This is a genomic window from Lawsonella clevelandensis (assembly GCF_001293125.1).
Taxonomy (GTDB): domain Bacteria; phylum Actinomycetota; class Actinomycetes; order Mycobacteriales; family Mycobacteriaceae; genus Lawsonella; species Lawsonella clevelandensis.
In genome coordinates this window covers 1,612,972-1,670,441 of the sequence record NZ_CP009312.1, presented here as the reverse complement: position 1 = coordinate 1,670,441, position 57,470 = coordinate 1,612,972, and the positions used below count along the sequence as shown (strand labels likewise).

The following is a 57,470-nucleotide window of genomic DNA, read 5'->3' as shown; positions in this document are numbered from 1 at the left end:
TGGTGGTAGGAACTCCGCTAGCGATGAGGTAGTAGAGTGCGCCTCGTTTTCTCGACGGGGCGTAGATGCGAGACCAACCGTTGTGCTCCGCGCCCAAAGAACGACACTGGGTGATGCTGTCGAGGGTCCGCGTAAAGGCGGTCAAGAAGGAATCCGAGGGCGAGACCACTCACTCGATCTATTCGTTTCACTGAATAACTATTCACTTCTAATGGGCATAGCCAAAGTAGTAGCTCACAATGACGAGAAGGAAGACAATGGAGGCGATGATCATGCCCACCGCCAGAGCGGAAAAGGGGTGTCGGCTACGGATAATGCCGATGGACCCGCCGGTCGTCAGGCAGGTGGCAATCAGTCCGAGAAGTGGGATTACTGGAGTCCATTCTATGGGATTAATAATTGGGTGAGAAATCGTAGAAACAAGTGTCACACCGAGAATAAAAAGCAAGCCCGTCATGCCTGTCCCCACCAGCACGCCACCGAGCACCATACCCGCGTTGATAAGTACATTCCTAGGTTGTGCGTTCATAAAAGTCCTCTCGTGGATGAAAAAAGTCCCCTCTCAGGGTAACTGAGAGTTCTGTTAAGGCGGTTGTCACTTATTCCGTCTAAATACCGTCAACGGCCCAACTTAGGATGGCCTTACCTGCAGATTTAGCTGAAACTCCTTGCCCATTGATACATAAAATGAGGCCCCTTCTCGGTAGGCTAATCACATGCCTGATAACACTGTGACTACCCGCACAGACTCATCCTCCCCGGTGCTGCGCATTGCAGTTTATTCTGATCGCCCACAATTGCGAGAGGACGTACATTCAGCATTCGGCACTTCTTCTATTTCCGCAGATCTGCCCCCCGTTGAATTGGTCGATTTCGCCACTGGTCCGGCACTCATCCGTGCCCTTCACAACCAGGAAATCGATCTCTGCCTTCTCGATGGCGAAGCCGCCCCACTCGGTGGAATGGGCCTGAGTTACCAAATTAATGCCGAAGTGGAGGATCACCCGCCGCTTCTCGTTCTCCTGCAACGACGTGACGATGCATGGCTGTCTACATGGAGCAAGGCGGATGCTGTCTACCTTCTCCCCGTTGATCCCATCGATCTACCCCTCGCTGCGGCGAATCTCCTCCGCCCGGGTAAGTAGCCAGAGCTTTTCGATCTGCTGCCCAGGTACGGACCTCTTATCTCCTTAACTAACACTCACGTGTGAGAGGAAACCGACGTGTCGTATTACATTCCCATTCTGGCAATGGTGATCATTGCAGCGCTGTTTGTGCTGGTGATGGTAGGCGCCTCAGTCATCATCGGCCCCCACCGCTACAACAAATCCAAGTATGACGTCTACGAGTGCGGTGTGGACGCACTGGACCGCCCCGAAAACGGGGGCCGCATGTCCCTCAAGTACTTCACCATCGCCATGATGTTCCTCATCTTCGACGTTGAAACCATCTTCTTGTTCCCCTGGGCAATCGCCTTCGACAAGATGGGCTGGTTCCTCCTCGTAGAGATGCTCCTGTTCGTGGCCACCCTCTTGGTTGCCTACATCTACGTGTGGCGCCGGGGAGGACTGAACTGGGAATAAACCACGCCCTGCTTTTCACTATCTACCCAATTAAGTGACTGGAATTCGAAATGGGAATTGAAGACAAACTTTCAGGTGGCTTCGTAACCACCACCACAGAATGGCTGTTTGGCCTCACCCGCGAGTGGTCAGTCTGGCCCGTCACCTTCGGCCTCGCCTGCTGTGCATTTGAGATGATGTCCTACGCAGGCCCGCGTTTCGACGCCTCCCGTTGGGGACAGGAAGTGTTCCGCGCTTCCCCACGCCAATCTGACCTCATGATCATCTCCGGCCGCGTGAGCCAGAAGATGGCCCCCATCATGCGCCGCGTGTACGACCAGATGCCTGACCCCAAGTGGGTTATCGCCATGGGTGCGTGCTCCTCCTCCGGCGGCGTGTTCAACAACTACGCCATCGTGCAGGGTGCCGACCATATCGTGCCGGTAGACCTCTACATTCCCGGCTGCCCGCCGCGCCCCGACATGCTGATCGACGCCTCCTTCAAGCTGCGCGCCATGATCGCCAAGAAGACTCAACTCGGTGAAAAGCACATCATCGCCGACGAGCAGGCTAAGGAAGCCGCTGCTCTCGCCGGTGAAGTTCGTGTCGCCGAAGAGAAACTCATCCGGATGAAGAAGAAGTAAGAAGGGAGGAGCGCATGACTGACAACCCCCAGAACACTGAAGACCAGACCGACGTGGCAGGTACCCCAAACTCTGCAGCCAGCTGGACACCCTTCGCAGCGAAGCAAGGTATGTGGTCTGATGGAACCGGAGATACCTCCGGCTTTTCGCGTATCGTGCGTCTGCCTGATCGTATCGTTCCTCTCTCCCGTCCCTTCGGCGGAGAGCTCGACGCGATTTTTGACCGCCTATTTGAGCTGGTCCCCGAAGTTGCTGACTCCCCCGTCACCAACTTCACCGACATGCCTACCATCTACATCCCGCGCGAACACCTGCTGAAGACCATGCAGGCGCTGCGTGACGATGCAGAACTGCGCTACGAAGTGTGCTCCTCAGTTTCCGGCGTACACTACCCCGCGGAACAGGATGCCGAGCTCCACAGCGTTTACCACCTGCTCTCTATGACCTACAACCGCCGCCTGCGGGTCGAGGTCGTCTGCCCTGAATTCGAACCCCATATTCCCTCCGTGGTCACCGTTTACCCCATGGTGAACTACCACGAGCGCGAAACCTGGGACATGTTCGGAATTATCTTTGACGGACATCCCGGCCTTACCCGCATCCTCATGCCAGACGATTGGCAAGGCCACCCGCAGCGGAAGGACTACCAGCTCGGTGGTATCCCGGTCGAATTCCACGGCACTGAAGTGCCGCCGGTGGAACAACGGAGGAGTTACCGCTAATGACTGCCCCTGAAAAGAACTTCACCTCGCCGACGGGCGTAACGTCTGTCGAACAGCTCTTTGAAACCGACCCGGACACGGTCGAGCTCACTGCCGAAGGTGGCGACTGGCAGGAGATCGTCGATCGCCAAATCCAGGAACAAAGCAGCCGCATGATCATCAACATGGGTCCTGCTCACCCCTCGACCCACGGTGTTATGCGCCTGTGCCTGGAACTGGACGGCGACATCGTCACCAACCTCCGCCCGGCTATTGGCTACCTGCATACCGGCATCGAGAAAACCTGCGAAGCCCGCACCTGGACCCAGGGCTCTACCCTGGTCACCCGTGCCGACTACGTGGCACCCCTCTTCAACGAAGCCGTCTACGTTATGGCTGTCGAAGAAATCCTCGGCGTCACCGACAAAATCCCAGAGCGCGCCAACATCATTCGCGTGCTCATGCTGGAACTCAACCGCATCGCTTCCCACCTGGTCGCCATTGGCACCGGCGGTAACGAGCTCGGTGGTGTGACACTGCTGACCAACGGCCTCCGTGACCGTGAAATGATCCTCGACTTCTTCGAGGCCATCTCCGGTCTGCGCATGAACCACGCGTTCCTGCGCCCTGGTGGTGTCGCCAATGACCTGCCCGATTACGGTATGGACAAGCTGGATGAGACCCTCGACTGGCTAGAGGCTCGACTTCCCGACTTCGACAAGATGTGCAACGACAACCCCATCTTGAAGAAGCGCATGCTCGGCATCAGCTACCTCGACCTCACCGGTTGTATGGCACTCGGCGTCACCGGCCCCCGCCTACGCGCCGCTGGTGCGGAATGGGACCTCCGGAAGAAGCAGCCCCACCTCGGATACGAAACCTACGACTTCGACATTCCGGTGTGGAACACCTGCGATGCCTACGGCGCCTTCCGTGTTCGCCTCGCCGAAATGTACGAATCCCTGAAGATCTGCCGCCAGTGCCGTGACCGTCTCGCCGACACGCAGGGCCAGCCCTTCATGATTGAAGATCCGAAGATCTCGCGCCCCGCCAAGCTCGCCGTATACAACGATGGCCAAGGCAACTCCTTCGAACACGTGCGCAAGATTATGGGTGAAGACATGGAAGCCCTCATCCACCACTTCAAACTGGTGACCGAAGGCATCAAGGTTCCAGCCGGACAGGCCTACGTTGCCACCGAGAGCCCCAAGGGCGAACTTGCTTGCCACGTTGTGTCTGATGGCGGAACTCATCCCTACCGTGTCCACCTGCGTGACCCTGGATTCCACCACCTGCAGGCCCTCCCCGCCATGTGTGAGGGCGGCATGCTGTCCGATATCGTCGTCGCGGTCGGTAGTATCGACCCCGTTCTGGGAGGTGTTGACCGGTGATTGAAGCCCACTTTGTCTCCAAGTTCGACGATGCTGATGCTGTCGACATGAGCGACACCACTACCAGCATCACCGAAGAAAATATCAAGGAACTGCAGATCCTGGCTGATCGCTACCCGCACGCCCAATCTGCCATCATTCCTATGCTGCACCTCGTGCAGAGCATCGACGGAAAGGTTAGCGGCGAAGGCGTCCGCCACATTGCCCGCATCCTGGATATCCCCGAAGCTGTTGTGCTGGGTGTCGTTACCTTCTACACCATGTTCCACAAGGACGAGGTCGGCAAGCATCTTATCGGGGTCTGCACCACCTCCCTGTGCGCAGTGATGGGTGGCGACCTCGTCTACGAAACCGTCCGCAAGCACCTCGGCCTCGATGGCGAAGGAACAACTGAAGATGGCGCTTTCACACTCGAACGTGTGGAATGCAACGCCGCCTGCGACTTCGCCCCTGTCATGATGCTGAACTGGGAGTACATGGACAACATGACTCCTCGTAAGGCTGTTGAGATCCTCGACAAGCTGCGTAATGACGAAGAAGTTCACTCCACCCGTGGTCCGCAGATCACCTCGTGGCGTGACAACGAACGCGTCCTCGCTGGCTTCAACGATGGTCGCAGCGACGAAGGCCCCGCAGCCGGCCCCGCCTCTTTGGCAGGCTGGCGCATTGCCTACGACGTGAAGGAAGGTGAGTAACGTGTCGAACGAACTCCTTACTCCCATCCTCTCCGCACACTGGGGCGATGAAACGCCGTGGAAGCTGGAGAGCTACAAGTCCCACGAAGGATACGACGCACTTCGTAAGGCCCTAAGCATGGAACCCGCCGAGGTTCTCAGCCTAGTGAAGGATTCTGGACTCCGCGGACGCGGCGGTGCAGGCTTCCCAACCGGCATGAAGTGGTCCTTCGTTCCGCAGAACAACCCCAAGCCCAAGTACCTCGTCGTCAATGGTGACGAGTCCGAGCCTGGTACCTGCAAAGACATGCCCCTCATCATGGCCAGCCCCCACACCCTGGTAGAAGGCGCACTCATCGCCTGCTACGCATTCGGTGCCGAGCAAGCCTTCATCTACCTCCGCGGTGAAGTAGCCCAGGTAGCACGTCGCCTCCAGCAGGCCATCCAGGAAGCGTACGATGCCGGCTTGGCCGGTGACGACGTCCTCGGTACCGGCAAGCGCCTCCACGTTATGGTTCACTCCGGCGCCGGCGCTTACATCTGTGGTGAGGAAACAGCCCTCCTCAACTCGCTGGAAGGCAAGCGTGGACACCCGCGTCTGCGCCCACCGTTCCCGGCAGTGGAAGGCCTCTACGCCTCTCCCACTGTTATTAACAATGTCGAGTCCATCTCTTCTGTTCCCGCGATTGTCCGCAAAGGCGCCGAATGGTACAGCTCGATGGGTACCGAAAAGTCCAAGGGTGCCACCATATACTCGCTGTCCGGACATGTGAAAAACCCCGGCCAGTACGAAGCCCCGCTGGGCATCACCCTACGTGAACTGCTTGAGCTGTCGGGCGGTATGCGTGATGGACACCAACTGAAGTTCTGGACCCCGGGTGGTTCCTCCACCCCCATCCTCACCGCGGAACACCTTGACGTTCCACTGGATTACGAGGGGGTGGCTGGTGCCGGCTCCATGCTGGGCACTAAAGCTCTCCAGATCTTCGACGAGACTACCTCAGTAGTCCGCACCACCACTCGTTTTATCGAGTTCTACAAGCACGAATCTTGTGGCAAGTGCACCCCCTGCCGTGAAGGCACCTGGTGGCTCGTGCAGCTGCTGCAGCGCCTCGAGCGCGGCGAAGGCAAGCCGGGCGATGTCGACAAGTTGCTGAGTATTGCCGGGAATATCGGCGGCAAGTCCTTCTGCGCCCTCGCAGATGGTGCTGTCGCCTGTGTCACCAGCGCCGTCAAGCACTTCCGTGAGGAGTTTGAGGCCGGTTACACCACCCCCGCTTGGGAGCTCCTGCCCTACGAGGCCAGTGCGCTCTTTAGTGATGAGGAGAAGGTTCAATGAGCGATAACACCTCGACCTCTGCCCAGGACAACCTCGTAACCCTGGAAATTGACGGTCGGTCCGTATCCGTTCCCAAGGGAACTATGGTCATCCGAGCTGCTGAAAAGCTCGGTATCCGTATCCCCAGATTCTGCGACCACCCGCTACTCGACCCGGTAGGCGCCTGCCGCCAATGCATGGTCGAAGTACCTGACGCTGGTAACGGACGCGGTTTCCCGAAGCCCCAGGCCTCCTGCTCGCTGGCAGTGGCCGAAGGCATGGTTGTGAAGACCCAAGCATCCTCCATGCTGGCCAAAGAGGCCCAGCGTGGCATCATGGAGCTCCTCCTCATCAACCACCCGTTGGACTGCCCCATCTGTGACAAAGGTGGTGAGTGCCCGCTGCAGAACCAGGCCATGTCCGATGGCCAGGCGGAAACCCGCTTCGACTGCGACAAGCGCCACTTCCCCACCCCGTTGCCGCTGGTCAGCAACATCCTCCTCGACCGCGAACGCTGTGTGCTCTGCACCCGCTGCACCCGCTTCTCTGAGCAGGTCTCCGGCGACCGCTGCATTGCACTGGCCGAACGCGGTGCCCGCCAGCAAGTCTCCTCTGTGCCCGAGTCCGACGCCGGCTCCTACTTCGCCGGCAACACCGTGCAGATCTGCCCGGTGGGTGCTCTGACCAGTGCTGATTACCGCTTCCAGGCACGCCCGTTCGACCTCGTCTCCACCGACACCACCTGTGAACACTGTGCAGGCGGCTGCGCCCTCCGCGTAGACCACCGTCACAGCAAGATCACTCGTCGCCTGGCCGGTGAAGACGCCGACGTCAACCTCGAGTGGAACTGCGACAAGGGCCGCTATGGCTTCCGCTACGGCACCCTCGCAGACCGTATCACCACCCCGCTGGTACGCCGCGATGGACAGCTCGTTGAGACCTCCTGGCCGGAAGCACTCTCCATCGTCGTCGCCGGTCTCAAAGCCGCTGGCTCTTCTCTCGGCGTTCTACCGGGAGCCTCCAGCACGGTGGAAAACACCTACGCCTACGCCGCCTTCGCCCGTAACGTCGCCGGAACCGAAAACATCGACTTCCGCTCCGACAAGGGCACCGCGGAAGAAGCCGCCTTCCTCACCCAGTACGTGGCGGGTACCTCACTTGAGAACAACGTCACCTACCAGGCACTTGATGAAGCGAAGAAGATCGTGCTGGTCTCCTTCGATCCGGAAGACGAAGCCGGTAACCTCTTCCTGCGGCTGCGCCGTGCAGTCCGCAAGAGGGGACTGCAGGTCGTTTCCATCGCCAGCCACCGCACCATCGGCACCGACAAACTCAACGCTGAGGTTGTCACGTGCCGCCCCGGTGAAGAAGCAGACGCTCTCGCACAGCTTGACGGTCTCGACAGCGACACCATCATTCTGGTGGGAGCCCGCGCCGCTGGTTCCGCCGGAACCTTTAGCGCCGTCGTTGCAGCCGCAGAAAAGTCCGGAGCCCGCTTCGCCTGGGTGCCGCTGCACGCTGGCGACCGTGGTGCACTAGAAGCCGGCTGCCTCCCTGCAGCCGGAGGACACTCCACCAAGGCCATGCTGAAAGCTGCTGTCGCTGGCGAACTGCAGGCTCTCCTGCTCGGTGCTCTGGACGAACGCGACTTCGTCGACGTCCAGCTGCTTCACCAGGCAGCTACCACCGCCTTTACCGTCCAGCTGGCACAACGCCGCAGCGCCCTCAGCGCCTGCGCCGACGTCGTCCTCCCCGTCAGCCTCATCTCCGAGGTCAAGGGGCACTTCCTCAACTGGGAAGCACGGTGGCGTAGGGTCCAGCCGCTGACAGGTGTGCCCGTCACCACCATGTCAGACCGCCGCATCCTCGGCACCATTGCCAAGGCAATGGGAACCAGCCTGCAGATTCCCGCCAGCTCGCAGGTAGCTGACCTCCTGCAAGCAGCTGCCACCGGTGCTGTCGGTGGTTCCATGCCGGCAGTCTCCACCACCGCTACCTCTGGCCTGGTGCTCGACAGCTGGCGTGAACTCATGGGAGACTCCGCTGCTCTTGACGGAACCATCTTCAAGGGAAGTGACCACCGTCGCGGCCAACTGCGCGTCAGCCCGGCCACGGCCACGGCCTACGGCCTCACCGCTGGTGGCGCTGCCACCGTCTCCGCCTCACAGGGATCTCTCACACTCCCCGTCTCCGTCGTCGAAGAGATGGCAGACGACGTGGTGTGGGTTCCCAGTAATGTTCCCGGTAACCCGCTTGCGGTGACCGGTGCAGTACCTGGCGATCAGGTCACTGTGGTTCCGTCAGACGATGCTCACAACGTTCGAATGGAGGTGTCATCCCGTGTCTGAAAGCACTATCGGCGTGTGGGGTGACCCATGGTGGCTCATCCTTGTGAAGGCCATCGTGATCTTTTGTATTCCCCTGCTCTTCGCAATCTTCTGTGTGTGGTTCGAACGCCGTATCCTGGCATTCCTCCAGCAGCGCGTCGGCCCCCACATGGCAGGTCCGCTAGGTCTCTTGCAGCCCTTCTCGGACGGCATCAAGACCCTCATGAAAGAAGACTTCTCGCCGGCCAACGTCGACAAGTTCGTCTTCACTTTGGCCCCGATGCTCACCGGTATCGCCGCCTTCACCACCTGGTCCGTCATCCCTCTGGGTGGACGGGTCTCCATCGGTGGTCACTATACCCAGCTGCAGCTCGGTGACCTCCCAGTCGCAGTGCTATTCATCTTGGCCATCGCCTCGATCGGCACCTACGGCATCGTCCTCGCTGGTTGGGCGTCAACCTCCCGCTACTCCCTACTGGGAGGTCTGCGCTCTGCCGCACAGATGATCTCCTACGAGGTCTCTATGGGTCTTGCTGTGGTGTCCGTCGTCCTGGCCAGCCGCACCATGTCCACCGTGGGCATCGTCGAGCACCAGGCCAACACCCTGACCCTGTTCGGCTGGGACTCCCCCTTCCCCGCTCACAACTTCATCCTGCTTGCCCCTGCCTTCTGCATCTACGTGGTAGCCATGCTGGCAGAAGCCAACCGCGCCCCGTTCGATATGCCGGAATGTGAATCCGAACTAGTTGGTGGTTACTCCACCGACTACTCGGGCTTCCGCTTCGCTCTCTTCTACCTGGGCGAATACATGAACATGGCAACGCTGTCCGCCATCTGCGCAACCCTCTTCCTCGGTGGGTTCAACGCACCGTGGCCGTTCAACAACACCGCCATCGACGGCGGCTGGTGGGGCCTCCTCTGGTTCCTCATCAAGGTCGTCCTTGGTCTCTTCTTCTTCATCTGGGTCCGCGGTACCGTCCCGCGTTACCGCTACGACCAACTGATGTCCATCGGTTGGAAGACCCTCCTGCCGCTCTCGCTCGGCTGGCTGGTCGTCGTAGGTATCTACCAGAAGGCTCGCGCTATGGCAGAACCCGGCTCCTGGTTGACTGATGACGCCACCGCCATTGGTGTGGTACTGATCTACGCCGCTATCGCAGCTCTCGTGCTGTACCTGCAGCGTCACCCAATCGACAAGATCATCACCGATGCCACCCCGCCCGTTGTTGATCCCGTTACTGCCCACTACCCGCTGCCGGTGCTCAAGGATGCCCCCGCTGCTGCCGGCGCACAGCGGAAGGAGGAACTGTCATGAGTGTCTTCTCGCGCTGGGCGGGCCTTGGAGTGACCTTCCGGACGATGTTCCGCAAGAAGTTCACGGAGGAATACCCGCTAAAGCCGAAGGTCACAGAGCCCCGCTTCCACGGTCGTCACCAGCTCAACCGCTGGCCCGATGGTCTCGAAAAGTGTGTCGGTTGCGAACTGTGTGCCTGGGCATGCCCAGCTGATGCTATTCGTGTGGAAGCTGCAGAGAACACCGAGGATGAGCGCTACTCCCCCGGTGAACGCTACGGTGCCATCTACGAAATCAACTACCTGCGCTGCATCTTCTGCGGCATGTGCATCGAAGCATGCCCGACGCGCGCACTGACCATGACCAATGACTTCGAACTGGCTAACGCCTCCCGCGAAGCATTGATCTACGGCAAGGACAAGCTCCTTGCCCCGCTGGAAGACGGCATGGAGATGCCTCCGCACCCCCGTCGCCTTGCAGACAACGAAAAGGGATACTTCTTGGGCCTGCCTCTGCACGCAGACTCACGTGAATCGAAGCAATTGGAGGAAGGATAATCATGGCGTTTTCCATCGCTTCTTCCGCCACCGTTGCTCCGATGATGACGCTTGCCGCTGGTAACTCCAGCGCCGGTCACATCTTCGGACAGGTCCTCTCCTGGATCCTGGCCATCATTATTGTGGCTGCTGCACTCGGTATGGTGCTGTCCCGCAAACTCATTCACTCCGCCCTATCCCTCCTGCTGGTGATGGTCGGTATGGCAATCGAATACGCCATTCTCAATGCGCCATTCGTGTTTGTCGTCCAGATCGTTGTCTACGCAGGCGCCATCATGGTGATGTTCCTCTTCATCGTGATGATGGTCGGTGCGAATGCAGATGCCGAAGAGGGCGACCCCATCCCCGGTCAGCGGATAGCGGCCATCATCATGGCACTGGCGGTTATCGTTCTGGTAGCTGTAGCTATCTCGCTGGTCACCTGGCAGGATCCTGCCGGACTTGATGAAGCCACTCGCACCACCGGCGGTAATATCGCCGGCCTCGGTGAACTGATCTTCAACAAGTACGTCATCATCTTCGAGGTACTCTCAGCACTTCTCATCATTGCCGCGGTGGGCGCTATCGTGCTCACCCTCCGGACCCGCGTCAAGAACCGCCCCACTCAGCGTGAAACCATGGAAGCACGCTTCCGTGCTTACGCTGAAAAGGGCACCGACGTGGGTGCTATGCCTGGTGCCGGCGTCTACGCCGCCAGTAACGCCATGGACGTCCCCGCTCTCCTCCCCGACGGCAGCGAACTCCACTCCTCCATCTCCGAAGAGATCTACGACGCCCATGCGGAACGCTCTGGCCAGCAGTTGGCTGAGCAGACCGCAAAGACCTACGAAGCTCTTACCAAGAGCGACGGAGAGGATGAGTGACATGGCTACTAGTTTCTATCTGACCCTGTCCGCGATCCTGTTCGCTATCGGTATCCTGGGCTTCCTGGTTCGCCGTAGCGCACTGGTCGTGTTTATGTCCGTCGAACTGATGCTGAACTCCTGCAACCTTGGCCTGGTGGCCCTGGCTCGCCAGTTCGGTAACCTCGACGGGCAAGTCGCCGCTTTGTTCGTCATGGTGGTTGCTGCTGCAGAAGTCGTGGTTGGCCTCGCTATCGTGGTCGCCATGTGGCGTACGCAGTACACAGTGTCCGTCGATGAAGAACGTTCACTGAAAGGCTAAAGGCAGTGGTATCCAATACTCTTCTTGCAACTGGACAGTCGCTGACTGTCGCCCCACCTACAACGGATACGACGACCACCGTAGTGGCCTGGCTGATTATCGGCCTGCCCCTTATTGGCGCCGCACTGCTGCTTATGGGCGGCCGGCTGCTGGACCGCTGGGGGCACTGGCTCGCCGTCGTGATGAGCTTCGCCGCCTTCGCCTGTGGCCTCACTCTGTTTATCCAGATGGCGATGCGCTCTGCTGCGGATCGCGCCCTGACAGCACCCTTCTACACCTGGATGTCGCTGCCGGGAGTGGAGACCGATCTTGGTATTCGCCTCGATCCCCTCTCCATCATCTTCGTGCTCCTCATCACCGGTGTCGGTAGCCTCATCCACCTCTACTCGGTGGGTTACATGGCACACGATGAGAAGCGTCGTAAGTTCTTCGCATTCCTCAACCTCTTCATGGCAGCCATGCTGACGCTGGTTCTCGGCAATAGCTACCTGGTGCTGTTCGTTGGTTGGGAAGGCGTCGGTCTGGCCTCCTACCTCCTCATCGGATTCTGGGCACATAAGCCCTCCGCTGCGAAGGCTGCGAACAAGGCCTTCATCATGAACCGTATGGGTGACGTGGGCATGATGCTCGCCATCATCACCATGTTCAAGTTCTTCGGTTCCACCGAATTTTCCGCTGTCAACGCCGGCGTTGCCGATGCGGACAGCTGGATCCCCACCTTCCTCGGTTTCATGCTCCTGATGGGTGCCTGCGCCAAGTCCGCACAGGTTCCTTTCCAGGCCTGGCTCCTCGACGCCATGGAGGGCCCGACCCCCGTGTCCGCCCTCATCCACGCCGCCACCATGGTTACCGCCGGTGTTTACCTGGTCGTCCGCAGTGGCAGCATCTACCAGCTGTCGTGGCAGGCTGCTCTGGCAGTTGTCATCGTTGGCTCTGTAACCCTCCTGGTTGGTGCTTGGATCGGTAGTTCCAAAGACGACATCAAGAAGGTTCTCGCTGGTTCGACCATGTCCCAGATTGGCTACATGATTCTGGCCGCAGGCATCGGTCCTGCCGGCTACGCACTGGCCATCTTCCACCTGGTTACCCACGGTTTCTTCAAGGCCAACATGTTCCTCGGTGCCGGCTCCATCATGCACGCTATGAATGACAGCGTCGACATGCGCCGGTTCGGTGGACTCCGCAAAGCCATGCCATGGACCTTCTTCACCTTCGCTGCCGGCTACCTAGCTATCATCGGCTTCCCCGGCTTCGCAGGCTTCTTCTCCAAGGACCCCATCATTGAGGTCGCCTTTGAACGTGGCTGGGTATTCGGCCTGGCAGCGCTCATCGGTGCTGGCATCACTGCCCTCTACATGACGCGCCTCATGATGATGACCTTCTTCGGTGAAAAGCGCTGGGAAGAGGACGTGCACCCGCACGAGTCTCCGGCCACGATGGTGATCCCGCTGGTTATTCTCGGTATCTTCTCCGTGATTGGTGGCTTCCTCATGGTGGGAGGCATCACCAAGTGGCTCAACCCCGCCGTTGGTGGCACTGCGCCGGATCTCCACATTGTTCACTTCAGTTGGGAGACCGCCGCTACCCTCCTGGTGGTTATCGTTGGGGTGCTGGTCGGCTGGTTGATCTTCCGCAAGCCCATACCCACTACGCGTGAGAATGCGCCTCTGTACACCCGTATCGGCGACAATGCCCTCTACGGCGACACGATCAATGAGTACATTGCCGTGAAGCCCACCCAGGGTCTTGCGCAGGCTACGGCTCTTCTAGACCGACGCGCCGTTAACCCCGCCGTTGATGGTGGCGGACGCGGCCTGGTCAGTCTGTCCGGTTTGCTGTCGCGCTTGCAGAACGGCATGATCCGCTCCTACGGCCTCCTCATGGTCGTGGGTACCGCGGTTCTCGCCGCTGTTGCGCTCATCCTCGGACAACTGGCATAAGGGAGGATTGAGAGAATGTTAATTACCTCTGCCGCACTAATCCCCCTGGTAGGAGCGCTCCTCCTTACCGTGGTCCGGGGTGTTGCCAGCCGCGTGGTGGCCATGCTTGCCTCCCTCGGCTCGCTGGGTATCGCCATTGCTATGGCAGTACTCTTCAACCCTGGCCAAGGTATGCAGTTCACCGAACTACACCAGTGGATTCCCCAGATTGACGCCTACTACTCGCTTGGTGTGGATGGTATCGGGTTGAGCCTCGTGCTCCTCACCGCCATTCTCACCCCGCTGGTGCTGCTCTACGCTTTCACGGAGAACTTCCGTGAAGACCAGCTGGGAGAACGCGCCTTCCTGGCACTTGCGCTGGCCGTCGAGGGTTTCTCCCTCTACGTCTTCACTGCCACTGACGTTCTGCTGTTCTACCTCTTCTTCGAGGCCACCCTCATCCCGATGTTCTTCCTCATCGGTGGTTTTGGTGGAGCACAGCGTCGCTACGCTGCCATCAAGTTCCTGCTGTACTCCTTGACCTCTGGTCTGGTTATGCTGGCCGCCGTTATCGGCGTCTACATAAACTCCCAGAACAGTGGCCACGGCACCTTCCTGCTGAGTGACCTCATGAACATGAATCTCGGCACGAACACGGAACGCCTACTGTTTGTGGGATTCATGATCGCCTTCGCTGTGAAGGCCCCCATGGTTCCGGTTCACACCTGGCTGCCCGACGCCGCAGAGAACACCACCCCCGGTGGTGCAGTGATGATGGTCGCCATCATGGACAAGATTGGCACCTTCGGTATGTTCCGCTTCGCGCTGGGTCTCTTCCCGAACGCAGCCGAGTGGGCCACCCCAGTGGTCATCGTCCTGGCCGTGATATCCATCATCTACGGTGCACTTGCCGCACTGGCGCAGGGCAACCTCATGCGCCTGGTGGCGTACACCTCCGTCAGCCACTTTGGTTTCATCGTACTGGGCCTCTTCGCCCTCACTCCCACCTCGGTGGCAGGTGCCAACCTTTACATGTTCAACCACGGCATCTCTACCGCCGCGCTCTTCCTCCTGGTTGGTTACCTGATGAAGCGTCGTGGCTCCGCAGAGATCGCCGACTTCGGTGGCGTGCAGAAGGTTGCCCCGGTGCTTGCCGGCTTCCTCCTCATCGCGGGTCTGTCGTCCCTGTCTCTCCCCGGCCTGGCACCCTTCGTGTCTGAGTTCGGTGTGCTGGCGGGAACCTGGACGAATTACCCGTGGGCTGCCGGCATCTCGGCCATCGCTATGGTGCTTGCCGCCCTCTACATCATGCGGATGTACAAGCGGACGATGACGGGTCTCCCCTCTGATGAGGTGAAAGAGAAGGTCTCCGAGCTGTCCATGGCGGAACGGTGGATCATCGTTCCTCTGCTGGCTCTGCTCCTTGTCCTCGGCGTCTACCCCACTCCGCTGACCAGGGTGCTGAACCCCGATTCTGAACAGGCTGTCACCTTTGTTGAGAAGGCAACAAACCACGAAGCCGTGGCTCCGGCCGCGCAGCCTGAATCGACCACTATCTCTTTAGGAGGTGCGCGCTAAATGATCCAGAACATCATTGCTATGGACATGATGGCTAGCCCCGCACGAATGATCGAGAGCCCGGCGCTGGATTACCAGACCCTCGCTCCGCTGTTGATCATGTTCGGTGGTGCCTGTGTCGCTCTCCTCCTGGACGCCTTTGTGCGTCGGCCGGCTCGCGCTGTCGTGCAGCTGGTCTCCGTCTTCGTCGTTCTCATTGCCACGATGGGAATGCTGATTGCGAACTGGGTCGATGGCCACTTCTCGGTTGTCGCCAATGGCCTCCTTGCCATGGATAAGCCCACCTATGTGGCGCAGGGTGCTCTGATTGTTTTCACCGCCCTCAGCATGATTCTCTTCAGTACACGGCATGCACGCCGGCTGAAGACAATCCCCGAGAGTGAGCGAACTGAACACTCCGAGATCTATGTCTTGGCGCTGTTCTCTCTGTTCGGCATGATGCTCTTCACCGCAGCGACCAACCTGCTTATGCTCTTCGTCGCTCTTGAAGTGATGTCCCTGCCGCTCTACGTTCTCGCCGGGCTGGCACTCTACCGCCGACGTCTGAGCCAGGAAGCTTCTCTGAAGTACTTCCTGCTGGGCGTACTTGCAGCAGCCGTCATGCTGTACGGCATCGTGATGCTCTACGCCGCCACCGGTAACTTCACCTTTGCTGGCATTGCAGAGCAGTCCTCTCACACCGACAAGCCTGCCCTGCTTGTGCTCGGCGTCGTATTTGTCGTGATTGGCCTCCTCTTCAAGATTGGTGCAGTACCGTTCCACAGTTGGGTTCCGGACGTCTATCAAGGCGCCCCCACCCCGGTGACTGCCTTCATGGCAATCTGCACTAAGCTGGCTGCCGTTGCTGCTCTCGCCCGCGTTCTCACCGTGGCAGTGCCGCTCAACGAACGTCAGTGGGAAATTGTCATCGTGGTACTGGCCATCATCTCGATGCTCTTCGGTGCCCTGCTGACCATGACCCAGACCGACGTCAAGCGACTGATCGCTTACTCCTCCATTACTCACGCGGGCTTTATCATGACCGCTCTGGTGGGTGCGGATCAGGGCCTCCTCAAGGTAGGAAGCCTGGAGTTCAGTGTTGTCTCTTCGGTGTTGATCTACCTGGCGGCTTACGGGCTCGCGACCATTGGCGCCTTCGCCATTGTCACGGTCGTCCGTCGTGAGAGCGGCGAGGAAGCAACTGCGATTTCCGCCTGGGAAGGTATTGGACGCCAGCATCCGTGGTTGGGTGCAGCCTTCGCCCTCTACTTCCTGAGCTTCGCAGGCTTCCCCATCACCGCTGGCTTTATCGGTAAGTTCACCGTCTTCGCAGTGCCGTGGTTGGCTGGCTACAGCTGGCTAGTCGTCGTTGCCTTACTGGTGTCCGCACTTGCCGCCTACGCCTACGTGCGCATGATCATTGTCATGTTCTTCAAGCGCACGAATATCACTACTGTGGTGGCAAAGCCCGGTGCCGCGGTCAGCATCGTGGTGGTTATCACTGCTGTGCTCACCATCCTCATGGGAATTCTTCCCGGACCGGTGCTGGGCCTTGCGAACTCGCTCGGTGGCTTCCTGATGTAAGGGTTAGCCTCCTGCTTTGTGATAGTCCCCCAGGACAGTGTCCTGGGGGACTACATCTATTTCATTTCCAGAGAGGTCTGAAGGAGCCCCCGAAATGGCGCTGAGAATGTCTCAGAGGGACGAACTCCTCCCTTCCGGACAACTCCCCCCCTCGGCGCAGACAATGCTCCCTCTACGTCAACCTTTTCTCTTCAGAGGACTCCCCCCCCCATATTCTCTCTACTCAAGACAACAAGATCCCCGGTCACTCAGTGTGACCGGGGATCTTCCAAAGTGCGTGAGGAGGGTTTCGAACCCCCGACCGCCGGTGTGTAAAACCGGAGCTCTACCCCTGAGCTACCCACGCAGGACGTTAAAACTCTAACCTATGGGACGCTGTTCGCCCTAATTTACCGACGAGGCGCGCCGTGACGAGCTTGTACTAAACGGGTGACAATCCAGTCATTGACCGCGGAGGTAGACGTCTGGGAAAGACCTGCCGTGCGCGCACTCTCAGCGATCTCTGAGGGGTCTACGGCATCTGGTTGACCAGTCTTAGGGGTGGTCAACCACACCACTCCCCCGTCGGACAGCGGGGCGACGACGTCAACGAGGTCGTCGGTAAGGTCTCCGTCACCGTCGCGCCACCAAAAGAGAATCGCATCACAGACATCATAGGAAGTGTCTTCGAGCAGTGTGGAGCCGATGATATCTTCGATAGCTTCACTAATGGATGAGTCGCAATCGTCGTCCCAACCAACCTCCTGCACGACCATGTCGTCAGAAATTTCAAGTTTATGGGCCAAGATGGCGTTGAAGCTGTTGGCGTCGGAGCTGGCGCTCACTGCGTCGATCCTCCTAATTAGAGTTCGTTTCCCGATGACTCCACCAGTCTACCTATGAAAAAACTATTACACATTGGTTTCTTCTGGCAACAAGTCCAGCACCTCCTGACGTCCAGGTGTGTGGCTTAACTCACGGAAATAGCACTCACTCATTTGAACAAACATGCAACAATAATCTTGTGAGTACTGAACAAATTACCTCCGAAGGTTCGCAGACTGAACTGACCATACTCGATGCAGTGTCGCCAAGCCTTGTCCACCACATTCGTGAGATATCTGGCCAGCTCACCCGGACTGTGATGGCACACATGAGTGTGTCTCTTCCCTTCTTTGCAGAACTTGACGCCAAACATCGGGCTGATATCGGAGCGTTGGTGCAGTCTGCCATTCGGTTTTTTGCGGATTGGGTCCAGAATCCAGAGAATAACAATCTTGATTTTATGGATGTACTTGGCTCGGATTCCGTCCACATGGTGGAAGGTCTGAGCTTGCAGCAGTCTGTCTCCATCCTGCACTCGAGCATGGAAGTCATCGAACAGGCCGTCATCAACATGAAGGACATGCCAGAAGCAAAGGTCACATTGCTAGTCCATGCGCTTCGATACAGCCGCGAGTTGGGGTTCTCCATTGCAGACTACTTTGCGGCGGCAGCGGAAAAACGCGGTGCCTGGGATGCCCGCATGGAGACGGCACTAGTTGACGCGGTGGTGCGCGGAGCAAAGTCTGAAGACATCCGTTCCTTTGGCTCTGCCTTGGCATGCGACGCTAATCAGCCGGTGACAGTGATGGTCGGAACTCCGCGTTCCATGGATCGACATGAGCGGACTGTGCTTCGTCTCCACCAAGCAGCATCCGACCTGGGCTATCGCGCCTTGGCAGCGGTGCAAGGCCCTTATTTGGTGACACTGGTGAACGTGCCTGCAGAAGTGCTCATGGATCCAGAATGCCCACTCTATGAGATCTTCTCCGATGACCAGATCATGCTAGGGCCAACAGCGCGCAATCTAGCGGGAGCATCTCGGTCCGCAGAGGAAGCTTTTGCAGCGTTACGCGTCGCGCAAGCAATGCCCAATGTTCCGCGCGTGGCGGCTGCTGACATGTTTATCCCGGAACGGGCGATAGCGGGAGACCATCGAGCTGTGCAGCGTCTGTTTCATGGCATCATTAAGCCTTTGCAGAAGTCTGCGAGTGCAGCCATTCGTGACACCTTGCGACTTTATCTTTCGGTTGATGGTGGCGTCGAAGAAGCGGCCCGGCAGCTCTACGTGCACCCCAACACGGTACGTTACCGTTTGAAGAGAGTAAATGACATTACCGGTATGGATCCACTTGATTCGCGTATGCGGTTTACGCTGCGGATCGCTAATGTTTTGGGGATGCTCGAGGACATTAACGAATCCAGCAACAAATCTTGGTAGAGTCGTGAGTATTATCTGGGCGCCACTCTGCGCCCTCCCCCCTGTACGCATAGTGAAGGTACTAGACGGAAAGGAAAGCACCGCAGATGGCTGCTGATGAAAGAGACATCGTTGCTGGCCTTGCCGAGATCATCGAGGAAGTCACCGGTATTGAACAGACTGAGGTAACTCCAGACAAAAAGTTTGTGGATGACCTGGACGTAGATTCCCTGTCGATGGTAGAAATTGCTGTTCAGACCGAGGACAAGTACGGCATTGAAATTCCCGATGAGCGAATGAAAGGTATGGGCACGGTACGCGATGTCGTCGATTACATTAAACGAGTCACTGTGGGGCGATCCTGATAACGTGCTGTTATCTCCACTAACAAAGGAATAATAACGGTGAAAAACGAACTGTGGTGGGCACTCCGTTGCGGGTGCCCACCACAGTTTTTGTGAAGAGGAAAAGAGGGGGTGCGTAGGTGGTTTAACCGACGGCGGACAGCCAGGTGACGTCTATACTAGAAGGCTGTTCTTGGCGAAGCGTGTCAAGAGACTCATCCCATGCCGTGCCGAGTGCGAGTTCGATGCCATGCTCAAGATCACCAGCACGCATAATTTCGCGAAGTCGGTTTTCGGAGACAACGACGTCACCCGAAGCATTTGTCTCCCCCCGCCAGAGACCGAGATCTGGAGTATGGCTGAAACGCTGGCCGTTCCAGCTTTCAGTGGCATCTTCAGTGACATCAAAGGAAAGAATGGGCCACTCTGCGAGGGCTTCAGCGAGGGCTTGCCCACTGCCAACTGGTCCGATCCAGTCGACAGAGGTGCGGAGCATACCTGGACGGCCTTCCACAGTGTGCCACACGAGCCGCCGGGTAGGGAGGGCTGCTTGTAAGGTACGAGCCAGGACCTGCTCGATCCGCGGGCAAAGCGCTGCGGGGGCAGCATAAAGGGACACCACCCCAGTGGTGGCATCAACAAATGGTGTAGCGACGTGCACGCCGCACCTCCTTCTTCTTCTGAGACGTATGACGTCTTCCCCAACGCAGTACGTCCTATTCGGAGGTGTGTGCACTTTTCTCTTGTCACGTTCAAGTTTGCACTAAAGGTTGAGACTTTTCTTCGATTGAACCTCCGACACGCCGCGTTATTTTTAAAAAAATTCGCAGGTAAAAGCACATTTTTAACTTTAATAAACTTCAGTAACATCAGTATCACCAGCAACCGGCAACGATAGCGCCCTACCGAAGCGGAGGTTTAGCTAGTAACGCGCTACACTGGATACGCTCATTTCTGTTCTCACAGCAGAGGAGTACGTGCCTGTAGCTCAGTCGGTTAGAGCAGATGACTCATAATCATTTGGTCCTGGGTTCGAGCCCCAGCAGGCGCACTTTTCAAAGCCCCTGGTAGATCGGCATAATTGCTGTTTCACCAGGGGTTTCACTACATTTTTGGTAGGTGCTTGAGGGGGCACGAGGGGGCATAAAAAGGCTCTAAAATGCACCAGATGTAGCCAAAATGTAGCCACGAAAACGCACGAAAAAAGCGAGGAAGCCCAGCAACAACATAAAACCACCGAACTCTTCCTGCGAGGCAGGCGGGGTGAATTCTCGCCCCTCCGACCGCTCCTCTTGCATATTGTCTGGGATCTGCTCACCAGCAGACATGTAGGCAACATCATTCGGCGTCACATGATCCGGCATGATTTTCTTCTCCTCAACAAAACCCCACATCACAAGCACCGTGGGTCAAGTGCCCAACCACACAACCCCCGGCTGGAAAGGGTGCTCAAACACACCACACCGCCCGGCGCGGACACGCGGCTACGGGCGGTGGGTAAAGGAAAACCCCGCACCCAATAGGGGGTGACGGGGTTCTATTCAGGTGATAAAAGCTCTTAGGCGGCTACAGGCTCCTCTGAGACAACGCCATCGATACGGTAGCGGGTGAATTGGGAGGATATCGTCTCACCGAATTGCTCAAGTCTCATATCATATGAGGTGTTTTCGGCGAAAGCATCCCATATCAAATCTACATATCCGAGGAAGATACTCTCTCCCCCGGTGAACTCATATGACGACAGGATAATCTGACTGGAGCCCTCTTCTGTATTCCGGGTAACGAAACCCTCCAGGTCGTCTTGTCCAGGACGAGCAATACTGAACTCCATATACCGGTCAGACTCGGAAACAATATCTGCTTTTAGAGTAGAAAGGGGTTTTCTAACATCCGACATAGAACTTGTTTCTATGTATAGGTCAAAATCTGGGTAATCTGCCATGCTTACACACCTCCTCTAGGGCCGTATTAGCTCATAGTCGCCTTTATCATCAGTGCCTAGAACAAGGAGTTCTTTCGGGTAATGATCGGGGTCAATGTCGCTTTCTATTGTTTCGATAAGTTCTTCTCGGGGGATAGAGAAGTTTCTCGAGTCAATGACAACATGGTCAGATTGATGCTGCGCTTTTCTGATGTTTGCAGTGACACCATTACGCGGGTTTTCAGAAGTCTTACTAACCTGTTTTACTTCTACTGTGATGTCCCCGCAGACGATATCTGGGGTGTTCTTGCTGAAGTTCTCTCCCAGCCCAAGAGAACTCCTAAAATCGTCCTGTGTATCACTTGGCAATTGTCCGAGAGCGGCACAGTATTCCAACCGAACACCACTGCGTTTCTCCACTAACACAGCAACCTCTTTTTCATACGGGCTCCACTGATCCTCCCCTCCGACAATCCCGCCTTGACGTAGCTGCTCAGCTGAATAACTACGAGGATTAACCCCCTTACGGGCACTCTTTCCTCTCTTGTAGAGGTGTGTCTGTCCGGGGGCTTGGAGCACACTGGGAGTAGGGCGCACAGTCATGACGTTTTTCATCGTATGCCCGGCGCGGACTTGATAGGGGCGGTGCGCACCGATGAGCGTAGTACGCGCCTGCTCCAGGGAGGCAAGGCCCAGCAGGAGCACCTCTCCCCTTTTCGAAGGGTTCCCTTGCTAATCTTCCTTCACCTCTCTAATATATGCATTATCACGCATATATTAGAGAGGTTTGGTAATGCAGGCCACTGATCACACTCACCAGTCCGATCACACTCACGGCCCGGAACATGGCCACACACATAGCCACGTGCCGGATCCCAGTGACAACCACAACCCCGACAGTCACGATCACGGCAGCACACTACCTCACGGTCATTCCCATCATCACACCCACGACCATCACGACGCGGCACAACTCGCCCGCACTCCTCAATGGCGCATCAGTGTCGCTATCGCCCTGGGACTCGTGACCGTCATCACACAAATTATTGTAGGGCTACTCTCCGGTTCGCTCGCTCTCCTGTCGGACTCGGCACACGCGTTTACCGATGTCTTTGGCCTGTGCACTGCACTCATTGCCATCCGAATTGGCGCACGCACCTCCGCCACTCCACAACACACCTTCGGTTTTCGCCGCGTCGAGGTACTCGCCGCGGGATTCAACGCAGTTCTGTTGCTAGCAGTCGCCGTCATCATCGTCGTCGAAGCCGTCGAGCGTCTCATCCATCCCGTTGATGTCCTGGGGCTACCAGTAGCCATCGTCGCAGTAGTGGGACTACTCATGAACTTTTTCGCGTTTCTTGCCATCCGTGGCGGTAAGGACGAGTCCATTAATGTGAAGGGCGCTTATCTAGAGGTGATGGCAGACATGGTGGGGTCGGTTGGAGTACTCATCTCCGGTCTCATCACCTATCTCACAGGATGGGTGTATGCCGACATTGTGGTTGCAGTCCTCATCGCGATATGGGTACTCCCGCGGGCAGTCGCATTGCTCCGCCAAGTGGGTAACGTCATCCTGCAAGGCACACCCACAGATGTCGATGTGGAGTCTCTCCGCCAAGACATCTTATCGGTAGACGGTGTACAAGCACTCCACCATTTTCATGTGTGGAGCCTCACCACCGGTGACAACATCGGATCTGTCCATGTTGTCACCTCAAATCCGCAAGCCCGCCAGCGCGTGCAAGAACTCATGGAGCACACCTACTCTCTTCACCATGTGACGGTGCAAGCAGAAACACCTGCCGAACAATGCGCGAATGTCGGCGCCTGCGTCTAACCCTTGCCACTACTGCGGTACGGAAGCAGCGGTTCCGGTACTAGTCCCAGTTTTCTGCATGAAGAAGGACATCAACAGCTTGCGAACGGCCGGCCGGTCGCACCATATGCTCAAGGCGGATGACCCGCATCCCCGCACTGGCACTAGCAAGATCAGCGACGGTCGGAAGAAGTGCAGAATCCTGCGGGCCTCCAATGCCGTGACGGAGGTTTTCGGCAGCATGCCCAAGATAGAGAAGCGCACCGTGCGGCTGCAACCAGGCTTGGCTACGCTTCAACACATCGCGTAGCTGATGCATGGGCAAATGCAGATAAGCGCCCAAAATAAGGTCGAATTTGCCGCTGGTGAAACGGTCATCACCAGTAACTTGTGCATCGTAGACCGGTACCCAGTTACAGACGTTCCCCACCGTATAGACAATCTTCGGCCCCAATGACTCGTGCTCTGCCGCTATACGAATTGCCTCGGGAGAGAGATCAACGCCTACTACGTCCCAGCCCATCTGCGCCAGAAGACGAGCGTGCCGACCATCCCCACACCCTAGGTCAAGAGCGGTGCCGGGTTCCATAGTGGAGAGCCGTTCCACGACTGCCGCGGCAGGGGTTCCTCCCCAAGGGGCGGGTGTTTCACTGTAGCGGGCGTCCCAATCTGCGGATGTACGTTCAGCCATGTCCTCCACAATAGCCCGAAGCACCCACTCACACAATGGGGCTAACAAGGTTCACTTCACCATGCGTTGGACTGCACAATGCCGAGCGGAACTTCAGAATGCCGTGCGGGGGCTGCTGTGCGGCACACACTAATCGAAGATCTCGGGCAGCACACCTCGCGGAAGCTCCTCCACCTCGCCATCTTTTACAACTAGGTGCCGTGCTTCCACCTGTTCGATCATGCGTTGGTCGTGGGTGACGACGACAAGAGTACCTTCACACTGTTTAATAGCGTCCTGTACTTCTTCGATGAGGTCAACACTCAAGTGGTTAGTCGGCTCATCCATTAAGAGAATCTCTGGCGGGTTAGCCACGAGCAAGGCCAAGGCTACCCGTCGCTGCTGTCCCAGCGAGAGATCACCCACGGGTCGCTGGGCATCTTCAGGGGTGATGAGCCCCAGTTCGTCTAAGTCCAGTGAGTGTGGACCGGAGGCAAAGGAGTAGAGTTCCGCAGCACTCTTTTTCGGGTCCTCCCATCGTTGTTCCTGCTCCAGGATCGACAGGGTTGCTCCCTGCCCGACCTGCACCTCTCCTGCTTCCGGCCGGAGCGCACCAGTAATGACATGCAGCAGGCTAGATTTGCCGGATCCATTGGGGCCGGTGATGACGACAGTTTCGCCAGGCCGAATGGTCAGAGAACCCACGTGGACACGTTTGGGAACAACCACCCCACGGAGCTTCAGATGGAAGTCCTCATCGGAACCAGCGGCGACACGTTTACCACTGGGAGCCTTCGCTAGAGGGGCATGAAAACCAAGCAGGACTGGCGGTTTTTCCACCCCATTTTCTTCCAGGTCCGAAAGCTTTTGGCGCGCTGCTCGAACTCGGCGGGCTATCTGTTTTTCCACGCGACCGCCGGCCTGGTTGTAGGAGAGTTTATCGTTATCCTGACGTGCACGGCCGGGGGAAACCTCTCGCGCACCTTTCTCGATAGTGGTTTCCAAATGCTCTCGTTGGTGCTCTTCAGTGCGCCACTGATGCTCCCACAGCTGGCGTTCGTGTCGACGATGTTTGTCGTACTGAGTCCAGTTTCCGGTGAAAATACCGATACCCTCGCGGTTGCGCACAATGTCACCGATATGGGTGCAGGTGGCATCCAAGAAGTCACGGTCGTGGGTTGCCAGCACGACGATCCCCGGGTGCTCTCGAATAGTTTTGGCAACAAGCTCACGCCCTCGCGCATCGAGATGGTTGGTAGGTTCGTCGAGGAGGAGAATCTCAGGTGCCCGGATGAGGGCAAGTGCAAGACCGAGACGAGCTCGCTCACCACCCGACATATCGACAGTGCATTGGTCAAGAAGATCTCCGGATACTCCCTCTCCGGTTAGGCCCAAATGGTCGAGAACAACTTCCGCATTATGCTCAGCACTCCAGGCATCATGGGCCATGACGTCGTTATAGATCTCGGCATAGCGTCGTTCCGCGTGCGCGGCGGCCTCAGGATCCTCGGTGGTAGCCATAATGTTGGCAGCGTCTTCCAACGCCTGGAGACGGCGACGGGCAGGTCCGAGAGCCTCTTCAACGAGCATACGACCGGTGGAATCGAAGGGGGCTTCGAGCTCTTGAGCCCCAAGAACGCGGGTTCCTTGGTGGGTGACACGGCCAGCACTGGGTTTGAGGCGACCGGAGAGAATCCACAGCAGGGTGGACTTGCCCACTCCGTTGTCGCCAACTAGACCCAGCACGTCTCCTGCAGAAAGCGTGAGATTAATGTTATTGAGGACGGGGCTACCGGGATAGTCGTAGTGGATGTCGGTAGCGACCAGCTGGGTGTCTGCAAAGTCCACCGACACATCAGCGGGGTACACAGACTCGGTCATGGGAGCTCCTGGGGACAGGCATAGCTGTGGCATACAGTTATGCTTCTTGTCGTCAGTATATGCCGAAAGCCGGTGCACTGGTGATGGTGTGCGGGGTGCGCCGAGGGGGTTGGGGCGACGCAAGCTCAAATCGCTGTGGGGTGTTTTACCGTGCCCTAAATAGCAAAAGCTCCCCCAGTTGGACTCGAACCAACAACCCTTCGATTAACAGTCGAATGCTCTGCCAATTGAGCTATGGGGGACTAAACACCTTGGTGTTACGAATGGATAGCTTACCTACCCACCCCGCTACTCTCCAAATTGCCAGGTGGACACGAGGAAAAGTAGGTGAAAAGCAGATGTACCGACACGCTGTTAGAAGGTTGCGATGGCAAGTTGTTTCAATGTCGCACGGTATTCTTCCAGTGCCACAAGATCCTTAAACATGTCATGGTAGTCGGGGTCAGTAGAGGGGTTCTTCCGCTGTAGGGCAGCTTTCAGTGCGGCTACTTGTTGCCCCACCCACGCTTCCTCCAGGCGCGCAAAAAGACCCTCCGCGTAGCTGGCCATATGCTCCTGGTCTACCGGCATATCTTCGACGGCAAGCTCCGAGACTACCCCCTGTACTACCAGGTCGTCGATATGTTCTTGGATGGACGGTACCCAGTTATGGTCAACCACCGCGTTCGTGCAGCCTCCTACCGCTTCGATAGCATCCCGAATAGTGCGGTAGAGCGGATAGGTGAAGGCATCAGACCCCAACGCGTCGAAGCCAGCTCCGGCAGTACGGGGATACTGGATTGCGAGACGCACTGCCCCTCGTTGGCGCCCCTCTTCACTACCTTCGGAGGGTTTACGGGGGCGCAGCATCCGGGGCTGATTCTGACTGGCCTGGCCGCCTGCAGTTCCTCTTGCCCCAATAGAGGCAGAAAAGGACGAACTAGCTCGTGGACCCCGGCCCCGCTGAAGCCCTCCTCGCAGCGATCGCCCAGTTGGTCCTCCTGCTGGCATCCGTCCCGCGGTACGGGCAGCCTGTCGCACTCGATTCACTATTTCGGTGGGATCGTGCCAACCTACCCAGCCGGAAAGCTGGCGGGCATACTCGTCCCGTAGCGCCGCATCGTGGATAGCCGCAACAACCGGGACAAGGCGTTCGAGAGCTGCTACGCGCCCTTCTGGAATAGAGAGATTGAAGTCTTTCAGCAGTGAGCGGAGTGCGAACTCAAACATGGGGATACGGCGTGCGATGAGATCTCGTACGGCGGCATCTCCCTCCGCCTGCCGCAGCTCACAGGGGTCCATTCCGCCCGGCGCAATGCAGACGAATTTCTGGCCGGCAAATTGCTGATCTCCGGTGAACGCCTTCATAGCAGCTTTTTGACCCGCTTCATCTCCATCAAAGGTGTAGATGATCTCCCCCCGGTAGTAGTTATCATCCATGAGGAAGCGGCGCAGAATAGCCAGGTGGTCATCGCCGAATGCGGTTCCGCAGGCGGCGACGGCGGTTTTTACGCCAGCCGCCCACATCGCCATCACGTCCGTGTAGCCTTCCACAACGACGCACTGGTGTGATTCGGCAATATACTTTTTGGCTTTATCCAGACCAAAGAGCACTTTGGACTTTTTGTAGAGCATGGTTTCGGGAGTGTTCATATACTTCCCGAGTTTGTCGTCGTCGAAGAGCTTGCGCGCACCGAAACCAATCACCTCCCCGCTGGGGGCACTGATGGGCCAGAGGAGACGACGATGGAAGCGGTCGATGGGAGTTCCCCGCGAACCCATCTTGGAGATCCCGGCAGCCTCCAGTTCATCGAAGGTGAAGCCTTGTTTCTGCAGGTGACGGGTAACGGTGTCCCATCCGGCTGGGGCGTAACCACAGCCGAATTCCTTAATGATGGCGACGTCAAAACCCCGGTCGAGGAGCATGTCGCGGCCCGGCTGTGCCTCTGGGGTTTCCAACTGCTGCCGGTAGAACTCGTGGGCGGCTGCATTGGCTTGAAGTAGCCGCCGACGTGTCCCCCGCTGCTGCGGAGTGGTGGCGCCGCTTCCCTGGTAGTTGATGCGATAGCCGATGCGGTCAGCCAGCTGTTCCACCGCTTCAACGAAGGTGACATGTTCCATCTTCATGAGGAAGCTGAACACGTCACCTCCCTCCCCTGTAGAGAAGCAGTGGTAGTAGCCGTGGTTGGGGCGAACGTGGAAGGAGGGCGTTTTCTCGTCGGTAAAGGGGCTCAACCCTTTGAGAGAATCGACACCGGCGGGTTTCAGCGACACATATTCCCCGACGACGTCTTCAATGCGCACCAGGTTACGGATTGCCTCAATGTCGCTTTCTGGAATCCGTCCCTTGGCCATGGTTTGAGGATACTCCATCCAGCGAATGCCAGCGTGCTCTAGCCCCACCCTGCTTGCAGACCAGCGGCAGCCTTATCGACACGTTCTAGACGGGTTTCGGTGTACGAGGCGATCTGGTCGACCACGATTCGCATGCGGCGTGCATCATCACCCGCCGCACAGGCTGCTTTCCAATCATCCCAAAGAACCGGGTCAAGGCCGCCTTCGCCAGTTTGCAGCAACCAGCTCGCCACGCGGAAAATCCGGTCATATTGGCGTTCCTGTGCCTTCAGGTGGTCTACATTGTGCATGACGTAGCGGACTGCCACCGTCTTGAGGAGCCCCACTTCTGCTTCAATGTCGTGCGGGATTGCCAGATCTCCTCGGTAGCGTCCCAGCTCCCCCGCGTAGTGAGCCCGGGTGGTGGCTATCGTGGAGTTGACGAAGCGCCCCACCAGTTCCGACGTGAGTTGTTTGAGCGCCACCAAGTTACTCCGAGACCCAAAGTAGTTTCCGGACCCCACTACCGTCCCAGAGTTGGAGACGCAGGTGTTTGCTACTTCTCGCACATGGGGTAGCTCCCACAAGCGGGCGGCAGCAGCTGCAACACGGTCGGCGGAGAGCCCAAACGTGGTGTGGGCATCTGTTGCTAAAGCTGCAGCTTCCGAATCGTCTCCCAAAACTCTCAGGTCAATGCGACCGGCTAAAATACCATCTTCAACGTCATGGACTGAGTAGGCGATATCATCCGACCAATCCATGATCTGTGCTTCCAGGCACTTATGGTCAGTGGGCGCGCCGTCTCGAATCCATGCCAGAGTATCGGCATCATCAGCGTAAGCACCAAACTTTCGCATTCCCGGACGACGGGTCCACGGGTACTTACAGACGGCATCGAGTGCTGCGCGGGAGAGGTTAAGCCCTACCGACGTCCCTTCATCGGAAAGAACCTTCGGCTCAAGGCGGGTGAGAATCCGAAGCGTCTGTGCGTTGCCTTCGAAACCGCCGCAGTCAGCCGCAAGATCGTTGAGAGCGTGTTCCCCATTATGGCCGTAAGGGGGGTGCCCAATGTCGTGTGCTAGACCGGCGAGCTCCGCAAGATCTGCATTGACATCTAACCCCGAGGCGATGCCCCCGGAGATTTGTGCAACTTCAAGGGAATGCGTCAGGCGCGTGCGTGGCACATCCCCTTGCTGTGGGCCCACCACCTGAGTTTTATCCGCTAACCGTCGCAGTGCACCACTATGGAGGATGCGGGCACGATCGTGGGAGAAGGGGCTCCGACGATCGTAGTTGCCAGTTTTCCCTAGTTGCGCAGCCTTAGGTTGCTCTGGGTGACGTCGGGCGAGGTCATGATCGGTATATACACTCATCTCACCCTCATTCTAGCGAGCTGGCGAGGTCCACTGTCGCTTCTCGACACAGCGGCGCGAAACTTCAGTAATCTTAGGTTGGAGAGTTCTTACAACCTCTCGACTTTGTTGTCCTTCATCTCCGTCATCTCCGTCCGTCCATGGATAAGGGAGGGCCTCTGCCCCATGGTGAACGTTTTCAAACGTTGTTGTGTCGCTCTTCTCCTCACGCTAGGTGTACTGGTGGGGCCTACCGCTGCCAGTTATGCCGTGGAGCCCTTTGCTATGCCGGATAGTACAGATGTGGTGGCACGTGGCACTACACTTTCTGACACTGACCAAGTAAAACTCCAGGATGCTGTGGTAGATGCCCGCCAACAACTGGGCTTGGAGATCTACTTCGTCTTCGTCGACACCTACGGAGACCTCACCCCAGCTGGGTGGACCCAAGAATTTGTGTCCCTGTCGCACATTACGGGGCCGAACTACGTTGTTATCACCGTCGCGACGCAGCAGCGCGATCTTTACCTGGGGCAAGGTGGTTCTCTCAGCACCTACCAGATGCAAACGTTGATGAATAAGTACCTCATCCCCTCCTTGCAGCAAAGTGATGCCTCCTGGGGCAACATAGGACCTGCAGCAGTGGAAGGCTTGCACGCAGTGCGTAGTTCCCAGCCGGCTGGATCCACTACCGATGACAACGTTCCCCTCGGGCTAGGCGCATTCATCCTTACCCTTGTCGCCGCTGCCGCGGTTGCCATCTATTACGTGGTCCGCCGCTTGGCCCGTCGTAAACGCAACAATGAAGCCGCAATGAACGCACTGGCGAACCCACAATGGGACGCCCCCAATCCCCTCGGAGCAGTGCCGCTGGGCCAACTGCATCAGCGGTCTAAGGAAGTGCTCATCGCTACCGATAACGCAATTCGGCAAGCTAACCAGGCTGTGATTACCGCCCGCCAGGAATTTGGTGATGCAGCGGTAGAGCAGTACCAGATCGCCCTCCAGAAAGCCTCCGCACATCTGCGTCAAGCTTTCACCATCCGCCAAGAATTGGATGACGCTTTCCCCGAAACACAACAACAGCAACACCAAATGCTGACGGAGCTACTCCGACACTGTGACGATGCCGGCAAACTTCTCAAGGAGAACGCCACCCAGTTTGAGCAGATGCGCGACATTATGACCGATCCACAGCCCCGCATTGCTAACCTCACCCTTCGTACGGTGGAAGCACGTGCACGGCTGGAGCCAGCTCACCAGACCATCTCGTCGCTACAGCAACGCTATAAGCGGCTCAACCTGGAAACCATCGAAGCAAACGTCCTTGGTGCGGAAGAGAACATCACCCTTGCGGAGAAATCCCTGGATGATGCTCGGCAGGGGCTCAAACGCCCCAGCGAGGAACACTATCCGGTGGCACCGGCCATTGTGCAGGCAGAAAAGCTGCTGGCCCAGGCAGAGCGACTCCTCGCTGCAGTGGATCATGCTGACGAGGACATCACACACGCGCAAGCCAGCTTGCAGGGACAAAAAGAGGAGCTCACCAAGACCCTTGCTGAGGCTGAGAGTTTCCTCGCAAGCCCACTCGCGAAGAACTCCACCGTCAACACGAATCCAGTGCACAATGCCGTCAACTTGGCTCGTCAGGCACTCAAACGCGCCGAATCACGCGGGGAAGCTATACCCCTCCCCTGCTATAACGAGCTGGTCGCTGCAGACACCAGTCTGCAGTCCACTCTCATTTCTACTGAAGGGCAAGCCAACACCCTACAGCGCCAGAAGGAGACAGTGCGCCAGGCTATTATCACGGCTCAGCATCAGGTGCGGGCAGCTCAAGACCTGGTGAATACTCGCACGAATATTGTGCAGGCAACCGCCCGTACTCGCCTCTCACAGGCACAAACTCATCTACGTATGGCGGAGCAAGTGGCAGAAACCGACTACCTGGCAGCTCTCCAAGAGGCGCAAAAAGCCATGATGATGGCACAGGAGGCCACCCAGGCCGCCGCACACGACCAACGAACCTATGCCACGATGTACTACCAGGATCAGCGCACCCGCTCTGGCAGCAACGTCAGCAGCTTCCTGGGCGGTATGCTGTTAGGCAATCTACTCAGTGGCGGATCGTCCTACAATAATGGCTGGTCAGCTGTCAGTAACGGAGCTGTGGACATTGCCCGCGCCTTGGGTAACTCAGGAGGATTCTCCGGTATCGGCGGATCCTTCGGCGGGCCTTCTGGAATAGGTGGGAAGTTCTAAAGAGAAGTCCCCTACACCGTCTTATCGAAGAAAGGCGAAGGAGGCGTTCCCTCCTCGGGGCCCTCGCCAGGTGGCTCAGTGTCCGCTGGGAACCCGTCACCAGGCTCGCTGGTGGCGGCGTCTTCTGCCGCCTGCATCTGCGCCTGGTGAACCTGCTCCTCCATCATCTGTAGCCCCTTTAAATGGGACTTTGCACGCCGGGACTTGTCACCCTTCACCTTGCGCAACATTTCGGCAGCCGCCGAATCCAGACTCCAATCGGGAATCACCGGAAGCGACCAGCCGAACAGTTGTGCAGGCAGGCAGAGAGCAATACCGGTAATGGTGCCGGCAATCATACCCACACCAGGGTAGCCGATGCCATGCACCATGGTTACCACACCCGCACCAGCGAGTGCTGGGGTGGCATAGAGGGTATTCCCTCCGAAAACTTCTGGGGTACGGCCCACCAAGATATCGCGGGTGACGCCACCACCCACCGCGGTAATCACGCCCAATACAAGTGCCGGACCCACACCCAGCCCGGCGGCGAGCGTCTTCGAGGCACCCGTCGCCGCCCACGACCCAATCGTCATGGCGTCGACCAGACTGAAGAGATTCACCCAAAACTTTCGTCCGTCAATGCGCAGCACCATGGAGATAAACACACCACAAACTGCGGCCACCAGATAGGCATAGTCGGTTAGAGCAATGGGCGTGAGGTTGAGCATGAGGTCACGCAAAATACCGCCACCCAGCGCAGTGCTAATTCCCAAAATAAGGAAACCGACCAGGTCGAACTTATGACGGCGTGCCACAGTGCCGCCTAGGCAGCCTGCGCCAACGACGCCCGTCAAGTCGATGACTCGAAAGACGAGCTCCTGATTCAGGAGAACGCCATCCATCTAATCTGGTCGATTCCTTCGAAAGTGGGTGTACAGGTAACTACGCGGCACTCGAAAGTGTGCCCTGCTCCCATTGTCCTCCGTGAGGCCACAAGGTGCACGGGATGTTAGCTAGCAGCCACGCAAACGTTCAGCGAGGTAGTTCTCCACGTTGTCGAGCGACACACGTTCTTGACTCATCGTATCGCGTTCGCGAATGGTGACAGCCTGATCGTCTTTCGTGTCAAAGTCGACGGTGACGCAGAACGGAGTGCCGATCTCATCCTGGCGACGGTAGCGCTTGCCAATACCTTGGGCATCGTCGAAATCGACGTTCCACCGCTGACGCAGCTGGTTGGCGAGGCAACGGGCCACCGGGCTGAGCTCCTCGTTACGGGACAACGGCAACACCGCAGCCTTAACGGGGGCTAGACGCGGATCAAGGTGCAGCACTGTACGCTTGTCAATCTTGCCATTCGCCTTCGGGATTTCCTCTTCCTCATAGGCGTCTACCAGGAAGCACATCAGGGAGCGAGTCAGACCGGCCGCGGGCTCAATGACATAGGGGATAAAACGTTCCCCGGTGGCCTGTTCAAAGAAGGAGAGGTCCTCACCAGAGTGCTTGCTGTGAACCGTGAGATCGTAGTCGGTACGGTTGGCGACACCCTCCAGCTCGCCCCACGTGGAGCCGGTGAAGTGGAAAGCGTACTCAATATCGACAGTGCGCTTTGAGTAGTGCGAGAGCTTCTCTTTCGGGTGCTCGTAAAGACGCAGGTTTTCTTCCCGGACACCGAGGTCGGTGTACCACTTCCAACGCTCATCGATCCAGTACTGGTGCCATTCTTCGTCCTCTCCTGGCTTGACGAAGAATTCCATCTCCATCTGTTCAAACTCACGGGTGCGGAAGATGAAGTTACCGGGAGTGATTTCATTACGGAACGACTTACCAATATTGCCGATACCGAAGGGAACCTTCATACGAGAGGTTGTCATGACGTTCTTGTAGTTGACGAAGATACCCTGGGCCGTTTCCGGACGCAGATAGTGCAGACCTTCTTTATCATCGACGGGGCCTAGGTAGGTCTTCATGAGGCCAGAGAATGCCTTCGGCTCAGTCCAGTTGCCCGGCTGCCCGGTTTCCGGATCCGGTACATCTGCCAAGCCGTTAGCGGGGGCGTGGCCGTGCTTCTCTTCGTACGCTTCCAAGAGGTGGTCTGCCCGGTAACGCTTATGGGTGTAGAGGGACTCCACGAGCGGGTCGGTGAAAACCTCGACATGCCCGGAAGCCTCCCAAACCTGACGAGGCAGAATAATGGAAGAATCCAGGCCGACGACATTGTCGCGACTGCGGACCATGCTGTTCCACCATTGGCGCTTAATGTTGTCTTTGAGTTCCACACCCAGCGGGCCATAATCCCACGCAGAGCGAGTGCCACCATAAATCTCACCACACGGGTACACGATGCCCCGGCGTTTACACAGGTTAGCGACGGACTCAACGAGGTTATTTTTGGCCACGGCCATGAACTCCTTTGAACATGCCAGATGGAAGTCTCTGCAGCCAAAATCTTAGCAGGCACCACTACTAAACCCCATTTGAGCAGCAGTGGCACACCTTCTCACCGCCACATACTTGCCAAGCTCGCTATGATATGAGGAGAGTTGTCACCGGGCAGACTCACCGCAGCATTGAGAGATGGGACGTAGCATGGCAGAAGCACCGGAAGAGCACTCCTCTGGCTTGGTGGATAAGGATCTGGCAGAACTCCCTCCACAAAAGGTGATGGAGGCTGCCGGTACTCTTCTGCAATCTCTTACTGCTCCTGCTCGCATCGCGATTATTGTCCAGCTGCAGCACCGTCCGTGTTGTGTACACGAATTGGTGGCAGCACTGGATATTCCCCAGCCAGCAGTGTCCCAGCATTTGCGAGTACTGAAGAATGCCGGCGTGGTGAAGTCCACGCGTCGTGGCCGCGAACATGAGTACTCTCTAGTCGATGAGCACCTCACAGGTATTGTCAACGATGCGCTGTGCCATGCAGAGGAGATTCTTCACCATCGGTTCCTGTAGCCTGTTTCGGCACAGCACCACTCCCCCCTTACTCCCCACTATGAGGCGTTTTGACTCCCCCAAAACGCCGGTCGCGGCGAGCGTACTCGTCAAGTGCTGCCCACAGGTGGCTGCGGTCAAAGTCCGGGAATAACACATCCTGGTAGACCATCTCGGCATAAGCACTTTGCCACAGAAGGAAGTTGCTCGTGCGCTTTTCTCCAGAGGGGCGAAAGAAAAGGTCAACATCCGGCATTTCGGGAACATACATCAGGCTAGACAGTGTCTTTTCGCTGATATCGCGAGGGTCAAGCACACCTTCCTTGACGGCCATGGCCAGGCGATTGGCGGCATCGGTAATTTCTGCTCGCCCCCCATAATTGACACACATGACGAGGTGCATCTTGTCGTTATGTCGCGTAAGTTCTTCCGCAATTTCGAGTTCTTTAATGACGGACGGCCACAAACGGGGGCGCCGCCCTGCCCAGTGAATCCGGACCCCCATCTCATTAAGTTCATCCCGCTGCCAACGCAGGACATCCCGGGAGAAACTCATGAGGAAACGAACTTCCTCGTAGCTGCGGGTCCAGTTTTCGGTAGAGAATGCGTAGGCAGAAAGCCACGGGACTCCCGCTTCGAGGCAGGCACGGCAGGCCTCCAGCAGCACCGCTTCACCACGTCGATGTCCTTCGGTGCGGGTCATCCCGCGCTGCTGGGCCCAACGTCCATTTCCATCCATCACCAGCGCAATGTGGCGGGGTAAAAATTCGGCGGGAATAGCGGGGGGAGCCGACGTAAAATCGTGCCCCTCAAAACAGGGATCCATCTGCGGACCCCGCGTTTGGATGCGGATTTCCTGGTCGGGCAGGAGGTCTTCGGTGACGGGAACGTCGTCAGCATAGGTGTGCGCGCCCTCCACCTCACGGAGCGAACACTGTTGGGCAGTGGACAGCGCGGTGCCGGAGAGCCGTTTCCCGCTCGTTTCCGAGCCGGTGAAGAAACCGGCGAGCTTGTCGCGCCATAGGCTCATCGACGCTGTCCTCTCTCTGCCTCGGCCGCCACATCGAGGGCGGTAATCTTCCGTTCTGTATGCCATTGTAGATGGGAGACAACTAGTCTGTGGGCTTCCTCCTGCACCCGCTGGCCAAGCTTTCGGTCTCCGGCAATGACATCAACTCGCTCCCACCGCGCATCCCGTAACGCCCGTAGGTAGTCGAGCACCCCGGACATGGGGGTCGCACTGCCGGGGGGACGATGCTGGGCACAGACCACTCCCCCTGCCGCAGGGTGGAAAGCTTGGTGCGATCCTTCTACGCCGCAGACGGCGCATTTCTCCAATTCGGGTGCCCACCCTGCCTCCGCCATGGCCCGTAGCAGGTAGGTGTCGACCATCTGCTGGGGTGCCCGCTGGCCTTCTGCCAAGGCTCCCAGGACTCCCACGGTGAGATCGAAGAGTCGTTGGTTAGGCTGCTCTTCACCAAGCAACCGTTCAGTAGCTTCCAGAATGGCAGCGGCGGCGGTGTACCGTCCGTAGTCGGCGACAATGCGGGCATTAAATGTTTCGACCGTCACCGCTTCCGTGATGGTACTGAGATTTCGCCCGGGGTAAATCTGCACATCACTAAGGGTGAAGGGTTCCAGACGCGCTCCAAAACGGGAGCGCGAGCGACGGACACCTTTGGCTACACATCGTACGACGCCGTGCCCGCGGGTGAAGAGCACAATGATGCGGTCTGCTTCCCCCAGGTTGTAGTGGCGTAACACCAGCCCTTGGTCCCGATAGGAGGGCATGGTTAAAAGCCCAGCTTGCCCAGCTGTTTGGGGTCAGTTTGCCAATCCTTTAGTACTTTGACGTGGAGATCAAGGTAGACCCGGGTGCCCAGTACTTGGCTGATACTCTGGCGTGCACGCTGGCCAACTTTGCGCAGACGCGTCCCTTTCTTTCCGATGACAATGCCTTTCTGGCTTTCACGCTCCACATAGATTGTGGCGTGCACTACCGTGCGTCCCTCGTCGTCGGGGTCCGGGTACATTTCTTCGATGCTGCAGGCGATAGAGTGCGGCAGTTCTTCGCGCACATCCTCTAGGACCGCCTCCCGGATGAGTTCAGAGAGGAATTTTTCGGTGTCGTCATCGGTGAGCTCTTCCTCTGGGTAGAACTGTGGACCTACTGGTAGCAGTGAGGTAAAGACGTCGACGACGGTATCGACTTGTTCCCCGGAATTAGCGGAGACCGGCACGACGTCTGCGTCAGGCCCGAGGAGCTTGGACACTGCCACCAGCTGTGCGGCGATCTGGTCGCGGGAGACTTTATCTATTTTGGTGACTATGCCGATGACTGGGGTGCGCGGCACATTGGTGCGCACCTGGTCGAGAATCCACCGATCTCCTGGGCCAATGGATTCGTCGGCGGGTATGCAGAGGCCAATAATGTCCACGCCGGCAAAGGTATCTTTGACGAGCTCGTTGAGCCGCTCTCCGAGGAGAGTACGAGGACGGTGTAGGCCCGGCGTGTCAACTACAATGAGCTGCGCGCCGTCTGTGGTGATAATACCCCGAATGGTGTGCCGGGTGGTTTGCGGCCGATTTGAGGTAATGGCAATCTTCTGGCCCACCATGGCGTTGGTGAGGGTTGACTTGCCGGTATTGGGGCGGCCCACGAAACAGACGAAGCCGGAGCGGTAGGGAATGTTCGGCTGGTCTACGGAATACTCAGTCATTCTGGTCTTCGTTCTCATCGTCGGGAGTGTTGTCGTTTGCCGGGAGGATCTTTTCTACCAGCACAGTGGTGACGCGGCGTCGGCCACGGTGGTCATGTCCAGCCTCTGCGACCAGGTTCAGCGTGTCGGTATGAATATGGGCTCCCGGCAGTGGCACTCGACCGAGTTCGTAGGCTAGTAATCCGCCCACGGTATCGACTTCGTCGAGAAGCTCTTCGTTGAACTCTACACCGACAGCTTCGGCAAGGTCATCGATAGAAAGGCGGGCAGAGGCACGCCACCGATTGTCGCCCAGTTCTTCCAGGGGAGCAACTTCGGAGGCGTCATACTCATCCGAGATTTCGCCAACGATTTCTTCCAGGATGTCTTCAATAGTGATGAGTCCAGCGACTCCGCCATATTCGTCAATAAGGACGGCAATGTGGTTACGTTTAGCACGCATCTCATCGAGGACGTCATCGAGGCTCTTGGAATCGGGGATGAACCAGGCGGGCCGCATCAATTCACCAACAGTGACACTATCTGCGCCTTCCACTGCCGAGTAGGTGTAGGCGACGAGATCTTTGAGGTAGACAATGCCCACAACGTCGTCGACGGTATCGGCGATGACAGGGATACGGGAGAATCCGGACTTCACCGCGAGTTTGATGGCCTGGTTGGCAGTCTTGGTGGATTCAATCCACACCATGTCCGTACGTGGCACCATGGCGGAGCGGGCGTTGTTGGCACCCAGTTGGAAGACGGATTCGATCATCTCGCGTTCATCGTCTTCAACAACGCCCCGCTGTTGTGCGAGGGTGACAAACTCCTTGAGCTCGATGTCGGTGGAAAAGGGGCCTTCTTTGAAGCCTTTACCGGGGGTAAGTGCGTTGCCGATACGCACAAGGAGGCGGCTAATTGGCCGGAATACCCAACCAACAGTGATGAGCAACGCAGCAGTGTAGCGCAGTACCATGTAGGGATTTTGGAGGCCGAGGGTGCGGGCCGATACGCCCACCACCACATAGCTGCACAGTACGCTGACGATGCCGGTATAGACTAGCGCCCATGCGGTTCCGGCCCCTCGACCGTCCATTGTTCCTACGGTGTCGAGGAACAAGGTCGCGAAGAGGATAGTGGCAACGAGTTCTGAGGTGGTGCGCAAGAAAACAGTAAGGGCAGAGTAAGTGTCTCGACGCTCCACGACATAGAGCATCTTGCGGGAACCCAATTCGTTCTCGTGTGCGATCTCCACGACACGAGCGGAAGAAACGTTATTGAGAGCGGTGTCTTGGGCTGCGCAGAGAGCTGCGAAGACCATAAGCAGGAGTCCAAAAACCAGACTCAAGATGGCAAGCACACTCATAATGTGGTGGTTCTAACCCTTTCACACACGACTATCGCGCTGGTCATACCACTCCGCAAGGAGGGCGTTTTGGAGCGAGAACATCTCCTGTTCTTCGGCAGCAGTTGCGTGGTCATATCCCAGCAAATGCAACACACCATGAACAGTGAGGAGCGCCATTTCATGCCCAGCTCCATGCCCGGCGCGTTTAGCCTGATCAGCAGCAAATTGTGGACAGATGACGATATCTCCCAACATGGCCGGTCCGGGTTGGACCGCGTCCGGGCGTCCACCGGGGGTGAGTTCATCCATGGGGAAACTCATCACATCCGTTGGTCCGGGAAGATCGAGCCACTGAACATGCAACTGTTCGATAGCGTCTAAGTCGACCAGTGTGATGGCAAGTTCCGCAGCGGGGTGAACGTCCATACGCTGAAGTACGTAGGTTGCGACGTCGATGAGAATAGTTTCGTCGACGTCCATGCCGGATTCATTTGCTACTTCGATGCTCATTGCCTAGTTTTCATGCTTCCGCTGTGAGGGCCCTTGACGTGAGCCACCTTTCCGCTGGGAGGATTGTTGTTCGCGACGTTCCTCCTGCTCTTCATCGTAGCGCCCGTAGGCTTCCACAATGGCGGTAACAAGACTATGGCGTACCACGTCTTCGCTGGTGAGGTCGATGAAGGCGATATCGGGGTGGGTACCTTCCAAGACGCGTCGAGCGATACGCAGACCGGAGGTTTTTCCACCAGGAAGATCCACCTGGGTAGCGTCACCGGTGATGACCATGGTGGATCCGGCACCCAGCCGGGTGAGGAACATTTTCATTTGTTCCGCAGTAGTGTTTTGGGCTTCGTCCAAAATGACGAAGGCGTTGTTGAGGGTACGGCCACGCATGTAGGCCAAGGGGGCCACTTCAATGACTCCGGTATCCATCATTTTGCGGGCCTGCTCAGGTTCCATCATGTCCCGCAGTGCGTCGTAGAGTGGGCGCAGGTAGGGGTCGATTTTGTCGTTGAGGGTGCCAGGGAGAAAGCCGAGATTCTCGCCTGCTTCAACGGCGGGACGGGTGAGGATAATACGATTGACATCTTTCGAGCGGAGTGCATTCACTGCCATGGCCATGGCAAGGTAGGTTTTGCCAGTACCAGCTGGACCGATACCGAAGACGATGGTGTGGTTGGCGATCGCTTCGACATAGTGTTTCTGGCCGGAGGTTTGGGCCCGAATGGTGCGTCCGCGGACGTTCACAACCCGGGTGGAGAACACTTCTGACGGTTGATCGTGGCCGGAGCCAGCGAGCATGGAGACAGTCCGACGCACCATCGGCACGTCGAGAATGACGCCCTGCTCAACAGTGTCGAGGAGGGAGGTAATAACAGCTTGTGAGAGAGGGAGGTCAGTGGGATCGTCAGGATCGCCAGCGAGAGTGAGCTCGGTTCCTCGGACGTGGATATCGGAGGTGAGGAGTTTTTCTAGTTCACGGAGATTAGCATCGTGTGCGCCGAGCAGAGCCGGCATGGTGTCACCTTCAAGGGTGAAGGTGCGGGTGATGAACGGCATAACCTTAGCTTACCTTGCTACCAGCGCTCCGTGAGGACTCCCATCGCCCCCAACGCGACTGCGCCGGCAACGGCACTCCGCAAAACGGTAGGCCCCATAATGACGGATTGCCCGCCCGCGGTTTCCAACGCAGTGATCTCCTCTTTGGTGAGACCGCCTTCTGGCCCGACGATGAGGACGATGCTCTTGGCGCGATTGAAGGGCAGGCTGGAGAACTTCACCCGGGCAGATTCATGCAGAATTGCGACAACACCACTAGCTTTCTGCGTCTCGGACACCAGCTTCGCAATGTCATCGAGCGCGGCCACTGGGGTTACTTCTGGGTCCCAGGCTCGACGGGATTGCTTGGCGGCTTCGATGGCAGTCTTCTGCCATTTCGCCCGACCTTTCTCCTTCTTGGAACCACTCCATTGGGCGATGCAACGCTCCGCTTGCCAGGGAATGATGCGGTCGACGCCTGCCTCGGTAGCCAGATCGACCGCTAGGTCAGCAGCGTCACCTTTGGGGATGCCTTGAACGATAGTGACGGCGGGCTTTTGCCGGGACACGTTTTTGACCCCGTCAACAGTAGCGTGCAGGGCGTCTTTGCCATCAATGTCAGTGACACGGCAGACGGCGAGGGTGCCGGCACCATCACCAATCATAAACTTCTCCCCCACGCGAAGGCGTTTCACTGTCACCGCATGCCGGCCTTCGGCACCCTCCAAAGTAAGAATGGCGCCGGGTTCAGCATTCATATCGGCTGGGTCGATGCGGAATACGGGGAGACTCATAAAGCTATCCTAACCTGCTCGTTACTAACGCTGGAAGGCTTGCTTCAAACGGCTGAACAGGTTGTCGTCGTCATCTTCGGAGAGCACGCGCGCACCGTCCTTTTGGAGACGGCGGAGCGTCTGCAAAGCGGCGGTTTCCTCATCGTCGAGGTCTTTGGGGATAGTGACGTTGACGAACACGACGAGGTTGCCCCGGCGACCGGTCCGCACATTGGGCATACCTTTACCGTGCTCACGGCGGACGGCTCCCGGCTGAGTGCCAGCCGGGATACGGACGGTGTAAACCTCGCCATCAGGCATATCGAGGTCGACTTCGCAGCCGAGGGCGGCATCGACCATCGAGACAGACACGTTGCAGTGTAGGTCGTCCCCCTCACGGGTGAAGACAGGGTGGGGTTTTTGCTGAACTTCTACGTAGAGGTCTCCGGCGGGGCCACCACCGGGGCCCACGTCACCTTGGGACACCAGGCGGATACGCATTCCACTCCCCACACCTGCCGGAACCTTGACAGTGACGGTGCGGTTGCGACGGACGCGTCCACCGCCGTCACAGGTGCGGCAGGGGTCGGCAATGATCTGTCCGGTGCCGCCACAGTGAGGGCAGGCGTGGGTGGTGACGATTTGCCCGAGGAAGGACTGTTGAACGTCTTGAATTTGGCCGGTGCCGCCACAGTGGGGGCAGGTTTCGGGCTGGGCTCCGGATTCTGATCCGGTGCCTTGGCAGTCGGGGCAGAGGACATAGGTGGTGACGTCAAGATCCTGGAGGCCACCCCGGAAGCACTCTTCGAGGGTGAGCTGAAGGCGGGTGAGAGAGTCACTGCCTGGTTGGACGCGGGAGCGTCGTTCGGCTCCACCTCCGCGCATACCACCCATACCGGCCATGTTGAAGACGGCGTCGAAAATGTCTCCCATGCTTCCGCCGCCAAACCCGCCGAACCCGCCGCCGAACCCGCCGCCATTGGGCTGTCCGAGGGGGTCTCCGCCCATGTCGACGATACGCCGCTTTTCGGGGTCCGAGAGTACTTCGTAGGCGGTGGTGACCTGCTTGAACTTCTCTGCTGCTTCCTCGGATGGGTTGATGTCCGGGTGCAGTTCACGAGCGAGTTTGCGGTAGGCACTCTTGATGTCGCGGGTTGTGGCGTCCTGGTCTACGCCGAGGAGGCCGTAATAGTCCAAAGCCAAGAGGAACAATCCTTCGTGTATATCTGTAGTGGAGCAGGGGCAGGTGGCTGGGGTGTGTCCGGTGGAGCCAGACAGCAGGCGGCTGGTGTGGTCTAGTGTCCGGCGAGAATTTCTCCTATGTACCGGGCGACTGCGGATACCGCCGCAATGTTGGTGAGGTAGTCCATTCTGGTGGGTCCGATGACTCCCAAACCTCCGAAGACAGAGTCATCTGTACCGTAGGTGGTAGAGACCACGGAGGTCCCGTGAATATGTTCCAGGTGGGTTTCTTCCCCAATGCGAACGGTGACGGCGTGGGGGTCCCCAAGTGGGTTGGTAGCTGCACTGTTGAGCAGTTTCAGAATGACAACTTGTTCTTCCAGTGCGTCGAGGAGTTCTTGTAATGAGCCGTGGAAGCTTGAAGCATGCCGAGTGAGATGGGAAGTCCCTCCGAGGAGGAGCCGTTCTTCGGGGTGTTCGACAAGGGTGTCAAGAATAATATGCCCGGCGCGGGCGAGTTCCTTGGCATAGGGGTGGTGTGGGTCGGCGAGAAGCGCGGCAACTGCGGTGGAGGCTTCGCTGAGAGTACGGCATTTGAGAGCAGTGATGAACTCCTGCTGGAGGGTGGTAACGGCGTCGGGGGTGAGGTCCCGATCGAATTCCACGATGCGTTGGTCAACTCGCCCTCGGTCTGTGATGATGACGACGAGGACGCGTCGGTCGGCCATCTGTATGATTTCCACGTGCTGCACGCTGGCACAGTGCAGGGTGGGGTATTGGATGACGGCGACTTGTTGCGTGAGTTGACTGAGGAGACGGATACCACGGTTGAGGACATCGTCGATGCTGATGGAGTTGTCGAGGAATCGGCGGATGGCGGTACGTTCGGCGCGGGAGAGCGGTTTGATCTGCTCGATGTTGTCGACGAATTCTCGGTAGCCCTTTTCGGTGGGTACTCGCCCGGATGAGGGGTGGGGTTGGGTGATGTAACCTTGGGCTTCGAGTACGGCCATATCGTTGCGAATGGTGGCACTGGAGACGCCGAGTTGGTACTTCTCCACAAGGGCTTTGGAGCCGACGGGTTCGTGCGAGGCAACGAAGTCGGTGACGATAGCGCGGAGGACTTTGAGGCGGCGTTCATCTGCACGTGCCATGGGGCCTCCTTTGTGGTGAAGAGATGCGGGGTTCCGCGTGTCAATAATGCCGTCTACCCCAATTCTGGCACTCTCAGACGTTAAGTGCCAGTTTAATGCAGTAGGGTGTCCTCGCCGCCTCCCCCCGGGGCCTAGTCGTCTACGAGAAGCAAGTCTCCAATCACACCATCGGCCAGCAACCGTCCCCGCGTTGTCAGGACCAGGTACTCTCCCTCCCACGTTGCCAGACCATCTCCTACCGCCGTGGCAGCCACCTGCGCTTGTGCAGGGGTGAGCACACTACGGTGCAACCCATCACGCACCCGAAGTCGCAACATGATGGTCTCTTCCCGCAGTTCTTCCGCCGTCAATACCTCGCACCAGTCAGCTGGGTAAATGCCGTGGGCCAACAACGCCCCATAGCTACGGGGATTTTTGCGGATACTCCACCGCACACCACCCAGATAGCCATGTGCTCCCGGGCCAGCAGCCCACCAGTTCCCACCCTCCCAATAGCCCAGGTTGTGCCGGCAGCGCGCCTCATGCGAACGTGCCCAGTTGGACACTTCATACCAGGCAAAGCCAGCCTGCTGCAGCGCCGCATCAATCTGATAGTAGCGGTCCGCTTGCACATCCTCATCCACCGGCGCAATCTCGCCGCGTACGATCTTGCGGAAAAGGGCAGTTCCGGGTTCAACAGTTAACGCGTAGGCGGACACATGATCGACCCCGGTCTCCACCACCGTCTCTACACTGCGAGTCACATCGTCTGCAGTCTCCCCAGGGGTACCGTAAATAAGATCGAGGTTGAGGTGCTCAAAACCAACAGCCTGCGCCTCCCGAATGGCGGAAACCGCTCGGGTTGGGTCGTGATTCCGGTCGAGGAGCGCCAGCACCTGCGGAGAGCTGGACTGCATACCGAGGGAGAGCCGATTAACCCCCGCCTTCCGCCAGCATTCGAACAGTTCCGGCGAGGTACTTTCCGGGTTGGCCTCACTTGTGATCTCTGCCCCTGGCGCGATCCCACAACACTCCCGCACCACTGCCAAAATTGCGGGAAGACGATCTCCAAGAAGACTGGGCGTACCTCCCCCGAAAAACACTGTGCTCGCAGGAGGTGGCGTTACCCCCCGGTCTGCCAATAACTGTGCCCCCAGGCGTATCTCATGGCACAACTGGTCTGCCCAAGTGGTGATGGGGTCTCCGGTAGGACCAGCGGGAAAAGTGTGGAGTGCGTACGTATTGAAATCACAGTAGCCGCAGCGCGACGTGCAAAAAGGGACGTGAAGATAGATGCCAAAGGGCCGGGTGGCGAGAGCCTGTCGATCGACACACTCCCACGGAACCTGTGGGGTAGGAGCGTCCGTCGGTGTGTGGGCAGACGACGGCATAGTCACCGGCTATCCGAGTGGGCTGTGCCGTCCGCTGCAACGCCCGCAGCAGTAGTAGCACTCTCATCAACATTCTCAACAACCGCAGGTTCGATGACATTGTGGACATCTACCCGTCGGCGATACGCATTCTGTACGGCATCAATAATCGGCAGCAACAGAAACTTGGCGATAACCAAGCAGATGGGAATGAGGATGAGGAGCGCGAAAAACATCTGCCACCCCACCGGCAGGTCCACAAACCAGGACGCCACCGTGTTAGTCCAGTCAATGAACCGTTCCATTCGCCACCTCCTGATCGTTATCCGTTGCAGACCCCAGCACACAGCTGGCGCTTTGCCTCCCGCTTACCTTTGCGGTTCTCCTCTTTAGGGTAGTTGATGAGCACCATGAGCGGGTCTCTTAGACTAAACCCCGGCGTCGCAACAGTGGAGTGACATCCTTATCACGACCCCGGAAGTCCCGGTAAGCCGCCATGTAGTCGATTGCCCCGCCACGGGAGAGAATCTTCTCCCGGAAACGGCGGCCCGCCTCCGGCACCAACCCACCCTGTTCGTTGAACCAGTCCACCGTATCTGCATCCAACACTTCGGACCACAGATAGCTGTAGTAGCCAGCTGAATATCCATTACTAAAAATGTGCTGGTAGTAGCGAGTGCGGTAGCGCGGTGCAACACCGTCCACTAACAGTCCCGCCCGCTGCAGGGCAGCACGTTCGAAAGCTGCCACATCCAGGTCGTCACCTAAAGCGAGAGCCTCCGCATGGGTGAGAGTGTGCCATGCCATATCAATAATGCAGGCAGCCAAGTACTCCACCGTCGCAAAACCCTGTCCGAACTGCTGTGCGGCTCGCACTTTCTGAACCAGCTCGCTGGGGATAGTCTCCCCCGCTGCGCTGTGGGCATAGACCGGCAGCGTGTCCTCGTGCAGAGTCCACATCTCATTGAACTGGGAGGGAAACTCCACAAAATCCCGCGGCACATTTGTCCCAGAGAAGAGCGGATAGACCACCGAGCTGAGCATCCCATGCAGGGCGTGGCCAAACTCGTGGAAGAGGGTCTCTACCTCGTCAAGGGTCAGAAGAACCTCCTCACCGGCAGGGGCAGGAGTGAGGTTGAGAACGTTAATGATAATGGGTTTCTGCCCCAGGAGATAGTTCTGGTCAACGATGCTATTCATCCAGGCGCCACCCCGCTTTGTCGGGCGTGTAAAGTAATCGGTGAGCAACAGCGCAATCCCCTCCCCCGTTTCCGCATCCGTCACTTCCCACACATCCGTATCCGGGGTGTAGCCCACTAAGTCGGAGCGTTTCACAATGCGTAACCCATAAAGCGTTTCCGCAGCCCGAAAGACGCCCTTCTCCACCACACTCTGCAGGCGAAAATAGGGTTTAAGCATGGCGCTATCGAGGGCATAGTGGGCGGCTCGTACTTTCTCTGCGTAGTACGGCCAGTCTGCAGCGGTAAAGCTAGTATCCCCAGCCGCTTCCGCCATCGCCACGAGGTCTTTCCGTTCACTCTCCGCGTTTCGGACTGCTGCCGGAGCGAGATCAGAAAGAAGCTCCAGCGCAGCCTCCGGGGTGCCTGCTGTTTCGTCGGAAATGACGAATTCCGCAAACGTGTGGTAGCCAAACAGTGTCGCCTTTTCCGCCCGAAGCACCGCCATACGGTGTGCTATCTGCTCGCTGCGCCTACCACCACGCTGTAAAGAGGCCTCATACACGCGAGCACGTACAGCTGGATCAGACAATTGTTCGAGAATAGGTTGAGCAGTCGGCAACCCCAGGGGGACAAGCCAACCCGTCTTTCCTGCGGCACGGGCAGTTTCAGCGAAGAAGGACTTCTGCGCGTCGGCTACACCCGCAAGTTCGGATTCCTCCGTGATGTGGACGGCTCGTAGCTGCGTATCCGTGAGCAAGTTGTCGCCGAACTCTGAAGACAGCTGAGACAGCTCGGCATTAATCTCCCGGATCCGAGCCTGCGCCTCCTCGGCAAGGCCTGCCCCATGGCGCAGGAAAAGGTCGTGATAACGCTGCACCAACGCCACCGTCTCCGCATCCAACTGCGCTGCTGTTACCTGGCCCTTCACCTCAATCCTCCCCAGGCTCTCTGGCAACGCCTGGAACACAGCATCAATACGGCGGAAAAGCTGCGGATTCATATACATGTCGTCAGAGTGCTGGGCGATAAGCGGGGCGATCTCCGCTTCCATTCGCAGCCGCTCATCCGTCGCATCAGCACCTGCCACCGTAAAGAAATACCCCAAGACACGGGCAAGGTCCTGCCCACTTCGTTCCAAGGCCACCACCGTATTAGCGGCGGTAGGGGCATCCGGAGAGTCCGCAATAGCTGCGATTTCAACACTATGGCGGCGTAGTGCCTCTTCCAGTGCCGGCATCACATGCTCGTCGCGAATAACGGAAAAGTCAGGCAAACCGTAGGGCAGCGTGGAGGGGGCCAACAGCGGGTTAGCAGTGGACACAGCACACCTTTCTCGTTGTCTCGGGTTGTTGTTCACGCCTCGGCTCGAGACTCTGGCAGCAGCCAGGAAAGCCGCATCGTGGCATGGTTGTGGGTTCTATCTTAGCGAGGACAAGGTAACCTCGGATTATGGCTGAAAACGACACCACTACTGTGACCTCTCCACGTGGAGTCCCTTCCCCCTTTGTTGTCACCACCCGGTCCGGGCAGGTCCAAGGGCTTGACCGCACCCACGACGTGGTCTTCTACAGCATCCCCTACGCTGCTCCCCTCTCCGGCATTTCCCGCTTTGCCAAACCCGAGCCACCACTGCCCTGGGATGGCATTCGCGACTGCACCGCCCCCGGTTCCACCGCCCAAGACTTCTCCACCACACCCAACCCCACCATCCCAGAGGTGGTACGGCCCGGCGCAGAAAAGCTCAATCTCACGATCTACGCGCCCAAAGATGCTCTCCCCCAACCGGGCAAACTTCCGCTAGCGCATCCGCTCCCCGTCTTTGTGTGGATTCATGGCGGCAGCTTCATTGTGGGCGAAAATGCCTGTGACTGGTGGGACGGTGCGAAGTTCACCGCCGCCGGCGTCATCGTGGTCACCATCAACTATCGGCTCGATGCGGAAGGCTGGCTGCCACTGCCGGATGCACCCCAGAACCGCGGTATGCTCGACCAGCTAGCCGCCCTCCAATGGGTGCAGCGGAATATCTCCGCATTCGGTGGCGACCCCCAGCGTGTCACTATTGGAGGCCAGTCTGCGGGTGGCACAAGCGCTCTCTGCCTGGCTTCGAATCCTGCCGCTCAGGGACTTTTCCAGCAGGTATTTTCATGCTCACCCGCGTTCGTCCGTCTCCCCGCAGACGGGGGTGCAAAGGGGATCGTTAAGGCGGCTCGCCGCGCAATGCCATTCCGAACTTTCACGGCCGATGCACTGTCACAATGGCCGCTGCAGAAGATGGAGAAGCTCTCCCTCCGGATGCGGCGCAGCAACCCACTCGGTCTCCCCTTTTACCCGGTGCGCGATAAGGCTACCCAGCCGCAGTCCCTGACTGACGCGGCTGACAGTGCCCTTTTCCAGCACTATCCAATGCTCATTGGATCCACCTCGGAAGAGTTCGATTCAGTCACTTTTAACGGTGCACTGAAGCTGCTCTCCCGACTGGGCGTGGAAATTTCTCTCTCCACGGCGGGCGTGGATCCCAGCCGGAGAAACAGTGTGATTGCCGCTCACCACGACGACATCCACGAAGGCCGCGTGGGGGCCGTCATGTCTGACACCATGATTCGAGCTACTGTCGCCACCGCGATTGAAGGGCGCGTCCTTGACCAACCGGCTGAAGAGTCCCGCACCTGGGTCTATGACTATCGTTGGCCAGGTCGGCAAGGGGCTGCCCACTGCGCAGACCTCCCCATATGGTTTGGCACGCTCGGGGCAAAGACTGCCAACAACGTAGTGGGCCCCGTCACCACAACTGATCCTAGTGATCCGACTGCTGCAGTATTAGATGATGCCGCCGGGCAAACTACCGCAGATCTCATGCATAGTGCGCTACAGCACTTCATTGCCGACGGTAACCCGGGATGGCCCACCTATAACGAGACGACGCGTGTCTGCATGGTGTGGGATGAGAAACCCCATGTGGAAATGGACTGCTATCGGGCTGCCCGGAGTACGTGGGGACTTAGTTAGAGGTATGCCTCTCGAGGAGCTAGCGTCCCTGTGAAGCTAGTTCTTTTTCTTGTCGCTTTCTGCGTCGGCGGAGAGAGCTGCGATGAAGGCTTCCTGCGGCACGTCTACGCGGCCGATGGTCTTCATCCGCTTCTTGCCCTCCTTCTGCTTTTCCAGCAGCTTGCGCTTACGGGAAATGTCGCCGCCGTAGCACTTGGCCAAGACGTCCTTGCGGATGGCGCGGATATTCTCGCGGGCAATAATGCGCGAGCCGACTGCTGCCTGAATAGGCACTTCGAACTGCTGTCGGGGGATGAGGGCTCGCAGTTTCTTCGTCATCATATTGCCGTAGGTGGAGGCATAATCCTTGTGGACAATAGCGGAGAATGCGTCCACTGCTTCGCCCTGCAATAGAATATCGACCTTTACCAGGTCGGACAGCTGCTCACCGTCCTCGTGGTAGTCCAGTGAGGCGTATCCACGGGTCCGTGACTTCAGAGAGTCGAAGAAGTCGAAGATGATTTCGGCAAGGGGTAGACGGTAGCGCAGTTCCACGCGTGTCTCAGACAAGTAATCCATGCCCTTCAACTCACCGCGGTGGGTTTGGCACAGCTCCATGGTGGTGCCCACAAACTCGCTGGGCACAATAATCGAGGAGCTCACGACGGGCTCGTTGACTTCCCGGAGTTTGCCTTCCGGCCAATTGGAGGGGTTTGTCACCTCGTACTCGGTACCGTCTTCGGTGACAACCCGGTAGTGCACGTTGGGTGTGGTGGAGATGAGGTCCAACCCAAACTCGCGCTGCAGACGATCGCGGGTGATCTCCATGTGGAGGAGGCCGAGGAAGCCGCAGCGGAAGCCGAAGCCCAGTGCCACAGAGGTCTCCGGCTCGTAGGTAAGGGCAGCGTCATTGAGCTGCAGCTTGTCTAGCGCATCGCGCAGGTCGGGGTAGTCGGAGGCATCGATAGGATAAAGACCGGAATAGACCATGGGCTTTGGATCTTCATAGCCGGCCAAGGGTTCTTCTGCTCCGTCTTTAAAGGTGGTGACGGTGTCGCCCACTTTGGACTGACGGACGTCTTTCACACCGGTGATGAGGTAGCCTACCTCTCCCGCACCAAGTCCATCGGTGGGTTTTGGCTCGGGCGAGATAACGCCCACTTCCAGGAGTTCGTGGACGGCACCAGTCGACATCATGCGAATCTTGGTACGGGGGCGGATTTCCCCGTCCATCACACGAATGTAGGTGACGACTCCGCGGTAGATGTCATAGACGGAGTCGAAGATGAGGGCGCGAGTGGGGCCGCTGGAGCTGCCTGTCGGGGCGGGAACTTTCTCGGCGATGACGTCCATGAGCTCTTCGACGCCGATGCCCGACTTTGCCGAGACCTGAATGACGTCGCTGGGATCGCAGCCGATAATTTGGGCGATTTCACGGGCGTAGCGATCCGGGTCGGCAGCTGGCAGATCGATCTTGTTAAGGACGGGGATGATCTCCAGATCCTTATCGATGGCCATGTAGAGGTTAGCAAGGGTTTGCGCTTCGATACCCTGGGCGGCGTCGACCAGCAGCACGGCCCCTTCGCAGGCTTCGAGAGCACGGGAAACCTCGTAGGTAAAGTCGACGTGCCCGGGGGTGTCGATGAGGTGCATGACAATCTCTTGGCCAGCACAGGTTCCTGTCTTGGGCACCCAGGGGATACGCACGTTCTGCGCCTTAATAGTGATGCCGCGCTCCCGCTCGATGTCCATGCGGTCCAAGTACTGGTCACGCATTTCACGTTGGTTGACGACACCGGTGATCTGCAGCATGCGGTCGGCCAGTGTGGACTTGCCATGGTCGATGTGGGCAATGATGCAGAAGTTACGGATCCGGGCAGGATCAGTAAACGTCGTCTCTGCGAAGTGCGCCATAGAGGTGCTCAAACCTTTCGGACAGTACGGGTCGGGTAGTGCGGAGGGTGAGAGCCACTCGCCCCACGGTCCCGATACGGGAATTCCCCTCTAGTGTCTCACGAAGTGGCAGTTTCTGGAATTTAGGTCGCTCCCGCGGGCGCGTACGCCGGCACACGGTACGCTGAGACGTATGAGTCCAGCTGGAAAAGGCGGCCGTCTCGTCGGTACCTTGGTGCGCGCCGCGAAGAACATTCTCAGTAATCCGTCGACGCGTCGTATTGTTACGCGTGCAACGCAGGAGGCCATCCGGAGCTTTAGCGGAAATACACACGACCGGCAGATCAGCCGTGGGGGCGGTCGACCCACCACCCGTCACGCTAAGAGTGCCCGCAGTGTAGCCCGCCACCTGGTGTACTCCCCTGATCTGGATGGCAAGGCAGATCCGGGCGAGATCGTGTGGACGTGGGTGGAGTTCGAGGAGAACGCCAGCGAAGGCAAAGATCGCCCGGTACTTGTGGTGGGTCGCGATCGTGACACGTTGTTGGGACTCATGCTGTCCTCGCAGTCGCACCGTCGCGAGGACAGCAACTGGGAGTATCTTGGCCGTGGATCCTGGGATAGCCAGCATCGGGAGAGCTACGTGCGGCTAGATCGCGTTTTAGAGGTACCAGAAGCGGGGATCCGCCGTGAGGGGGCCATCCTCGATAAGGAACGTTTTGAGCAGGTCGCGCGCCGCCTGCGGGGTGAGTACGGCTGGTCCTGAACCAGGTAACAGGTTTTGAGTGGTAGCGGTATCTTTGCTAAGCTGAACCTTCGGTGATTGCGTATAGCGCACCCGGTGGACGTCCCGTACTTTTCTGTACGAATACTGCCGAGTGAGATGCCCCGGGGCAACGCGCCGCAATCAAATAAGCATTGAGTCCAGAACACAACAACTTACAGAGGTTTCCACGTGGCAAACATCAAGTCCCAGAAGAAGCGGATCCGCACCAACGAGCGCGCCCGTCTTCGTAACCAGGCCATTAAGTCTGCTCTGCGTACTGATATCCGCGCCTTCCGTGAGGCAGCTGAAGCTGGCGACAAGGAAAAAGCCACTGAGGCTCTGCGCGTCGCCAGCCGCTCTCTCGACAAGGCTGTGAGCAAAGGCGTCATCCACAAGAACCAGGCGGCCAACAAGAAGTCCGCTATGGCTCAGCAGACCAACGCTCTCTAATCTGCGCTAGCACATCGCAGAAGCGCCGGTTCGGGTTATCCCGACCGGCGCTTCTGCTATAGAGAGACACATATCGTGGCAGCAATCATCGTCTCACCCGTCACCCCAGCTATCGAGGAGAGCGAATGAGCTAGGTAACAAGCCTTAGCGCCGGCCTGCCAGTTGAGAAATCTCCCGGACAGCTTTCTCCAGGGCATACTCAGCATCCGCTGATTGCCCTTTCACTGCCCCATTCAGCTCGGTAGCAATCTGCATCGCCTGCGCCAGGCGAGCAGCATCCCATCCCCGCAGTTGCTGCTGAATCTTTTTGATCTTCCAGGGCGGCATACCCAATGTTTTCGCGGAAGAGTAGGGATCCACGCGACCGATAGCAGAAAGACGTGCCATCCCTAAGAGGGAATCTCCCAACGCATCCGCGATCGGAACAGGATGCAGACCTCCCACTAGTGCCCAGCGGAGAGCTGTCAACGCAGCCGCCGTGTTCCCCGCGAGTGTATCGTCGGCAACCTGAAATCCGGTAACACCCGCCACCCCCGCGTAGTAGCGCCTGACAGCCGCTGAGTCTACCCGTCCCCCAGTATCCGCAACCAATTGGGTCACTGCGGAGGCCAGCTCCCGAAGATCCCCACCAATGGCATCAAGAAGCGCATGGACGGCATCGCTACTAGGACGGACACCCAGGTTACGAAACTCGTTGATAACAAAGGCCTCCCTTTCACTCACCTTGGTGATCTTCGGGCATTCCGTCACCTCCGCACCTGCCTTCTTTAAGACGGTAACGAGGTTTTTTGCACGGCCTCCACCACTGTGAACCACTACTAGGACGATCCCTGGCGCTGGTTCGTGTACTGCCTGTTCGATGGTGGCTGCTGCCTCTTTGCCGGCTTCGCCAGCTGCTTCAAGGACAACAACGCGGTCTTCCGCGAAGAGAGAGGGGCTCAGCAGTTCGACAATTTCGGACGGTGTGACATCGCCCGCACGGAGTTTGGTAACGGGAAGTTCTTCCGGGTTGCTCTGCATTCCCGCACGCACGCCCCGGATGATGCTGGCGATAGCACGGTCGATGAGGAATTCTTCGTCACCAAGAATGAGCTGCAGAGGGTTCACGCCTCTATCTTGCCATGCCGATGGCACAAATCTGGTTGGTCGCGGTGATTGTCACCGTCTCGCCTGCTGCCAGTTCGACGACAGGGGTGCCGCCCGGAGTGAAGGACACGCGAGAGGACGCCACGGAAGATTCTGTAGGAGACACCCGCGGGGAGACACTGAAGGGTGTCGGGCCAGAGCGATGAGCAGAAGGGCGGGATCCGCGCGTGATGGTGGCGTGGGATGCCGCCGTGCTCAGATGCACAAGAACGGGATGCTGCATACTGGCGGCAAGTTCATCAATGTGTGGCAGGGCCGCTGCGGTGAGTCTACCCTCTAGGAGGATGACCGAGCGCTGCGATTGGTGGTGCGATCCTTGGTGTTTAACCCCCACAGTGTGCGTAGCGCCCGTGGCAGTGAAAGGCGATGCGGTGAAGTCCGATGCCGAAGACACCAGAGTGAGAGCATCTGGCTGACGTTGGCAGGTCGTCATATGCCGATAGCTTCCGGCAGCATGTCCGCCCGTTACTACCCCAGCCACTATGACGAGAGCGACAACCACTCCCCTCCCTCTCCGTGTGTGGCAGGCGAGCACCGCCGCAGCAAGCACAGCGGTGGCCAGCAAGCTGGGGACCAGAGTTGGAACAAGTCCTGGGGAAAGCTTCTCGGGGAGAGCAAGCTGAGCCCAACCGGGGCCACCCAGTGCCCTTCCCACCTTCTCTACCCACCACAATGCAGGCAACAGCACCATCAGCACTACTGCCCCCACAGGCGGGAAGAAGAGACTCGTGGCTACCCCCACCAACCCAACAGCGGTGATGAGGGGAACAACCGGTGCAACCACAGTATTGGCGAGCACCCCAAGAACGCTAGCGGTCCCAAAAAGGTAGAGGCTTAGTGGAAGTGTGCTGCTGGCGGCTACCGCTGCCACCGCCAGCACCTCGCCCACAACAAGGGGAAGACCCAACTGTGTGAGTTGCTCGGCGAGGCGAGGTGCCGCCCAGATGAGTGCTGCGGTGGCCGCTACAGAAAGGAGAAATCCGGGGGACACCGCAAAAAGCGGTGAGACGATGATAAGGCTGAGTATGCCTGCTCCGAGTGCAGGAAACGCGGCGCTCCGTCCACCTTCCCACAGTGCAAGTACGCCAACGGCTCCGCTGATCGTGGCACGGAGCACGGCTGGTTCGGGACCGATCAGCGCCGCGAAGAGAACAAGGAGGAGAGAGTGCACGATTACCCGGCGGCGTGGGGAAGCGTGATGGAGCGTGACTCCTGCGAGGAGCAGCACATAGCTGACATTGGCACCACTGACGGCAGTGAGGTGAGTGAGGCCACTGGCGCGGTAGCAGCGCTGCTGGTCTGGAGTGAGGCCGGAGGTGTCGCCAATGGTCATTCCGCGGGCGAGCGCATGCAGACTGGTGGTGAGACCCGCTGTGTCAGCAAGGGTAAGCGCCTCCTCCCATTGCCGTGCAACGAGTGCAGAAAATGCCCACATTCCCTGCGGTGCACGGGCACTACGGAGATAAATTGCCCGCCACTCCCCCAAGCTGAGATGGTGGTCTGGTGGCCGTAACGGTTTAACAACCAGTGTGACACGTTGTCCTAAAACAAGTTTTTGAAACTGTGCTGCGCGGGCATGGATAATCATCTCCCCATGGGCGGTGCGTAGCGTAAAGCGCGTACCAGTGACATTATGGAGTGGTCTACTGGTGATACGGCCGATGACCACCCGCGATGAGGCTGCCGTGGGGGACCCCAGGAGTCGAGGGGCGGAGGCGGTAACTGACGGGGCATGGGCAGCTACCGGGGTGCGGGCAGCGACCGGGGTGCGGGCAGCGAATGGGGCAGACAGGCCAGAAGCGGTCGTGGGCGCAGAATAGAGCTCGCGCCTCCCCAGCTCGGTGAGAAACAGGTGTGGCAGCACTGCGGCACCACCCAGCACTACCGCAAGCAACGCCGCAAGAATAAGAGACGCGAGCGGAGACTCTAACCTACGCCGGCGAACTCGCCACACAATGACAGCCCCGACGGACGCACTCGCTACAATTCCTCCCAGGATATGTATCCCCCCTTCTGCACCTGCTAGGGCAGTCGCCCACAGGCAAAGAGCCGGTACAACGAGACGAATGTCGTGGACACGGTCCCCATGCCGGTGCGGAAGGTGGGTATCGTTCCTGCTAAACGGTGGCATGTCCGCGCATCTTGGCGAGTTTGCCCTCACCAATCCCATCGACGGCAGTCAGTTCCTCCACACTGGAAAAGGGCCCGTTCGTGGTGCGGTAATCAACGATGGCTTGTGCGGTGGCGGGACCGACACCGGGAAGCCCGTCAAGCTCTGCAACAGAAGCAGTATTGATGTTAATAAGGCCGTTGGCCGGTGAAGACGCTGCTGAACCCGCTTGCAGTGTGGCTCCTCCTGCAGAAGGCTCGCTGGTGCTCGTCGCCGTTTCGAGCGCGCCCCTGCCGGTGGGTGGTGTGGTTGTCAGGGTGACGGTGCGAACCTCGGCTGGCTGTCCGGAGTTAGAGTTGCTGTTCTGCATAGTTGGGGCAGACTGGGCGGACCGCAGACTTACCGGGGAGACTCCACTGGCATGGAGCATCCAATAGTTGGCGATGAGGCTTGTCGTGGAGAGTCCCACCAACACCATCACGGCGATAACGAATCCGCGTAGTTGCAGGCTTGTCATGGTTGCCCACCAGTGCGTTATCCGCTGTGCTCCAGGAATAGCAGAAGCAGCAGCAAACGGTCGGGATGAGGGTGGCGAGTGAGTTGGGTCAGGGTCGGGCGGGGTGGCGTGTTCTTCGCTGCCCCATCCACTCTGTGCCCAGGTGGGCGCGTTGGGTGGGTAAACACTGATGGGTGGGCGGTGTGGCATACCAGCAGCGTAGAAGAGGGTATCGTCCTTTACTATGGCGAACCAGCCGGCGGCAAAAGGTTATCCCCAGTTTGTGTGAGTGTGGAAGGTTCGGAGGAAAGCGTCGGCAACATCACGATGTGCGTCAAACCCCCAGTGCAAACCGTCAGGATTACCGATGTGGTTATCAACGTAGCTGCGAGTCTCAGCGTAGAGATCAACGACGGGAATACCCTTTTGTTGTGCCCACTGGTGCACTGCGGCACCAGTTTTATCGCGACCTGGCTGTGCATAACCATAGGATTTTCCCCAATGGCCGCAGGGTGCGACAGCGACAATGGGGACATCGGCTCGCACCACTGTAATGGCGTTGCGCATCCGTTCCAGGTACTCGACTGTGAGATGGGGAGGAAGTGCCTGCCATGGCAGATAGGGGGATAGTTGTGGTTGCAGAGCCAGATAGCCTTTCCGCACGGCTCGACGTAAGCGCGGGGGGCGAATATACCGCAGCCCCTCCCGCAATGCGGTGGGTAGCGGAGAGGGCATGGAGTCCATACTGCACAACCCAAGGACGACGGCGGAGGATTCAGCGATAGCTTCCCAGATAGTGGGGTTTCGGGTCATGGCCCACCATCCTTGGCGCGTCGTCCAGCCAGCTTCCGCGAAGAGCGCTAACTCAAGGCCCATATCGTGGGCGAGTGCCGCCGGCCAGAGACGCAGATCGTGGGGAGGTAAAGCACCTTCTGGCCCGAAGTGGGTGAGGGAGTCTCCAAACACAAGAAGCTTTGTATGGTCGCATAGTGCGGACACATCATAGGCGGATAACGCCTGACGCTCGGCAGTAGTGTCGTGATCGGCCGGCTGGTCTGTCATCAGAACGCGTCGTTTCCCAAGTGAGTAGTGGAGTTCCAGATATCGACCCGCCACTGGTAGCCGGGTTGGATGGGGGGTATCGCGGGGATGCGGGGGCCAGCTGCTGCGGGGTGCTGGTCGAGATCCGCTTCGGTGAAGTATTGCGGCCACTCCGTGAATTGGGACCAGGAGGTGTTTCCCAACGCGGAGAATGTAGCGTAGTTCTGCAGCGGTGAGTCGATGAGCGCGGCAGCTAAGGCCAGGAAGGTTCCACCATGAGCGACGAGAAGGACAGGACGGTCATCCTGGCCCCAGTCGGTGAGGCGGTGGTGGAGGTCACGGACAACCTCCATAGCGCGCGCCGCTACCGCCAAACGGGTTTCTCCGCCAGGAGGAGCGAAGGTGGGGTCGGAACGCCATTTCGGACGGTCACCGGGCCAGCGGGCCTCCACTTCTGTATGGTCGAGTCCCGTCCATTCGCCCATATCAGTTTCCCGTAGGCGGCTATCGAGCTGCACGGACACACCGCACAGATCACTTACTGCTTGGGCAGTATGGGTGGCTCGTTGCGCATCAGAGCTCACAATGGCAAGGGGGTGTTTAGCGGCGAGCATAGGAGCGACGCGACTAGCTTGCTCTCGTCCGCGGGCGGACAGTTCCACGTCGAGGTGGCCCTGCATGCGGCGGGCGAGATTGAATTCAGTTTCCCCATGCCGGAGCAGTATGAGTCGACGGAAGGACACAGTTATTCCTCTGCTATCCCTCTGTGGCCTCAGCTTCTACAGCGTCGCCCGCGGTAACGGCATCTACGGCGGACCCCCATGAGATTTCGGGGCAGTCTTTCCACAGGGAGTCGAGACCGTAAAACTCACGTTCGTCAGCATGCTGCACGTGGACGACAACATCCACAAAGTCAATGAGGATCCAGCGGCCTTCTTTGCCACCTTCTCGACGGACAGGCTTGACCTTGTGC

Annotated in this window: 54 protein-coding genes, 3 tRNA genes and 1 pseudogene (2 of these 58 only partly in view); 24 read left to right on the top strand and 34 right to left on the bottom strand. The window is 58.2% G+C overall.

The features are described from left to right. Together IY73_RS08220 and IY73_RS07130 are read right to left on the bottom strand one after the other, a co-directional pair. Positions 1-191, bottom strand: a pseudogene (locus IY73_RS08220) (cobalamin biosynthesis protein) (it extends 767 nt beyond the left edge of the window). Positions 192-208: 17 nt separating this feature from the next. Continuing rightward, positions 209-529, bottom strand: coding sequence for a hypothetical protein (locus tag IY73_RS07130; protein ID WP_053962463.1), 321 nt, complete (start codon positions 527-529; stop codon positions 209-211). A 187-nt stretch (positions 530-716) separates the two neighbouring features. Between IY73_RS07130 and IY73_RS07125 the strand changes: the two genes are divergently transcribed. The 15 genes from IY73_RS07125 to nuoN all read left to right on the top strand — a co-directional run bounded on the left by IY73_RS07125 (position 717) and on the right by nuoN (position 16,692). Further along, positions 717-1,145: a hypothetical protein gene (locus IY73_RS07125; protein WP_053962462.1), complete on the top strand. Its 429-nt coding sequence runs from the start codon at positions 717-719 to the stop codon at positions 1,143-1,145. 78 nt (positions 1,146-1,223) lie between these two features. Continuing rightward, positions 1,224-1,583 (top strand): NADH-quinone oxidoreductase subunit A, encoded by a 360-nt coding sequence (locus tag IY73_RS07120; RefSeq protein ID WP_053962461.1) that lies wholly within the window; start codon positions 1,224-1,226, stop codon positions 1,581-1,583. 50 nt (positions 1,584-1,633) lie between these two features. Then, positions 1,634-2,206 (top strand): NADH-quinone oxidoreductase subunit B, encoded by a 573-nt coding sequence (locus IY73_RS07115; protein ID WP_053962460.1) that lies wholly within the window; start codon positions 1,634-1,636, stop codon positions 2,204-2,206. A 14-nt stretch (positions 2,207-2,220) separates the two neighbouring features. Then, positions 2,221-2,928, top strand: a complete 708-nt coding sequence (locus IY73_RS07110) for an NADH-quinone oxidoreductase subunit C (RefSeq protein ID WP_082345523.1) — start codon at positions 2,221-2,223, stop codon at positions 2,926-2,928. Further along, positions 2,928-4,298, top strand: coding sequence for an NADH-quinone oxidoreductase subunit D (locus IY73_RS07105; protein WP_053962459.1), 1,371 nt, complete (start codon positions 2,928-2,930; stop codon positions 4,296-4,298). Before IY73_RS07110 ends, IY73_RS07105 begins: the two co-directional genes overlap by 1 nt. Further along, entirely contained in the window at positions 4,295-4,993 is a 699-nt protein-coding gene (locus IY73_RS07100) for an NADH-quinone oxidoreductase subunit NuoE family protein (protein WP_053962458.1), read from the top strand. Before IY73_RS07105 ends, IY73_RS07100 begins: the two co-directional genes overlap by 4 nt. Before the next feature lies 1 nt (position 4,994). Beyond that, positions 4,995-6,311, top strand: coding sequence for an NADH-quinone oxidoreductase subunit NuoF (gene nuoF, locus IY73_RS07095; RefSeq protein WP_053962457.1), 1,317 nt, complete (start codon positions 4,995-4,997; stop codon positions 6,309-6,311). Then, a complete protein-coding gene (locus tag IY73_RS07090; RefSeq protein ID WP_053962456.1) occupies positions 6,308-8,638 on the top strand; it encodes an NADH-quinone oxidoreductase subunit G in 2,331 nt (776 codons plus the stop codon). The genes nuoF and IY73_RS07090 overlap by 4 nt, the downstream gene beginning before the upstream one ends. Further along, positions 8,631-9,932: an NADH-quinone oxidoreductase subunit NuoH gene (nuoH, locus tag IY73_RS07085; protein ID WP_082345522.1), complete on the top strand. Its 1,302-nt coding sequence runs from the start codon at positions 8,631-8,633 to the stop codon at positions 9,930-9,932. Before IY73_RS07090 ends, nuoH begins: the two co-directional genes overlap by 8 nt. Beyond that, complete coding sequence (gene nuoI, locus IY73_RS07080) at positions 9,929-10,468, top strand: NADH-quinone oxidoreductase subunit NuoI (RefSeq protein WP_053962455.1); 540 nt, start codon at positions 9,929-9,931, stop codon at positions 10,466-10,468. Before nuoH ends, nuoI begins: the two co-directional genes overlap by 4 nt. Positions 10,469-10,470: 2 nt before the next feature. Beyond that, positions 10,471-11,331 carry an NADH-quinone oxidoreductase subunit J gene (locus IY73_RS07075; protein WP_237023730.1) on the top strand — a complete coding sequence of 287 codons (861 nt, stop codon included), beginning with the start codon at positions 10,471-10,473 and terminating at the stop codon, positions 11,329-11,331. 1 nt (position 11,332) lies between these two features. Continuing rightward, positions 11,333-11,632, top strand: coding sequence for an NADH-quinone oxidoreductase subunit NuoK (nuoK, locus tag IY73_RS07070; RefSeq protein ID WP_053962454.1), 300 nt, complete (start codon positions 11,333-11,335; stop codon positions 11,630-11,632). Positions 11,633-11,673: 41 nt separating this feature from the next. After that, positions 11,674-13,572 (top strand): NADH-quinone oxidoreductase subunit L, encoded by a 1,899-nt coding sequence (gene nuoL / locus IY73_RS07065; protein WP_053962756.1) that lies wholly within the window; start codon positions 11,674-11,676, stop codon positions 13,570-13,572. 15 nt (positions 13,573-13,587) lie between these two features. Next, positions 13,588-15,129 carry an NADH-quinone oxidoreductase subunit M gene (locus tag IY73_RS07060; protein ID WP_063665789.1) on the top strand — a complete coding sequence of 514 codons (1,542 nt, stop codon included), beginning with the start codon at positions 13,588-13,590 and terminating at the stop codon, positions 15,127-15,129. After that, positions 15,130-16,692 carry an NADH-quinone oxidoreductase subunit NuoN gene (nuoN, locus tag IY73_RS07055; RefSeq protein WP_053962453.1) on the top strand — a complete coding sequence of 521 codons (1,563 nt, stop codon included), beginning with the start codon at positions 15,130-15,132 and terminating at the stop codon, positions 16,690-16,692. 274 nt (positions 16,693-16,966) lie between these two features. Here nuoN and IY73_RS07050 read toward each other — a convergent pair. After that, a tRNA-Val gene (locus IY73_RS07050) sits at positions 16,967-17,038 on the bottom strand. 43 nt (positions 17,039-17,081) lie between these two features. Continuing rightward, complete coding sequence (locus IY73_RS07045; RefSeq protein ID WP_053962452.1) at positions 17,082-17,516, bottom strand: DUF3052 domain-containing protein; 435 nt, start codon at positions 17,514-17,516, stop codon at positions 17,082-17,084. A gap of 179 nt (positions 17,517-17,695) precedes the next feature. Here IY73_RS07045 and IY73_RS07040 point away from each other — a divergent pair, with 179 nt between their 5' ends. Together IY73_RS07040 and IY73_RS07035 are read left to right on the top strand one after the other, a co-directional pair. Next, positions 17,696-18,934, top strand: coding sequence for a PucR family transcriptional regulator (locus IY73_RS07040; protein ID WP_082345519.1), 1,239 nt, complete (start codon positions 17,696-17,698; stop codon positions 18,932-18,934). 86 nt (positions 18,935-19,020) lie between these two features. Then, a complete protein-coding gene (locus tag IY73_RS07035) occupies positions 19,021-19,278 on the top strand; it encodes an acyl carrier protein (protein WP_053962451.1) in 258 nt (85 codons plus the stop codon). A gap of 124 nt (positions 19,279-19,402) precedes the next feature. On the opposite strand, the gene IY73_RS07030 is transcribed toward IY73_RS07035, so the two are convergent. Next, a complete protein-coding gene (locus tag IY73_RS07030; RefSeq protein ID WP_199397486.1) occupies positions 19,403-19,918 on the bottom strand; it encodes a DUF3145 family protein in 516 nt (171 codons plus the stop codon). A gap of 316 nt (positions 19,919-20,234) precedes the next feature. Here IY73_RS07030 and IY73_RS07025 point away from each other — a divergent pair. Then, positions 20,235-20,308 (top strand) — tRNA-Ile (locus tag IY73_RS07025). Positions 20,309-20,411: 103 nt separating this feature from the next. Here IY73_RS07025 and IY73_RS07020 read toward each other — a convergent pair. From IY73_RS07020 to IY73_RS07010, 3 genes are all read right to left on the bottom strand, one after another. Next, positions 20,412-20,651: a hypothetical protein gene (locus IY73_RS07020; protein WP_158408680.1), complete on the bottom strand. Its 240-nt coding sequence runs from the start codon at positions 20,649-20,651 to the stop codon at positions 20,412-20,414. A 164-nt stretch (positions 20,652-20,815) separates the two neighbouring features. Then, on the bottom strand, positions 20,816-21,199 hold the full coding sequence (locus tag IY73_RS07015; RefSeq protein WP_053962449.1) for a beta/alpha barrel domain-containing protein: 384 nt from the start codon (positions 21,197-21,199) through the stop codon (positions 20,816-20,818). Positions 21,200-21,214: 15 nt separating this feature from the next. Continuing rightward, positions 21,215-21,757: a CdiA C-terminal domain-containing protein gene (locus IY73_RS07010; RefSeq protein WP_148562348.1), complete on the bottom strand. Its 543-nt coding sequence runs from the start codon at positions 21,755-21,757 to the stop codon at positions 21,215-21,217. Between the two features lie 214 nt (positions 21,758-21,971). Here IY73_RS07010 and IY73_RS07005 point away from each other — a divergent pair, with 214 nt between their 5' ends. After that, entirely contained in the window at positions 21,972-23,015 is a 1,044-nt protein-coding gene (locus IY73_RS07005; RefSeq protein WP_053979136.1) for a cation diffusion facilitator family transporter, read from the top strand. 40 nt (positions 23,016-23,055) lie between these two features. On the opposite strand, the gene IY73_RS07000 is transcribed toward IY73_RS07005, so the two are convergent. The 5 genes from IY73_RS07000 to IY73_RS06980 all read right to left on the bottom strand — a co-directional run bounded on the left by IY73_RS07000 (position 23,056) and on the right by IY73_RS06980 (position 29,231). Next, positions 23,056-23,685, bottom strand: coding sequence for a class I SAM-dependent methyltransferase (locus tag IY73_RS07000; RefSeq protein WP_053962446.1), 630 nt, complete (start codon positions 23,683-23,685; stop codon positions 23,056-23,058). A 129-nt stretch (positions 23,686-23,814) separates the two neighbouring features. Further along, positions 23,815-25,545 carry an ABC-F family ATP-binding cassette domain-containing protein gene (locus IY73_RS06995; RefSeq protein ID WP_063665787.1) on the bottom strand — a complete coding sequence of 577 codons (1,731 nt, stop codon included), beginning with the start codon at positions 25,543-25,545 and terminating at the stop codon, positions 23,815-23,817. 169 nt (positions 25,546-25,714) lie between these two features. After that, positions 25,715-25,787 (bottom strand) — tRNA-Asn (locus IY73_RS06990). 112 nt (positions 25,788-25,899) lie between these two features. Continuing rightward, on the bottom strand, positions 25,900-27,879 hold the full coding sequence (gene dnaG, locus IY73_RS06985; RefSeq protein ID WP_082345632.1) for a DNA primase: 1,980 nt from the start codon (positions 27,877-27,879) through the stop codon (positions 25,900-25,902). A gap of 38 nt (positions 27,880-27,917) precedes the next feature. Then, a complete protein-coding gene (locus tag IY73_RS06980) occupies positions 27,918-29,231 on the bottom strand; it encodes a deoxyguanosinetriphosphate triphosphohydrolase (RefSeq protein WP_053962444.1) in 1,314 nt (437 codons plus the stop codon). Positions 29,232-29,396: 165 nt separating this feature from the next. Between IY73_RS06980 and IY73_RS06975 the strand changes: the two genes are divergently transcribed. Beyond that, positions 29,397-31,472, top strand: a complete 2,076-nt coding sequence (locus IY73_RS06975; RefSeq protein ID WP_053962443.1) for a TPM domain-containing protein — start codon at positions 29,397-29,399, stop codon at positions 31,470-31,472. Between the two features lie 11 nt (positions 31,473-31,483). On the opposite strand, the gene IY73_RS06970 is transcribed toward IY73_RS06975, so the two are convergent. Further along, a complete protein-coding gene (locus IY73_RS06970) occupies positions 31,484-32,356 on the bottom strand; it encodes a trimeric intracellular cation channel family protein (RefSeq protein ID WP_063665786.1) in 873 nt (290 codons plus the stop codon). A gap of 111 nt (positions 32,357-32,467) precedes the next feature. After that, positions 32,468-33,859: a glycine--tRNA ligase gene (locus tag IY73_RS06965; RefSeq protein WP_172621866.1), complete on the bottom strand. Its 1,392-nt coding sequence runs from the start codon at positions 33,857-33,859 to the stop codon at positions 32,468-32,470. 184 nt (positions 33,860-34,043) lie between these two features. Between IY73_RS06965 and IY73_RS06960 the strand changes: the two genes are divergently transcribed. Beyond that, positions 34,044-34,406, top strand: a complete 363-nt coding sequence (locus tag IY73_RS06960; protein WP_082345518.1) for an ArsR/SmtB family transcription factor — start codon at positions 34,044-34,046, stop codon at positions 34,404-34,406. Between the two features lie 28 nt (positions 34,407-34,434). Here IY73_RS06960 and IY73_RS06955 read toward each other — a convergent pair whose 3' ends face one another. The 12 genes from IY73_RS06955 to IY73_RS06900 form a co-directional block, all read right to left on the bottom strand. Next, complete coding sequence (locus tag IY73_RS06955; RefSeq protein WP_053979223.1) at positions 34,435-35,211, bottom strand: isoprenyl transferase; 777 nt, start codon at positions 35,209-35,211, stop codon at positions 34,435-34,437. Between the two features lie 200 nt (positions 35,212-35,411). Continuing rightward, a complete protein-coding gene (recO, locus tag IY73_RS06950) occupies positions 35,412-36,176 on the bottom strand; it encodes a DNA repair protein RecO (protein ID WP_053979135.1) in 765 nt (254 codons plus the stop codon). Positions 36,177-36,178: 2 nt separating this feature from the next. After that, a complete protein-coding gene (gene era, locus IY73_RS06945; RefSeq protein ID WP_053962440.1) occupies positions 36,179-37,105 on the bottom strand; it encodes a GTPase Era in 927 nt (308 codons plus the stop codon). Beyond that, positions 37,098-38,450: a hemolysin family protein gene (locus IY73_RS06940; RefSeq protein WP_053979134.1), complete on the bottom strand. Its 1,353-nt coding sequence runs from the start codon at positions 38,448-38,450 to the stop codon at positions 37,098-37,100. Before IY73_RS06940 ends, era begins: the two co-directional genes overlap by 8 nt. Positions 38,451-38,471: 21 nt before the next feature. Then, a complete protein-coding gene (gene ybeY, locus IY73_RS06935; protein WP_053962438.1) occupies positions 38,472-38,942 on the bottom strand; it encodes an rRNA maturation RNase YbeY in 471 nt (156 codons plus the stop codon). A gap of 3 nt (positions 38,943-38,945) precedes the next feature. Beyond that, positions 38,946-39,992, bottom strand: a complete 1,047-nt coding sequence (locus tag IY73_RS06930; protein WP_063665785.1) for a PhoH family protein — start codon at positions 39,990-39,992, stop codon at positions 38,946-38,948. Positions 39,993-40,009: 17 nt separating this feature from the next. Then, positions 40,010-40,765: a 16S rRNA (uracil(1498)-N(3))-methyltransferase gene (locus IY73_RS06925; protein WP_053962437.1), complete on the bottom strand. Its 756-nt coding sequence runs from the start codon at positions 40,763-40,765 to the stop codon at positions 40,010-40,012. A 24-nt stretch (positions 40,766-40,789) separates the two neighbouring features. Beyond that, positions 40,790-41,947, bottom strand: a complete 1,158-nt coding sequence (dnaJ, locus tag IY73_RS06920; protein ID WP_053962436.1) for a molecular chaperone DnaJ — start codon at positions 41,945-41,947, stop codon at positions 40,790-40,792. A gap of 92 nt (positions 41,948-42,039) precedes the next feature. Beyond that, on the bottom strand, positions 42,040-43,080 hold the full coding sequence (gene hrcA, locus IY73_RS06915; protein ID WP_053962435.1) for a heat-inducible transcriptional repressor HrcA: 1,041 nt from the start codon (positions 43,078-43,080) through the stop codon (positions 42,040-42,042). A gap of 131 nt (positions 43,081-43,211) precedes the next feature. Beyond that, on the bottom strand, positions 43,212-44,450 hold the full coding sequence (gene hemW / locus IY73_RS06910) for a radical SAM family heme chaperone HemW (protein ID WP_082345516.1): 1,239 nt from the start codon (positions 44,448-44,450) through the stop codon (positions 43,212-43,214). A gap of 2 nt (positions 44,451-44,452) precedes the next feature. Continuing rightward, the gene (locus IY73_RS06905; RefSeq protein ID WP_053962434.1) at positions 44,453-44,734 is read right to left on the bottom strand and encodes a hypothetical protein; all 282 of its coding nucleotides are present in this window, start codon (positions 44,732-44,734) and stop codon (positions 44,453-44,455) included. A gap of 118 nt (positions 44,735-44,852) precedes the next feature. Beyond that, positions 44,853-46,931 (bottom strand): M3 family metallopeptidase, encoded by a 2,079-nt coding sequence (locus IY73_RS06900; protein ID WP_053962433.1) that lies wholly within the window; start codon positions 46,929-46,931, stop codon positions 44,853-44,855. A 128-nt stretch (positions 46,932-47,059) separates the two neighbouring features. On the opposite strand from IY73_RS06900, the gene IY73_RS06895 reads away from it, so the two are divergent. Then, positions 47,060-48,616: a carboxylesterase/lipase family protein gene (locus tag IY73_RS06895; RefSeq protein ID WP_053962432.1), complete on the top strand. Its 1,557-nt coding sequence runs from the start codon at positions 47,060-47,062 to the stop codon at positions 48,614-48,616. A 36-nt stretch (positions 48,617-48,652) separates the two neighbouring features. Here IY73_RS06895 and lepA read toward each other — a convergent pair whose 3' ends face one another. Next, positions 48,653-50,509, bottom strand: a complete 1,857-nt coding sequence (gene lepA, locus IY73_RS06890) for a translation elongation factor 4 (protein WP_053962431.1) — start codon at positions 50,507-50,509, stop codon at positions 48,653-48,655. A gap of 172 nt (positions 50,510-50,681) precedes the next feature. Here lepA and IY73_RS06885 point away from each other — a divergent pair, with 172 nt between their 5' ends. Together IY73_RS06885 and rpsT are read left to right on the top strand one after the other, a co-directional pair. Continuing rightward, positions 50,682-51,254, top strand: a complete 573-nt coding sequence (locus IY73_RS06885) for a type II toxin-antitoxin system PemK/MazF family toxin (RefSeq protein ID WP_053962430.1) — start codon at positions 50,682-50,684, stop codon at positions 51,252-51,254. A 189-nt stretch (positions 51,255-51,443) separates the two neighbouring features. Next, entirely contained in the window at positions 51,444-51,704 is a 261-nt protein-coding gene (gene rpsT, locus IY73_RS06880; protein WP_053962429.1) for a 30S ribosomal protein S20, read from the top strand. Positions 51,705-51,848: 144 nt separating this feature from the next. Here the strand turns inward: rpsT and holA are convergent, their stop codons facing one another. The 6 genes in view from holA to rsfS are tightly spaced (at most 60 nt apart) and all read right to left on the bottom strand, a layout consistent with a single transcriptional unit that may run on beyond the window. After that, entirely contained in the window at positions 51,849-52,811 is a 963-nt protein-coding gene (gene holA / locus IY73_RS06875; protein ID WP_053962428.1) for a DNA polymerase III subunit delta, read from the bottom strand. Between the two features lie 4 nt (positions 52,812-52,815). Next, on the bottom strand, positions 52,816-54,981 hold the full coding sequence (locus IY73_RS06870) for a ComEC/Rec2 family competence protein (RefSeq protein WP_158408654.1): 2,166 nt from the start codon (positions 54,979-54,981) through the stop codon (positions 52,816-52,818). Further along, positions 54,968-55,666 (bottom strand): ComEA family DNA-binding protein, encoded by a 699-nt coding sequence (locus tag IY73_RS06865; RefSeq protein WP_082345513.1) that lies wholly within the window; start codon positions 55,664-55,666, stop codon positions 54,968-54,970. Before IY73_RS06865 ends, IY73_RS06870 begins: the two co-directional genes overlap by 14 nt. Before the next feature lie 60 nt (positions 55,667-55,726). Next, entirely contained in the window at positions 55,727-56,518 is a 792-nt protein-coding gene (gene octT, locus IY73_RS06860; protein WP_148417791.1) for a diglucosylglycerate octanoyltransferase, read from the bottom strand. Then, complete coding sequence (locus IY73_RS06855) at positions 56,518-57,240, bottom strand: histidine phosphatase family protein (RefSeq protein ID WP_053962425.1); 723 nt, start codon at positions 57,238-57,240, stop codon at positions 56,518-56,520. Before IY73_RS06855 ends, octT begins: the two co-directional genes overlap by 1 nt. Before the next feature lie 13 nt (positions 57,241-57,253). After that, on the bottom strand, positions 57,254-57,470 hold the 3' portion of the coding sequence (gene rsfS / locus IY73_RS06850) for a ribosome silencing factor (protein ID WP_053962424.1). 194 nt of this gene lie beyond the right edge of the window; only the last 217 of its 411 coding nucleotides appear in the window; the start codon falls outside the window, past its right edge; its stop codon occupies positions 57,254-57,256.

Excerpts from the sequence above, each read along its gene's own strand:
- IY73_RS06895 (WP_053962432.1), top strand. The coding sequence starts at position 47,060 with ATGGCTGAAAACGACACCACTACTGTGACCTCTCCACGTGGAGTCCCT.
- octT (WP_148417791.1), bottom strand. The coding sequence starts at position 56,518 with ATGACAGACCAGCCGGCCGATCACGACACTACTGCCGAGCGTCAGGCG.
- nuoK (WP_053962454.1), top strand. The coding sequence starts at position 11,333 with ATGGCTACTAGTTTCTATCTGACCCTGTCCGCGATCCTGTTCGCTATC.
- IY73_RS06970 (WP_063665786.1), bottom strand. The coding sequence starts at position 32,356 with ATGGATGGCGTTCTCCTGAATCAGGAGCTCGTCTTTCGAGTCATCGAC.
- IY73_RS06870 (WP_158408654.1), bottom strand. The coding sequence starts at position 54,981 with ATGCCACCGTTTAGCAGGAACGATACCCACCTTCCGCACCGGCATGGG.
- IY73_RS07060 (WP_063665789.1), top strand. The coding sequence starts at position 13,588 with ATGTTAATTACCTCTGCCGCACTAATCCCCCTGGTAGGAGCGCTCCTC.
- IY73_RS06925 (WP_053962437.1), bottom strand. The coding sequence starts at position 40,765 with ATGAGTCTCCCCGTATTCCGCATCGACCCAGCCGATATGAATGCTGAA.
- IY73_RS06965 (WP_172621866.1), bottom strand. The coding sequence starts at position 33,859 with ATGGCCGTGGCCAAAAATAACCTCGTTGAGTCCGTCGCTAACCTGTGT.
- IY73_RS07015 (WP_053962449.1), bottom strand. The coding sequence starts at position 21,199 with ATGGCAGATTACCCAGATTTTGACCTATACATAGAAACAAGTTCTATG.
- IY73_RS07110 (WP_082345523.1), top strand. The coding sequence starts at position 2,221 with ATGACTGACAACCCCCAGAACACTGAAGACCAGACCGACGTGGCAGGT.
- IY73_RS07000 (WP_053962446.1), bottom strand. The coding sequence starts at position 23,685 with ATGGCTGAACGTACATCCGCAGATTGGGACGCCCGCTACAGTGAAACA.
- IY73_RS07130 (WP_053962463.1), bottom strand. The coding sequence starts at position 529 with ATGAACGCACAACCTAGGAATGTACTTATCAACGCGGGTATGGTGCTC.
- ybeY (WP_053962438.1), bottom strand. The coding sequence starts at position 38,942 with ATGAGCATCGAAGTAGCAAATGAATCCGGCATGGACGTCGACGAAACT.
- hrcA (WP_053962435.1), bottom strand. The coding sequence starts at position 43,080 with ATGGCACGTGCAGATGAACGCCGCCTCAAAGTCCTCCGCGCTATCGTC.
- IY73_RS07075 (WP_237023730.1), top strand. The coding sequence starts at position 10,471 with ATGGCGTTTTCCATCGCTTCTTCCGCCACCGTTGCTCCGATGATGACG.
- IY73_RS06960 (WP_082345518.1), top strand. The coding sequence starts at position 34,044 with ATGGCAGAAGCACCGGAAGAGCACTCCTCTGGCTTGGTGGATAAGGAT.
- nuoI (WP_053962455.1), top strand. The coding sequence starts at position 9,929 with ATGAGTGTCTTCTCGCGCTGGGCGGGCCTTGGAGTGACCTTCCGGACG.
- IY73_RS06955 (WP_053979223.1), bottom strand. The coding sequence starts at position 35,211 with ATGGATCCCTGTTTTGAGGGGCACGATTTTACGTCGGCTCCCCCCGCT.
- dnaG (WP_082345632.1), bottom strand. The coding sequence starts at position 27,879 with ATGGCCAAGGGACGGATTCCAGAAAGCGACATTGAGGCAATCCGTAAC.
- IY73_RS07020 (WP_158408680.1), bottom strand. The coding sequence starts at position 20,651 with ATGTGGGGTTTTGTTGAGGAGAAGAAAATCATGCCGGATCATGTGACG.
- IY73_RS06865 (WP_082345513.1), bottom strand. The coding sequence starts at position 55,666 with ATGCCACACCGCCCACCCATCAGTGTTTACCCACCCAACGCGCCCACC.
- IY73_RS07090 (WP_053962456.1), top strand. The coding sequence starts at position 6,308 with ATGAGCGATAACACCTCGACCTCTGCCCAGGACAACCTCGTAACCCTG.
- IY73_RS06940 (WP_053979134.1), bottom strand. The coding sequence starts at position 38,450 with ATGAGTGTGCTTGCCATCTTGAGTCTGGTTTTTGGACTCCTGCTTATG.
- IY73_RS06995 (WP_063665787.1), bottom strand. The coding sequence starts at position 25,545 with ATGACCGAGTCTGTGTACCCCGCTGATGTGTCGGTGGACTTTGCAGAC.
- hemW (WP_082345516.1), bottom strand. The coding sequence starts at position 44,450 with ATGCCGTCGTCTGCCCACACACCGACGGACGCTCCTACCCCACAGGTT.
- IY73_RS06885 (WP_053962430.1), top strand. The coding sequence starts at position 50,682 with ATGAGTCCAGCTGGAAAAGGCGGCCGTCTCGTCGGTACCTTGGTGCGC.
- IY73_RS07035 (WP_053962451.1), top strand. The coding sequence starts at position 19,021 with ATGGCTGCTGATGAAAGAGACATCGTTGCTGGCCTTGCCGAGATCATC.
- IY73_RS06975 (WP_053962443.1), top strand. The coding sequence starts at position 29,397 with ATGGTGAACGTTTTCAAACGTTGTTGTGTCGCTCTTCTCCTCACGCTA.
- IY73_RS06930 (WP_063665785.1), bottom strand. The coding sequence starts at position 39,992 with ATGCCGTTCATCACCCGCACCTTCACCCTTGAAGGTGACACCATGCCG.
- IY73_RS07005 (WP_053979136.1), top strand. The coding sequence starts at position 21,972 with ATGCAGGCCACTGATCACACTCACCAGTCCGATCACACTCACGGCCCG.
- recO (WP_053979135.1), bottom strand. The coding sequence starts at position 36,176 with ATGCCCTCCTATCGGGACCAAGGGCTGGTGTTACGCCACTACAACCTG.
- IY73_RS07105 (WP_053962459.1), top strand. The coding sequence starts at position 2,928 with ATGACTGCCCCTGAAAAGAACTTCACCTCGCCGACGGGCGTAACGTCT.
- era (WP_053962440.1), bottom strand. The coding sequence starts at position 37,105 with ATGACTGAGTATTCCGTAGACCAGCCGAACATTCCCTACCGCTCCGGC.
- nuoN (WP_053962453.1), top strand. The coding sequence starts at position 15,130 with ATGATCCAGAACATCATTGCTATGGACATGATGGCTAGCCCCGCACGA.
- IY73_RS07115 (WP_053962460.1), top strand. The coding sequence starts at position 1,634 with ATGGGAATTGAAGACAAACTTTCAGGTGGCTTCGTAACCACCACCACA.
- IY73_RS06905 (WP_053962434.1), bottom strand. The coding sequence starts at position 44,734 with ATGGAACGGTTCATTGACTGGACTAACACGGTGGCGTCCTGGTTTGTG.
- IY73_RS06980 (WP_053962444.1), bottom strand. The coding sequence starts at position 29,231 with ATGAGTGTATATACCGATCATGACCTCGCCCGACGTCACCCAGAGCAA.
- lepA (WP_053962431.1), bottom strand. The coding sequence starts at position 50,509 with ATGGCGCACTTCGCAGAGACGACGTTTACTGATCCTGCCCGGATCCGT.
- IY73_RS07125 (WP_053962462.1), top strand. The coding sequence starts at position 717 with ATGCCTGATAACACTGTGACTACCCGCACAGACTCATCCTCCCCGGTG.